Here is a 57,671-nt window from a genome sequence, read left to right as displayed (position 1 = left end):
TTGCATGAGTGTCAGCGCAGGCTCTGTTGCCAATTTTGTTGCCTATACCCATGAGAACCTGGCCTCTACTGAGCAGAGTATCCGCGATGCTTTACAAGAAAGTCCGGTTGCAGGAGCGGATGAAACTGGCATGCGGGTTGACGGTTCACTGTGGTGGTTACACATTATGCGAGATGACCAATGGACGCTTTACTACCTCTCAGAAAGGCGAGGTTGTGAAGCAATGGATGCAATGGGCATCCTGCTGACTTTTGCAGGCATTCTGGTTCACGATCATTGGAAGTCCTACTTTGCCTATGCGGCAGTGCATGTGCTTTGTAATGCCCATCATCTGAGAGAGCTTCAGGGAGTTGTCGATAGGGATGCGAATAAGCTGGCTCTGCGGCTGATGAAATTGCTTACGCTCTCCTGGCACTTCTGCAAGAAATACAAAGCAGCCGGTCTGACTCAAATGCCTGGTGCAATACAGCTTCGCATTGAGACGATATACGACCAAATCCTTCAAAGGGCTCTCACGAAGGAAACCGCTTATATGGAAAAACAACGACAGGTGCTTGGACGTAAGAAGGTCAGGAATACCAAGGCCTACAACCTGTTCAAAAGGCTTATTGAGTTTAAGGTTGAAACGTTGCGCTTCATGTCGGACTTTTCAATTCCCTTCGATAACAATGGCAGTGAACGTGATGCCAGGATGGCCAAACTTAAGCAGAAGATCTCAGGCTGCTTCAGAAGCGAAGACGGAGGTACCATGTTTACCCGAATCCGAAGCTATTTATCATCTGCTAAAAAGCAGGGGTTGAACATATTTCAGGCGCTTCTTAAAGCGGTTCGAAATTACAACAATACGCCTTTGCTGGGTGCTGAATAGTTACTTTTCTTCTTTTCGGGTGCGGATCAGCATGCAGCCGTTGTTCTGGTGAACCAGGGCTTTGGTTTTCGCTCCAAGGGCGGAGATAAATCCATAGCTGGACATATCGTGGGCACTGCAGCGGTGGAAGGTGGCCTCTTGAAGTTTTGCCTCCAACATGTCGCCGGTTGGGGTGAAGGGTTCGTTAAATTGGTAGACGTTGAGGTTTTTGAACCACATATTGAGTTTCCTTTTTATTGTTATTGATTGGCCGTTTTACAGAGCAGGTGGCCAGCCTGTGGATCAGTTCAGGGGTTTTACCGTCCAGACCGTGGCCGGTTTGCCTTTGTATTTCTCCAGGTCTTTCATGGGGACTTCCGGCAGCATGGCTTTGAAGGCGTCCTGCCATTTCACGTTGCCTTTGCGGTAGGTGGGGTAGAGCTGGAATTGGCTGCCTTTGGTTTTGGCACCACCGGTCAGGTCGATCAGATCCTGTTTGGTCTTCTCTGCCAGGGCTTTGGCTGCATTCAGTGTCTGCAGGGCTAGGTGATAGCTCTGTTCTGCCTTCTGAAAGGTGTCATCGTGTCGAACGACGGCTTCAGCGTATGGGTTGGGGAGTTTCCCTTTGTCGTGCAGTCTCTCCGCTTGCTCCAGATCGGCCTTGAATTGCTGCCAGCCTTCGATCAGGGCATGACGTCGATCGTCGTGAGCGTCGTAATAGACCCAGCGTAGGTTTTCACGGGTACCATCGGAGCAGACAAAGATGACCCGTGCCCCTTTCTGGTTTGCTACCAGCAGCTGTTGCTCCAGTTGCCAGTAGTAACCGGGTTCAATACCTTCCCCTTCGATCTGAGCGACGACTTTTGGGTTCCAGAGTTTGTGTTCGAAGATCAGTTTTCGATCCAGATCAAGGCCGTCAAAGCTGGCCAGCAGGGGCAGGCCTTCCACGGTCCGGGTGCCCGTCACCGGGAAGAGGGTTTTCATCTCCTGTGCTTCAATGATGGGGCGTGCCTCAGCTTCTGCCGCATGACCTATATCAAAACGATGTTGCTGCTGGGGCGTGACCGGTGGCGTATAGCCGGTGACTTTCTGATAGATCAGTTGGTCACGGCTGATGAAGGGGCTGTCGCCCATCATGGCGGGTGCTTCACTGGCGGTGAAGTGTGCCCGCCGCAAAGCCAGCCATTCAGGACTGCCCTGTTTGACATTGATCAGTTTCATTTATTGGCCTCCTGGGTGGAGTGTGGTTGGATGGAACGTGGCTGGATAGCCTGGATGTGCTGGACCTGTTGGGGGGAAAGGGGGGCCCTGCTTTCGGCGTTGATGATGATGTCTTCCACGGTGTTGCGGCCGGACTCGATACGGGCGGTCCAGTCAGGCAGGTTGCGCTGGAAGTCGTCGTCCGGGTATACCGATGGCTTTTCCGTCAGTACGTCCGGAGCATGGCCGTCCACATCGTCATCGGTGCAGGCCACGCCAAGGATGCCGACCAGTGCGATCCGCTTCAGATAGGTGACCGCAGAGGACATTTGCTGGATCTGGTTTTTGTTGCCGCTGGCGTCCACCGGACCAGAAACGGTATTGCGGATGGCGTGACCGGATACATGCCCCAGGTGGCAGGTGATGGTGATCATGCTAACGGTCACCGGTCGTGTTTCTATGATGCCTTGTTGTCGTTCAATCTCCTTTTGTACCGCTACCTGTTCCTGCGATTGTTCAAACCAGTAGCTGAGACCCACTGTATGCAACACCGGTTGAACCGCCTGCACCACATCATCCATGGAGGCATAGCTGTATTTCATGGTGTAGCCTTTGGTGGTGGTGAAGCTGGCGGTCTTGCTCTTTTTGACCGCAGGCAGTTTTTTTTGAAAAGCGGCAAAGGCGTGGTTGAACTGCTGTTCTGCCAGCTTTGCCTGCCGCTGTTCGTAGAGTTTCATGACCCGTTCCAGGGTTTCGATATTGGCGCCGTTTTCCAGAACGCGGTTGAGCAGCTGACCCATTTCAGTAACGGGGGTGGTGTCCGGCACCGTCATTGGGTGGGTTTCCTGGGTGATACACTCCTGCTCTTTCTTTTTAGCGGGCATGGCGGCGGGCCTCATCGGTGAGAATTCGGTGTCTGACGGCGAGCACCTGGTCGGCAATTTCCATGCGGAAACTTTTCTCCAGTGCTTTGGATAAGGTGTCGTGCAGTTCACACCAGGCGCGGAAATCAACGATCACCGCATCACAGGTTTTGGGGTCTTTGCGCCACGCGGCGATTTCGTCCCGGATGACCCGGTAGATCTGAAGGACCGTCATGCTCGGTGAGACCTTTTTGGCAATACGGTCTTTCAGCTGGCAGACCTTGCCGTAGTCATAGGTGTATTGATTGATGTTCAGCCAGTCGCTGATGCCGGTGATTACCGGTTCTGCCAGTCGGTTTTCATGAACCGCATGTTGGTTAGCCACGGCAATAACCTCTCTTGCTCGCATAGTTAATGATGTCCCAGCTGGAAAGGCGGGAGTGTTCGTCACTGCAGTCATGGGCCAGCTGTTTGACAGCCAGCCAGCGAAAGCCCTGCATGGGGTGAAATTCTTCTAAGATGAGAAACTGGATCAGGAACATGGGGGTGATGAGACCAATACCTCTAACGAGGAAGGTGCCGTTGGTTTCCAGGCTCTGCTGAAAGTCGGTTTCGATCTGTTCCAGTTCGGTTTCGATATACTCTTCCAGGGCTTCTTTTCTATCAGCTGCCTGGAGTAGCTGGTCAAAGACACGGGGTACTAAGGCCATGAGGTTCCTTTTTTATTGGATTTGAATTTATCTCTTATTTTATATATGGAAAAATTAAATTTGCAAAAGCAAAATTAGGTTAAATATTTATATGGCCTTGTCTTTTTTAATAGATTTAAACTATTTGTTGTTGTGTTCGACATAAGTAAGCCTGGCGGTGTTAGATGGTCATAATCGGGTGAAAACGCCGCTGCTATCTGGATGTGGCAACAGGGAAAAACATTCACAATTGGAAATGATTAACGCAGGAAAGAGGAGTGATCTATTGCATTTGTAAAATAAGAGAAGAAGTTGAAGAGGGATTTATCGTCAATCATTCAGGCTACTGCATAGCTGATGGAATCTATGGTCAGCAGCCTCATTTTTTGCTGGTGCGTTAAAGCCGGTATCGGACGCCAACGGCGGTACCGCGGTAAATATCCTGTATATCCCCCTGGTAGCTGATATCAAAGTTGGCATACAGTCGATTAATAAACCGCAGGCTGTGCTTGGTGGGACTGATGGGTGTCCAGAGTCTGAGTGACAGCTCACCTTCATATTCGATCAGCAGGATTTTTCCAGGTACCGGTTCTACATCCCGATCAACCTGGACTTCTGAGTCTTTAGGAATTCCGGGGGTCAAATCAGAACTGGATGGATGGGCCATGGTGTCATTGTCGATTTTCAGCAGAAAGCTGTCTTGTCCCGTCTCAATGATAATGACTCCGGAGTGACGTTGGATGGCGTCACACTTTTCTTCCAGCTCATGTAAGAACGCTCTGACTTCTTCCAGTGACATATAGGGGAGGCTTTTTGGGTCTGGCAATTCCTCACCGGTTTCCAGCCAGTGCAGGCTGACCCCAAGCACTTCAGCAATGGCCTTCATATTGTTCATTTTGGGATGTCGCTGGCCACTCATCCACAAACTGAAGTTACTGGGACTGCTTCCCATTCTTCGAGAAACCTCAATATCGGTAAGGCCAAGTTCCCGAATTTTTTCTCTGGCCCGATCTCTCCAGCTCAACACGTCCATTATTCCCATTATTCAGTGATCCGTGGAGAAAATTTAACACGAATACCTGTTTTACCAAGAGCAAACATGGAGGGTTGTATGGGGGTTATTGTTTGCAAAAGCGAAATATGGAATGTAGTCTCAAATATAGTTTTGCAAATGCAAAATAACAAATAAAGATTGTTGCTGTAATGGAAATTTTAAGCATAAAGCATTCTGATCATCATTCTCTGACGAACCATCGTTTTCTTAAGCAGATAGCCAACGATCAGAAGGCAACAGGAGGTGACGAGTGATCGACCCTGTAGCAGAAGGCATTGATCCTAACCCCCAGAGCTGGGAGGACATTATCTGGCCAATATCAGACCGGCCAAACCAGTCACTGAATCCGGTTATTTATCGGCAACTGAGAGCCAGCTATCCGGATATTGACCTGAGTGGCGAGTTGATTCAAGCCTTTCATTACATGCTGGATATGTTTGATGCACCTGTTGATGGCTGTGGCATAAAGAAGTTTTTAGAGAGCTGGATGAAGACAAACCAGGCAAGAGGGGTAATCCGGAAAGAAGCGAACCAGTACTTCCCGATTTTAAGAGGAAGTGACTAATGAAGGATTTTGGCAAGGTATCCAGTCGTTTCTGGATCAGTGACGATGTTGAGCTGTTGTCAGACGAAGCCAAGCTGATGGCTTTATACCTGCTGACCTGCAGGCACTCAAACATGGTGGGCATTTATCGCCTGCCCCTGAACTACATTGCCGCCGACCTTGACTGGGACGTGGCGAAGGTTTCCCGAACCCTCTCCGAACTGACGGCGAACAACTTCCTAACGTATGCCGAACGGCAAAAGTACGTCTGCATCCATAAGTTTATGGAGCACAATCCGGCAGACAATATTGCCCAGATGGATGCCCGGTTAAGGGTGCTGCGCAGTCTTCCTGCTGCCGTGGTTTCTGCCCTGCCTGCCGTGGTGGATGTGATGCAGGTGACGTGCGTTAAAGCCAGCAGTATCAAGCCCTCGAAGGACACTGGTGGATTAATTGAAGACGTTCGGAGATTGTTCGGGAGTTGTTCGGAAGAAGTTCGGCCAGAGAATAAGAGAAATAGAGAACTAGAGAATAGGTTAAAAGAATACGTGCAGTCTGACGACCGCACGACCCCCAGGACGGGGGAAGTGCCATCAAGTGTTGGGAGCACGACTGGTACATCTGAATCGCCCACGGCAGTCCCTGAGAATAAACCGGAAAAAATCGCAGTGCCCTATGCCGGGGAATTTGAGCAGTGGTGGCAGACCTTTCCCAAGCGGGAGGGCAAGAAGGGCTACAAGCAGAAAACCTTCAGCAAGTACCAGAAGCTGATCCGGCAGAAACTGTTTACCCCAGAGCAACTGCTGGCCAACCTGCAAGCCTACGCCCGGTACTGCGACGAAACCAAACAGACCGGCACCCAGTACGTGATGACCACGGAACCCTACCTGAACAATCTGGACAACCTGACAAATCCATGGACGGTGAATTATGCGGCAAGGCAAAGAGCTGGCAGCCAGCGCAGTGCGCTCGATCAAGTCATCGAAGCCAACCGGGAATACCTCCAGCCGGAACCGGAGTTCGCAGAAACCACAGGGTACGACCCCCAGGAGGGGGGAAGTGCCACCAAGCGCCAGGAGCGCGACGGGTATCACCCCGAAGCTTATCGCGGAGCTGTTTACGACCATGACGGGCCTGTACGGTGCGAAGTGGACGAAGGAGCACGGTCTGGCGGATCGCACGGGGGCATGGCTGAACACCCTGAAGGATTTAGACCCGAAACTGCTGGCTCTGGGCATCAAGCGGTGTCAGCGGGAGAAGGACTGGCCGCCGTCAGTCCCGGAGTTTCTGAGGCTGTGTCAGCCGAAACCGGAGGACATCGGACTGCCCCCGATGGCGAAGGCATGGCTGGAGGCCAACGACGGCGCAGGTTCGCCCAGTCACCACCCCTGGAGCCATCGGGCGGTGTATCTGGCGGGGAGGGAGACGGGCTGGCATGAACTGCGTTCTGCCCTGACCGCTCAGGAGCAGCGGGACGCGAAGGTGCGGTTTGCCAATGCCTATCAGGCGCTGATCATCAAGGCGGTGAACGGTGAGTCTCTGGAGCCGCAGAAGGCCATCGAACGGCAGTTTGACCCGACCATTTACTCCGAGCGGTTGCAGCGGAAAACCATGAAGGAGCAGGGCATTGACCCGCTGGACGGGGCCAGTGCCAGGGCAAAACTGAAAGGGATGTCGTTCGATGCGTAACTCACCAAACGATGCAGTGATGCTGGCCGTGGTCTGGGTGGCTCTGGTGATGCTGGTCTTCTGGTCCTTTCTGGAGGCGATCCAGTGAGTGCCATGCTGGAACTGGTCAGGGGAAATGATCCCCAACCGATCCTGCGACCGGTATCGGCCGGTGACGAGCAGTATATCTACCGGCTCAGGCCTGGCGAGATGATTTCTGCCGAGGTGCGCCGGGCAAGGAATGCACTGTTCCACCGGAAGTTCATGAAGCTTTGCAGCATCGCGTTCAATGTGTTTGAGAGGTTGCCCCAGCCGCCGGTCAGAATGGCTCGAACCGGCCAGTGGGTAACACCCCGGCGGGACTTCAATGAGTTCCGCTACTGGGCCATGGTGCAGGCCGGGTTCTATGAGGTGATTGGGTATCCCGATGGTGGGGTGCGTGCCAGGGCGAAAAGTGTGGCGTTCAAAAGCATGGAACAGGTGGAGTTTGAACAGGTCTATTCGGCGGTGCTGGATGTGTTCCTTCAGCTCGTATTGAACAGGGACCGAAACCACGTCTGGAGCCGGGAAGAAGTCGAGTCGCTGGTTGATCAGTTCATTCACTTTGACAGGGGGCACGGATGATCCGGAAAGAGAAAGACTACCTGCGGGACGTAGCCCAGTTGAGCTGCATTGCCTGCCGGATCAATAACCAGACCACAACCCCGGTGGAAGTGCATCACCAGCGCAGTGGTACCGGCCTTGGCAGGAAAGCCAGTCACTTTGACACGCTGCCGCTGTGTCCTCTGCATCACCGGTTCAGTACCTACGACTCTGTCCATCTGGCCCCGGAAATGTTCAGGAAACTCTACGGACGGGAAAGCGATTTGGTAAAGCAGACCCGAAAGGATGTGGAGAACTACCGCAAAACCTTTGTCGGCTATGTGGGGGAGGGCTGACCATGTACCGGGCACTGGAACAGGCACTGCACCGGATATTTGGCGTACCGGAACCGATGATGAACAACCCACGCTGGCAAAGAGATATTAATACCGGGTATCGCCGGACATCGGTAAACCCGGTGGCAAGCACCCGTGACGAACGGCTGGGCGAGGATGGTATATATCAGTGCTATCTGCGGCAACGGATGACCCCGGAACTGCACGACATTCTGACCACTCGTTATGACGAGGATCACAGCAAGCGGGTCGGTGCCTGGCAGAGGTTGCAGCACCACTTTCGCACCGATGAGAGGCTGCCCAAACCGTTTCGCAGTAATCCGGTCCTGCTGCGTCTCTGGCTGATGCACGAACTACAGCACCCGCAGTTACGTCAGCACAAGGGCAGGGTGACTATCAAGGACAAGGGCGAGAGTACCGTCTACCGCTGGCAGCAGAAGTGCAGGATGGTGTGCTGTGAGTGGGTGCGACTGGCGGAAGATGAGGCGCAGGCACTGCTGGAGCAGGCAGGCGTGATTCAATATGGAGAATGAGCATGGATGAACGATTGGAAGGTGGCGATTTCAGGTTTAGCAAAAGGGACATCAGGACCGTGGATGTCACTGTGGTCAACCGTTATCGTGACCCGAAACGCGCTTATCTGCCCATCGACGAGGAACAACTGCAAGGGATCATCATCAGTAGTAGTAAGGAGGTTGTGGATAAGGCTATTGAAGAAGCTATTTTTCAAGCCCGTTTTGCACAAAAGGCTGAACGGTGGAATCGGCAAATAAGGTGCTTGGGTGATTTACCTGATGAATTTCTTTCGGATACTCACCAGACTCCAGAAGACACGATCCGCGCCCTAATGAGCAATCCGAAACTGGTTAAGAAATTAGTGATCGAATCGGACGATACCAGCGACATTGAAACCCTGTTGCTGGATAAGGTAGCCAGAGCGTTCAGGCAGAACCCTCAGTTAAAAGCCAGCACCCTGATTGCCCAGTGGTATGGAACCCCGGAGGGGGAGTTGTTGCAGGGGATTGTGAGCCAGTAAATAAATTATAAGAGTTCGGAGCGCCAGCCAAGCTGAATACGCCCCTAAGCCTACACAAAAGAAGCAAGTACAATTACTGGCACTACACGTAAGAGTGCTATTAATACGGTAGTAGTCAGTGTTAGTGAGTAGGCTACCGGAGCAGAAAACTCTTTAGCTAAAACTGAATATAGACCAGCAAAGGAAGTCAGGCTTCCCGGCAAACTTGCTGAACTTGAAGATAATGGAAAGGCCATAAGGTCCCCTTATCAACGGGATCTCAGTCTTTTGGATACCAGGAAAGAGATCGTTCAGACTTTTGCTGCTTTTTATAAACCCGCCTCTGAGCACACTGTTTAAGGAAGCAGCAAACCTGGCGGGCCTTTTGGTGAAAAACTGCCAAAGGCAGTTATCACACATTCTTTACAATGTTGAAACTATACTTTATCGATAGAGTATTCTGATTCTTTATAAAATATGTCTCTATAGTGGATTGCCGTAAAGCAGATAACACCTAATTAAACAGCTGCCTTAATATTCATAACTGTCTGCCATTGGACTAGTAATGCCAGATACGCCTGACTCGATAAGACCTTTCTTGATGGCATGGTATATTTTCATGAAGCTTGGTATTTTTAAGAGACGTTTTTTCTTAATCCGGTTAGTGTCACAATACTCAACAAACTCTTTTTTATTCAGGCTAAAAGGCTTTGTATGCCAGCATGGCAACCTATGCGAAGCGAGCATGTGCCCACGCTTTTTCATTGTGGTGTAAATGTTTGTCACTAGCCAGCCATCAAGATCACGAAGTTGATCTTCATTATTAATAATTGGATAGAAACTCATAATTCCTTTAAAGAATATTCTGTGGCTTCTACCTGATAAATAGGTAGTAATCATATCATCGTTTAGATTTCCATAAAGGTACCTTCTGATCTCACACATAGCACTTAATAAAGCATCATCCCTATCGTTGGATGGTATTTTTAAAGCCTTTAATGGTGAATTGTTTAATGGCTGAAGAAGGTGCTTGTACAAAATATAAGATATCTGTTTTTTGATTTTGGTAATTGAAGCATCTTTTATTGAGACATTATTAGCTGAAATTGCGTAGCCTAGAAACTCCACTTGAGACTTTCTACTAGCAAACTCTGACGGCATTTTCTCATCACATAATAGACTGATACCTTCAGACTTATCCATGTTTATGGATACGCCAGCATCATTTGAAAACTCTGTAATTATGTCAAAGGCTCTGCTTATTTTAGTGTAGTCTCTGGACCAAATTACAGTATCATCAGCATATCGTGCGAACTGTAAACCTTCTCTCTCAAATTGCTTGTCAAGTTTCCAGCATGCCAAGTTTGCAAGAAATAAAGAAATAGATGTTCCTTGAGGAATCCCTTGTTCTCTATTTGAAAGAAATGCTTTTATTACAGTCCGCTCTTCTTTGCTGATGTAAAATCCGTTTTTATCGAATTGACTGAACAAATACTCATGATCAATTGAGTCAAAGAATTTTGAAAAGTCGAATTCAGCAACAAATATTCGCGAGCTTTGAGATAGTTCTACAGCGATGTCTTGAATCGCAAAGTGTACATTTCGGTCGTTTCTATACGCATATGAAAATGAGCTAAATCTGTGTCTATTCTTCTTCAAAAGTCGATGATAGAAGAATGTCGATACTGCGGCATCAGGTATTTGATACTTTTCAACATCACGTGTGCCGCCAGATTTTTTGCGTATTTTTGCTACAACAGGATCAAATGGTTTATATTCACCAGATAAAATTTTTCTTGTGATAGATTTTGCAATACTATCAGCATTTTTATGTACGTAAAATGGATTGAATTTTTTATCTGAAGCCCAGTGCTCAGGCTTTTCTATATCAAGAAGCTTAGGGTTTTTTAATCGGCCTTTCTTTCTATTGTTTTCTAAGGCAATGGCATTGTGGTAAGCGTGATGCCTAAGGGCTAATTTTTTAGCTTCAAATGAAATATATTTAAGAAGGTTATTTTCTAAATTCATGAGATATCCATAAAGAAACCCAGCACCGCTGGTTTGGGTGCTGGGTGACCACGGGTACAACCTACGTAAAAGTTAGTCGCTACATACCTTGAAGATAAGCTTTATCTCTTCAAGTTCCCTGCATCAGCATAACTGCCTCAGTGCAAAGGGTCCCGCTCTCCCCCTTGGGGAATACAGCAATTCAATCCTATAAACTATACGACTGTCAATGTGTAAAAAGAGGGTGGGTGTATAAGTATTTGATCTTTGTTAAGTGGGTTTCAGCGAATGTTTAAACTAGCAGTCCCGCAGTGTGCGATGATAATAACATCGGTATTGACTCAAAGTGAGAGTAAAAGTACGGTAAAAGTACATGCTGGGAAATTACCCGGTCACTTAACCATTCCCTGCTTGCATCCTTCAGAAGAACCCGCTTAACGGCGGGTTTTTTTATGGTTGTTTGGCGGCAAATCACTTCCCAAGCTACACCACTAAAAAAAGGGACACCATGTACCGCTTTTCCGCTTCGTCCAAACGGCATTTGGCCAGTTGCGATGAACGGCTTCAGCTTGTCTTCAATAAGGTGATCCAGAACTACGACTGCACCATCATCTGTGGCCATCGGGGCAAGGTTGCCCAGACGCTGGCTTTTGAAGGCGGCAAGTCACAGGTGCAGTGGCCCAACAGCAAGCACAACAGTCTGCCCAGCAGGGCGGTGGACGTGATGCCCTTTCCGCTGGACTGGTTCGACTACCAGCGAGCTGCCCACTTTGCCGGGTATGTGCTCGGCATTGCCCAGGGCATGGGTATCAAACTGCGCTGGGGTGGTGACTGGGACAGGGACGGCGAAATGACCGACCACCAATTCATTGATTACCCACATTTCGAGCTCATGGATGATTAACCTCAACCCCATGGCAGGGATCGCCAAGGTGTTGATGGGGGGCCTCGACAGCCTGTTTACCTCCGATGAGGAACGGGCAAAGGCGGAGCTCTCGCTCAACCAGCAACTACAGCAGCCTCACATATTGCAGGCACTGGCCAACATCGAGGAAGCAAAACACCCAAGCCGATTTGTCTCCGGCTGGCGGCCTGCCCTTGGCTGGTTGTGTGTTTTCATTTTGGCGTGGACGTGGATAGTCCGTGACCTGATCATCATCGGGCTGAATCTGGCGGATCGCGCCGACATTGCCAGCCAGTTACCTGCGGCTGACACCAGTACGGTGATTACTTTGTTGCTTTGCCTATTGGGATTGGGGGGAGCGCGAACGGTGGAGAAACTGAAGGGCGTTGCCCGGAGGTAGCCATGGCCGACGAAGATCGCTTTAACCGGATTGAAGAAAAGCTCGATGGGATCACCCAGATACTCCAGACGCTGGCCAAGCACGACGAGCGAATGGTCAACCTGGCACTGCGGGAGCAACGCAGCGAGGAACGGCTGGACACCATCGAGAAGGCCGTGCAGAAAAACTCCGTGATCACCTCGGTGGCGCAGTGGGTGGCGATGACCGTCACTGCTGGTCTGATCGCCTACGCATTCAGGCACCTTATTTAGTCATGGCATTTCCCAGTAAATACAAACCAGCCATGTGTCAGCAGGTGAAAGACCTGATGGCCGAAGGTATGAGTCGCAAGGCTACTGCCGTGGAACTCGGCATCAGCTACAAGACGTTCCTGTCCTACATCGACAGACACGAAGACTTTGCCGCTGCCGTGGAGCAGGGCGATGTGCTGGCCGAAGCCTGGTGGGAGGATAAGTACATCAAGGGCGCACTGGGTCAGGCCGAGGTGCAGCCTGCCATGATGATTATGTACATGAAGAACCGGTTCAAGTGGCGGGACAAGCTGGAGCAGACCGTCATCAAGGACGAACTGGAAACGGTGGACGAATGGCTGGCAGCAAGGGACAGCGAAGCCGACAGCGAAGACGAGGACTGACCGGTAGAGAGAAGCTGCTGTTTGATTTCCGTTACTTTGCCAGCCTCTGCCTGAAGATCAGAACCAAGTCGGCCAAAGTGGTTCCCCTGAAACTGAACGCGGCCCAGAAGTACCTGCACAAGCGGATCAACCAGCAGCTCAAGCGCACCGGCAAGGTTCGGATCGTGGTGCTGAAAGGTCGGCAACAGGGATGCAGCACGTACACCGAAGCCCGGTTTTACTGGAAAGTCAGCAACAACCGGGGGCTGCGGGCCTACATCCTGACCCATGAAGCAGACGCCACGGCCAACCTGTTTGATATGGTGCTGCGCTACCACGAAAACCTGCCTGCCTTTGCCCAGAAGACACTCAGTAACAAGAGTGCCAAGCAGATGGACTTTACCCATGACTCCGGTTATCGGGTGGGTACCGCAGGCAACCGGGGAGCAGGGCGATCCAGTACGGCGCAGTTATTCCACGGTTCAGAGGTGGCCTTCTGGCCAAATGCGGATGAACACCTGGCCGGAGTCTTACAGGCGGTTCCCAATGAAGCAGACACTGAAGTCATCCTTGAAAGCACTGCTAATGGCGTCGGTGGTGTGTTTTATGATTATGTTATGGACGCTGCTGCTGGCCGTGGCGATTTTGAACTGGTGTTTATCCCTTGGTTTTGGCAGGAGGAATATCAAGCGGCAGCTCCGGCAGGCTTCACGCTCGATGATGACGAAAGATTTCTGAAGCAGACCTACCACCTGAGCGATGAACAACTCCAGTGGCGCAGGCAGAAGATTTACGAGCTGAAATCCGAAGACAAGTTCAAACAGGAATACCCCTGCAATGTGGAGGAAGCGTTCCTGTTCTCCGGCAGGCCGGTGTTTGATCCCAAGCACACCGAGTCGGCCAAGGTCGAGTGTTACGCCCCGAAGCAGTCCATCGAGCTGACCATCAACGGCGTGAACCGTAACAAGACGGGACTGCTGCAAGTCTGGGAGTTCCCGAAGACCGGCACCCAGTACGTGATCGGCTGCGATGTGGCGGAAGGGTTGGCACCGGTCAATGACAAGCATAAGCACGGTGACTATTCGTCCATTGATGTGTGTGACCGTGACGGCTATCAGGTGGCGCACTGGCATGGGCATGTAGCTCCGGACGATCTGGGCAAGATGCTTAATCACCTGGGGCGTTACTACCACAATGCCCTGATCGGCGTGGAGAGGAATAACCACGGTCTCACCACCCTGACCAAACTGAAAGACCTGAAGTACCCCAATCTCTACATGGAAACCACCGTGGACCAGCGAAGCCAGAAGCGCACCAAACGCCTCGGCTGGCAGACCACCACGAAATCCAAACCGTTAATGATCGACCACCTCGCCGCCTTACTGCGGGATGGCGAGTCGGGCATCTGCAACAGGGACACCATTGCCGAGTGCCAGACCTACGTCATCGAAGACAACGGCGCCACTAATGCCCAGGAAGGCTGCTTCGATGATCGGGTGATCAGCTACGCCATCGCCCAGCAGATGGTGCTCAAACTTCCACGACGGAAGATCAATATCAACGAGCTGAGGTATCGCTCGCCAGGAAAGTCAGCCTACTGATGGAACGGACAATCATTCTTTTTACCCAGCAGATGGTAGGGAGCTGGCCAGCCATTATGGCCGGACATCGCCTTGAATGGCAGCGACGCAGAGGCAAGAAGGTCAGGTAATGGAACACGGACTGGTGATGGTCGCTACCCCGGACGAGGTGACTCAGGACGAGCTGGATGCGGCTCTGGACAATGAGCGTCGTGAGCAGGCCGTGCGGGATGCCTTTGCCGCTGACCTGCAAAGCCGCTGGCAGGGATACCGGGAAGCCCGGCGGGAAGTGGAAGACGAGTGGCTGGAAGCACTCCGGGCAGTAAAGGGTGAGTACGGTCCCGAGCAGGAAAAGGTGATGGAAGAACAGCAGGCGTTAAGCCGGGTGTTTATCAAGATCACCGCCACCAAGGTCAATGCCGCTTATTCTCGACTGGTGGATCTGCTGTTTCAAAACGTGGACAGTTTCTGGGATATTGTGCCCAGCCCAATGGCCGACATTCCGGCGTCGATTAAACGACAGATCCGTATGATGGCCATTCAGGAACTGCTCCCCTATCGACTTGATCCCCACACCCGTAACCAACTCATCCAGGAACGAAACGATGAGATGGAACGGGCACTGATGGCCGAAGCACTGGAACGCGCCAACGAAGCCGCTATGAAAATGAAGCGGTTGATCAAGGACTACCTGATCAATGCCAACGCGCTCACCGAAATAAAAAAGATGGTGAAGGAGCAAGTCACCCTTGGCACTGGCTGTATCAAGGTGGCCACGTTGAATATCCGTAACCATGAGAAGTGGGAGAGCGAGGGTGATGAGTGGAAACTGATCGAGCGCCAGAGCATTGAGCCGGATATTGAATGGGCCAGTGTCTTTGATCTGTTTCCCGATCCCTATTCCCACGATCCCGGCAAGCCCAACGATCTGTTCCGCCGCCATGTGCTGACCAAACATGAGCTACGGGAACTGGCAGGCAGTCACGGTTTTGAGACCGAGACCATTCACGCCATTCTTATGGAGTCTCCCCAGGGGAACCATGTCCCTGAAGATTACGAACGGGAGTTGCGTAATATCAACGACAATGATGAGCAGTATGTGACGCCCAACCGTTTCGATGTCCTTGAGTACTGGGGACCGGTGGATGGCCAGCAGCTGAAGGAATACGGCGTTGATGACATCGATGAGCAGGCCGAGTATCAGGCCAACATCTGGATCTGCGATGGCCGGATGATTATGGCACGGCTCAACCCGTTGAAGCCGGAAGCGATCCCCTACAAGTTTGTTCCCTACGAAAGTGTGCTGCACCGGTTCTGGGGCATCGGCATTCCCTACATGATGAACGACTCCCAAGATGTGATGAACTCCACTGGCAGAGCCTTGCTGGACAATGCCGCCCTCACCGCTGGCCCCATGTTCCAGATGGATGTGAGCAAATTTCCGGAAGGCATGAGCCTGGAAGATGCCAAGAAGATCTATCCCTACCGACTCTGGTTTTATGACGGGGAAGCCGGTGAGGGGCCAATGATTCAGGCTATCAATATCCAGAGTAACCAGAAAGACCTGTCCGGCATCTTTGAACTGTTCCGGCGCTTTGCCGACGAGGAAACCTCACTGCCCAGCTACACCCACGGCGAACAGACCCAGAGCCTGAACAAGACCGCAAGCGGCATGAGCATGTTGATGACCGCCGCCAATGTGGCCCTGAAAAGCGTGGTGAAAAACATCGACGACTACGCCACGGTGCCCCTGATCGAGAGCCTGTTCAACTTTGCCATGCGCTGGGCGGAGATGGACGACAAACGGGGCGATCTGGACGTGGTGCCCATGGGCAGTGCCGCCCTGGTGGCGAAGGAGATCCAGAGCGAACGGATGATGAACGCCCTGAACGTGACCATGAACGAGGTACTGGGGCCGATGACCGACCACCGATACCTGCTGAACGAATACCTGAAAGCCCTGGATATTGACCCCGATAAAGCCCTGCGCCCTGAGGAAGAACTCTATGCACAACCCACTGCACCTGACCAGCCAGGAGGCGGAGGCGATCCTGCGGCTGGAAGGCAACCCGGATTACCAGACGCTGGTCGAGCACCTGCAACGTCGCCGGGCGGAACTGCTGGAGAAAATGTCCCACGCCCGGGATTCAACCGAATTGCGCATCCTGCAGGGTAAGACTCAGGAACTCAGTGATCTGATGCAACTGGCGCAGCGATCGCGAACCTATTTACGACAATAACTTTCGTCGCTCCCCGCTGTCCGCTCCCCGCTTCCCGTAAAAGCCAAACCAGTATCGTCTTTTACGGGTCGCGGGCAGCGGAAAGCGGGCGGCGAACAATGCCTGAAAGAACATGGACAAGCCCAGAGCCCCACGGACTTTCATAGGCGCAACCAAGTGGACAAGCCAACGAGCCCCACAGGGAGAGTGAAATGGCTATTGATGCCGAAAAACTGGATCAGGAAACCGATGCCGAACTGGCCGCCCTTATGGGTCTGACTACGGACGCCCCTGCCGCTTTTGCCCAGCAAGAGGACGAGCAGGACAAGCAAACCGATCAGAACCCGCCCGCTGATGAGCTACCCCCGCCACCCGAACCGGAGTCGGACGCTGATGACGAACCGTCAGAGCCGCCTGCTCCAGCATCCAATGACGATGACGGTGAAGACTGGCAGGACAAGTACACCAAGGCGGAAGAGTCCCGCAAGAATGCCCATGCCCTGATGACTCAGGCCACCCAGAAAGCCGCTGATCTGGAGCGGAGCAATACCGAGCTTCAGCAGCAGATGGCGCTGCTGAAGGCCAAGGTGGATCTGCTCAGTCAGCAGGGTACTGCTCAGCCAAACAGTGAGCCAGAGCCGTCCGACCAGTTCCAGGAACTCCGCAAGGACTACCAGGAGCTGGACCCGGTGTTCAACAAGCTGGATGAGTCGGAACAGCTCAACCGCAAACTGGAACAGCGGCTGGCCGCTATTGAGAAGGCTCGGCAGGAGCAGGAGGCGGAGCGGGCACAACAGGCATTCTGGAACAAGTTGCGCAGTCTGCATCCCGATGTAGAGCAGATCTCTGCCAGTGAGGATTTTAAAGGCTGGTTTGCACGACAGACTGCTGATGTTCAGGAGTTGAGTCGTGTCAGCCCACTGGGTGCAGCGCAGGTCATGAGTCTCTATAAAGAGGCCGCAGGTGTAAACAAGCCTGCACCGAAACCGGCACCCGATCCAGTACAGAAAATGCAGCAGGCAAAGCAGCTGAGTGAACCGCCGGTGCGGACCCACTCAGTCCCTAAAACCCGGGGGCACCAACCGACCCTGACGCTGGAACAGATTGCGGCCATGCCGCAGAAAGAGTTTAACGACAATGAAGAAAAACTCGACAAGATTCTGGCCCAGTGGATCAAGCAGGGAGGTCGCCTCTGAGGGGAGCGTTTAATCGTCGTCGTATAACCGCTTCCCGTGATTCAAAGGACTTGAATCATGGCAACGACCACATTTCCAACGGGGGCTATGGCCAATGCCCTGTCCGTTATTTACTCCAAGAAACTCAACGCGAAGTTCTATAAACGAACCGTGTTGGCGGCCATCTGTAACACCAAGTGGGAAGGCGAGATCCAGTCGGAAGGCTCCAAGGTGGTGATCCGTACCCGGCCTGATATTACGGTCGCGGATTATGACCGTGCCGTGGGGGTTGAGTACCAGGATCTGGAACCACCCAAGGTGGAAATGCCCATCGACAAGACCAAGTACTACGCTTTTGTGGATGACTACATCCAGAGTGTCCAGTCCAATATCGAGCTGATCAACGAGTCTTCTGCGGATGCAGCGGAAAATGTGAAGATCGCGGTAGACGGCGATGTACTGGGGAATATCTACACCGATGTGCATCCGGACAACAAGATCGACGGCGGTGGTACTGGCGTCGTTGTGGATAAGACCAATGTGCTGGATTACATCGTCGATATGGGCACGCTGCTGGACGAGAAGAACATTCCCGAGTCCGACCGCTGGCTGGTACTGCCACCCTGGGTCTGCGGGATGATCAAGAAGTCTGAGCTGAAAGATGCGTCGCTGGCTGGTGATGGAACCTCCATCATGCGTAATGGCCGACTCGGGATCATCGATCGCTTCACGCTCTATTGCAGTAATAATCTGGCCACTGCGTCGGGGGTGACTCAGTGCCTGGCGGGTGTGAAAGATTTTGCCGGGTTTGCGTCGCAGTTTATCAAGCATGAATCGCTGACGTTGGAGAAGCACTTCGGCATGGGACACCGTGGCCTGCAGGTGTATGGGTACAAGGTGTTGAAGCCTGATGCTGGTGTTCTGCTGGCAGCGAAGCGTTCTTAAATTTATCGCCGTTCGCTTCCCGCTGCCCGCTCTCCGTAAAAGCACGACGTATGATGTCTTTTTCGGGAAGCGGGCAGCGGGTGGCGGAAAGCGTTTTTCAGAGGAGCTGAAAAAATGGCATTTAACCTGGATACCTGCCGCAGCAAGGACGAACTGGAATCCTTTGCCCGGCAGATGTTTAACGTGGAGCTGGACAAGCGCAAGAAGCTGGATGAGTTAAAAAACGAAATACGTCAGCTGATGAACGGTGGTGAACCACTGGAACAACCGGAAGAGCAGGAAGAATTGGAAGCGCCGGACGTGACTGAGGTGCCCACCGCGTTGGCACAGTCAGTACCAACATCGCAACCAGGCCACCGAAAGCCGCTGCGATTTGTGCTGAACAAGAACAACCACAGCGTCTTTATCTACAACCCGAGGCTGAAGAAACGAATAGGCGTGGATCTGGAGTTCTGTGATCAACAGGGTAACCGGCTGTAGGTGATGAAGGTTACTGCTATTATCCAGCGGGTTCGTGACCTGCTTCAGGACAACACGGCCGTTCCCCGCTGGACCAATGCCAACCTGCTGGATGCCTATAACGAGGCGATACTGGCGGTGGTGCAGAACCGGCCTGATGTGAACTCTCAGCTCCTGCCCTTTACCTGTCAGCCGCAGGCGGTGCAGTCACTGCCGCCCGGCACTTACCGGTTGCTGGATATTGTGGACAATCCATCCACAGGCCGGACGGTGATTGCCTCCACCCGCAGCAGCCTCGACAGTCTGTTGCCCAACTGGACGACCGCCACCGGTACGGATGTGGAACAGTTTGTCTACGACCAGAAAAGTCCGTCCGTGTTTTATGTGTACCCTGTGCCCCCGGCGGATCACCCGCTTAATCTGCTGGTCAGCCAGGCACCCGCAGGAATAGCCATTACCGATTTTGACACCGACACCCAGTTATTCAGTCTGGATGAGCTGTGGATCAACCCGGTGATCAACTACATGCTGTTCCGGGCATTCAGCATGGATATGGAAACGGAAGCCAATATGCAGCAGGCGCAGAGTTATCTGGCCATGTTTGCCAACGACCTGGGGCTGAAGTGGAATGTAGATCAGCTTTTCCGGCAAATGCTTCAGGGCAAGGTGGAGGGATAGATGGAACTGGACACCTACCTTTCCCGCATACGCCCGTATGCCAAGGGCTGCCCGGATCAGGTGATCCGTAATTATCTGATCATTACCCTGCGGGATATTTGTCACCGTGCCAACCTGTGGCGACATCATGACAAGCTGTTTCTGGTTAAGGGTATCGAGGATTACACCCTGACCGCACCCACTGGCAGCGAGATAGCCACGGTGCAGAATCTCCTGCGGGAAGACGGCACCCGATTGGAAAGCCGTGATCTGCTGCCGCCTTACCTCGCTTCCGGTACCCCTTATTACTACCGCCATGTTGAAACCACTGCCCTGAGCGTTGCCCCGATCCCGGACAAGAATGTCATGCACGATATTGAGCTGACATTGATGCCATCGTTTGCTACCACAGAAGTGCCGGACGAGGTGGGCAACCTGACTCTTGAGTTTGCCTGCTGGGGTGTACTGGCGGATTTGCAAATGATGCCCGATGAGCTCTGGACCAACCCGCAGCTTGCAGAGGTCAATCGGCAGAAGTACGAGAAGGAACTCAACCGCAAGCGCATCCGTGGACTGGTCGGGGTCAGTGGTGGCGAACAGTCAGTAACCCGCAGGCGGTTTGTCTGATGGCCATTCCCGCTTCCACTACCCTGCCTGCCTTTATCCGGGGTGACAGCTATTCCGTGCCGGTGTCGTTCAGTAGTGAGGATGGCACGTCGCTGGACCTGACCGGGTGGACGCTGATCTTCACCTTGAAGTTTCACCGGATGCAGCCGGATGACGAAGCCGTGCTGCAAAAACGGATGACCGTATCCGGCACGACGGCGGTGATGTATCTGGCACCGGAGGAGACCAATGAGCTGACCCCCTACCGTTATGAGTTTGATGTTCAGGTCACCACTCCGGATGGTCAGGCGGTATCCACGGTGGCCATTGGAACGGTTGTCGTTCAGGCAGGCGTCACCCACGCATTGAGATAGGAGCCCGCGATGGCCAACGAGACGACGGTGGTCGCCACCCTTGGTAACGGCGTGGCCGTGGTGGCTGCCCAGCAGCAGAGCATTGCCGAAGACCGGCAAGCGATCGAGGAAGCCCTGGCCACTGGGTTGCCACAGATCGAAGAGGCTGTGGGGCGTGCCGATGCCCTGTCCAGCTCGCTGTGGGCGATGACCACGGAAAACCGGCAGCTGAACAGCGACATCACCCAGCACCATGGCGATATCCAACGCTGGCACGATGCCCATGAGGCCGACAAGTTGCAACTGACCGCCATGAAAAACGAGATGGAGGTATTGCATGACTCGGTGGCAGACCTGGTGAACCAGAGCCCTGCTGCCAATGTTAATGGCGGTTATTTCTGACCGCTTTTTCCCCTGAACCGTCATAGATAGACAGGAGCGTCAACCATGGCGAACACCATTCAGATCAAACGCAGTGCCATTACCAACACCCCGGCCAGCCTGGCGGAAGGGGAGCTGGCTTACTCGGAAGCCTCCGGGTATCTGTTTATCGGTGAAACCGATGGCTCCGTGACCGCCGTTGGCGGTGAAACGGTGGTCACAAAACTGGCCGGGATCGACGACAACGCCAATAACTACAGCCTGCCCACGGCCTCTGGAGCGACCCTCGGTGGTATCAAGGTCGGGACCGGTCTGGCCATTGATGGCAGCGGCGTGCTGACCGCTACCGGTTCCGGCGGATTGAATGAGGCGCAGGTGGATGCCCGGGTTCAGCTGGGGGTGGATGCCATTGTGGCCGGAGCCCCGGCAGCGCTGGATACCCTGAACGAACTGGCGGCGGCACTGGGGGATGACCCCGACACCATCAGCAACCTGACCACCCAGATCGGCACCAAACTGGCCAAGTCCTCCAACCTGGCGGATCTGACCAACGCCGCCACTGCCCGGAGTAACCTGGGGCTCGACAGCATGGCGCTTCAGTCAGCAGCCAGTGTCACCATCACCGGTGGTTCGGTGAACGGTGTGGTGCTGGATGGTGGCACCTTCTGATATATCCGTCATCTTTCAAGCTGCAACTGCGTTGGCTGCACTCGCTCACCCCGGTCACTTAGTCAATCTAAGCTCTCGGGTTTCGCTCCATTGCCGCCTTGTTGCAACTCCAAATACTTAGGATATACACGACAAATACAAGGATTGAGTTGTGTCCAACACCATCAAACTGAAAAGCTCGGCGACACCCGGCAAGGTTCCGCTGTCGTCCGATCTGGCCTCAGGGGAGGTGGCGATCAATACCGCCGATGGCAAGTTGTTCGCACTGGTGGGTGGGGTGGTGACCTCATTAACCGCGCCACCGGATCATATTCACACCATTGCTTCGGTAGAGAGCCTTCAGGACATTATTACCGATCTGACCGCACGGATAGAGGCATTGGAGAGCCAGGGCAATAACGCAGAGGAAGACGATATGAAACTGCTCAGTACAGTATCCCAGTCGGGTGTTTCAGAAATGGTGCTGGACATCGGTTTTGATGATGCCCTTTATGGCGGGTATCAGCTGGTCATTAATAACCTCGGGATTGATGACAATGGTGACTACCGGGAGAAAAAACTGGGCATGGCCTTTAAGCAGTCCGATGGTTCCTGGGTAACGGGTTACGGCTGGGCCAATACCTCGGTGATCAAGAGTGACGGGTATACGCTGTCGGGTGGCCAATACTCTGGTTATGCTCTGGTGAATGGTGAGATGGAGTCGGTCTTTCTGTCAGGGACGATGACGGTCTCCGTGAACCCGAATGGTAAAGGTTCCTTTACTGCGCATCTGGACAGTGGCAACGGTGACCAGTACATCACGGCAACCCTGTCGGCACCGGTGAGTGGCTTGATCACGGGCATCAAGTTCTACGCGGAAGCCATGAACCAGAACAAACTGGTGGGCACGGTTTCGGTGTACGGACTGAAAAAATAACCCACCATGAAACTCGATATCACCTCCTTTACCGGCGAAGTCCCCTGGCTTGACAGTCATCTCCTGGAAGATACCCAGGCGGAGGCAGCCATTGACTGTCGTTTAACTAATGGCAGTCTGCGAGCCTACTATCAACTTGCTGATGTACAGGCCCTGAGTGCAACGCCGAAGTCCATCTACCTGTACCGCAACGAAGGCAACCGGTACTGGTTTGACTGGACAGAAGACGTGGACGTGATCCGTTCCCCCGTGGCCGATGACCCCAATAACCGGGTCTATTACACCGGTACGCTGAAAGGTCCCCGCTACACCGATAATGGTCTTGCCCTGAGTGGTGGCAGTGACTATCCGGTCAATGACCATCAACTGGGGATGCCGGAGCCGGACCTGGCACCCGTGGTGACCCTCAGTGGCACACCGCTGGAGGATGCTCAGGCAGTGGATGCTGAAACCCGTTTCTATACCTATACCTGGGTGGATGAGAACGGACGGGAAGGTCCGCCATCGCTGCCTTCTGGTGAGATCGTGGTGAAGCCCGGTGAGACTGTCAACCTGACGTTGGCTTCAGGGCCGGGTGCGGTTGACATGAACATTACCCACTTCAGGGTTTACACCAGTACGCAGGTGGGCGTGTATCAGCTCTGTACCCAGATAAACAACAATGGTTCGGTGGTCACCGATACCCCGGTGGGCGTCACCAGCGTGGTGGATCAAACCCCTTGGGATCAGCGGGGCGGCATCCTGAAAACCATCGGCTGGATCGCGCCACCCAACAACCTGCAAGGCATGGTGGTGCTGCCCGGTGGTGTTGCCGCTGGATTTTCCGGCAAGGAGCTGATGTTCAGCGAGCCTTACCATTTATACGCATGGCCAGCGGCCTATCGGCTGGCGGTGGAGTACGACATCCGGTCACTGGCCGTAGCGGCCAACAGTGTGATCATCACTACCAGCGGTTATCCCTATGTGGCATTCGGTACTGAACCCAGTGCCATGACCCTGGAACGGCTGGATACGGCCCATGCCTGCATCAGCAAAAGCAGCATGGTGGATATGGGGGATATGGCACTTTACGCCTCGCCGGATGGGTTGGTGCGTATCGCTGGCGGTCGGGCGGACCTGATGACACGCAACATCATCAACCCGGAGGACTGGCGGGAACGTTTTCAGCCAGACACTATCCACGGCTGCTTTCACGATGGCCGGTACTTTGGCTTCTATGGCGACAGTGTTGACGGCGGTGGTTTCATATTCAGCCCCGACAGCGGTACCTTTACCGAACTCGGCACTTACGCCGATGCCTGTTACCGTGACCTTCAGGACGACAGCCTTTATCTGGCCATCGGCAACACCATTAAAGCGTGGGACAAAGGCTCAGAGCTGATGCCATATCGCTGGCGAAGCAAAGTCTTTCAAGGAAAGCCTGCCCTGTTCAGTTCGGCACGGATCATGGCGGACAGCTACACCGACCTGGTGTTTCGGGTATTCCGTGATGAGCAGCAGGTACTGGAACTGCCAGTGACTTCGGACAGAGGCTTCAGGCTCCCCGCAGGCCGTGGCAGCCGCTGGCAGTTTGAGCTGGAAGGCACCGACACCGTGACTGCCGTAATTGTCGCCAGCTCCATGGCTGAACTTTAAGAACAGACTCCCTCTTATGGCTAAATTTCCCGCACTGCCAGCAACGGTAGATCGCTACGTGCGCGAGTTTCTGAACCGCCTCGCCGGTCGCAGCGGCAATGCCGGGGACAGGGCAGTGCTGCACAGTGAGCTGGCCGAGCTGGGTCTGGCGAAGGAGAAAGGTCAGCGATTGAGGCTGCCTGCCTCTGCCGTGGGTTCCATTACCGATACCCTGGAGCCTGTGGTGCCAGAGCTAACGGTGACTGGAGGCAGTGTTGGAGCACCGGACGCGCCAACTCCGGCTGCTGGTTTGTCATCCAACGGCATCTTTGGTGCCGTGATCCTGGAATGGGATGCCCCGGCCTATGATGGGCATAACCACACGGAAGTATGGCGAGCTCAGGTGGATGACCGGGCGCAGGCGTCGCTGGTCCACGAAGCCAGAGGCAGTCGCTATACCGATGTCACCGGCAACACCACGCTGCACTATTACTGGGTGCGTCACGTCAACAGTGCTGGTCAGGTGGGTGGCTTCAATGCAATGGCCGGAACCGCAGGACAAGGAACGGCCATTATCAATCTGGCCGACCTGATGCTGGAAAGCCCGGAGCTGTCGGAGCAGCCGTTTTCGGTGCGCAATATTGGCACGGAAGGGTCACCGGACTATGTGCTGGTTTTTAACGGCTATCTGGCGGTGAACGGGCCGGTGAATATCAGCCAGCTTCAGTCCGGTGAGCTGCAAAACGGCACGGCGCTCACGGTTGGGCAGGGTTCCATCGAGCTGAGTACCGGCAGTGATGGGTTTGGCCAGATGGTGATTACCGGCAGCGGGGGCATTGCCAGCAACGATTATCTGGTGCTGAAAGAGGGCCGGATCGAGTCCTATATCTACACCGCCAGTTCCGGCCACGTCCGTTACAAAGAGGTGCGTCGGACAGAAAGCGGCATCGGCAGGCATAACCAGAGTGTGGTGATCCCCGCCTATTTCAAAAGCCAGCCCACCATCAACCTCTATCCCCGCGATATTACCGTTTATAACGCCGACTACCCTGACCAGTCCCAGCGACTGGAACTGTACCACTCAACCCCGATGCCTCACGGCTCCATTGAAGGGGCGTGGGTGTTCAAACCCTACGCCCGATTGCTGCTGGCGGATGGCAGCAAGACGGAGGTCAGGAACGCCCTTTACCAGGGGGCCAGCAATACCAACACCTTCACCAGAGGCGGTGTGGACCAGGTGAAAAAGGTCACCCTGAAAGGGCGGGTTGCCAGCCAGCGTTCCACCGGCAGTGGCGGAACCTGGCAGAACCGTAAGGTGAGCGTGACCATTCGCTATCGGCAGCAATGGGGGGAATGGATCGACGGGGAAACGGTGGCCGTGGATATTGAGCAGTTCACTACCCACGACATCGAACTCAGCCAGACCATGACGCAGGGCCGCTATGAGGTGGGGTTGTATTTTTTAGCGGAAGACCGTGAGGGTACGTTCAACAGTGGCAGCGTTACCTACGACTACCGGGATGAGAACAAGATTGCCAACCCCTACCAGAAAACCCTCAGTCCCACCAATTCAGCACAGACCTTCCGACACACCATTAGCATTGGTGACCCGAACATCGGTTCGGGGTGGGAGATCAACCGGATTTTGTATTTCGCCAAGGTGGATATACGGCTGGAGGTCAGAAACCTCTACCGCTATGACAGCAAAGCCTGGGGGCAGGATAAGGTAAAAGGACGGGCCAGAGTGCGACTCCCCAATGATCGGGGTGAATACAACACCTACGAGAAAACCACGTCCAATGACTCTTTCACAAAAGAGTGGGAAGTCACCCGGTTTACCGATATTTCCATGCGCTGGGAAGATGTGGTTCACAAAGACGGCAACATCTACCCGGAAGTCGAACTCTGGGCAGAAAGGGCCGGATATGACGGTCAGTCACAGGCTGGCAGTTTTTACAAGCCGAACTACGTTCCTACCAGCCTGGCTTATGTTCATATCCGCGACATTGCGGCCACCATCTATTACCAACGGGCGCAACCGGTCAGTGATGCCCCGCTTAACCACTTCTACTGGGACACCACCGCTTACGACCTCGGTGCCACCGATGTCAGCGTAGTCGACGCCATTATCCACTGGACGGCTATCGGCGAATAAACGGCCACGGGCGAATAAACAGGAGCATCATTATGGGCATGACACGTTCACAGGGATTCACCCGTCGAAGTATTCCTGATTCAGGCATGAGTTACGGCCTGACCGGCAACAGCGCCTACCAGAAAAGTCTGGATCAGATGGGGGATTTCAACACGTTCTCTCTGGGCTCAACCAGCAGTTGGCCCTGGCAACGAAATAAAGGCCAGCCGGAAATGCCGGATATCGCCCCCCGCTATGCCTACGACGATGATGAACAGCGTTACCAGCTCAATATCGATGCAGCCACCGATGTGGCGGACCAGCTCAAGGAGTATGGCGACAAGCTGTTTGATGTGTTCGACAACTACCAGCCCAACTTCCAGTACCTGGGCGACAACGCCACGGTATCGGATGCCCAGCTTGAGAGCCGGTTGGGGGAAGCGACCAGCGACTATCAGGCCAATGCGGACCTGCAACAGTCGGAGTACGAACGGGACATGCGCCGGATGGGCGTAAATCCCAATTCAGCCCGGTTTGCCGGGTTTGGCACCAGCAATACCCTGCACAAGGCGGCGGGACTCTCGGCCATCCAGAATCAGGTGCGGGACACCGCCAGAGAGGAGAGCTGGAACCGCAACCTCGATGTGGCGGAGCTCGGGCTGGATACCGCCAAAACCGCCACCGATGGCCTGAGCAGTGCAGCCAGTGTTTATAAACTGGCGGCGGATATGTTCACCGACAATAAGATCAAGTACGACCAGTTGAACGAAGCGGCCCGCCAGTATGACCTTGGCTACGGCTTCAAGCAGGATGAGATGAAGCTGGCGGCGCAGAACCAGGCGTTTAACCAGGCAGCGAACCGTTGGCAGAACGGACTGGTGCAGACCTACGATAACAACGGGCAATGGAATTACCGTGAGTCGTTTGATTACGAGTATTAATCCACAGGGTCAGGGAGGATCACCATGTATATCGGATCGGATGGCAGGGTTTACCAGAACAAGTTTGATTCAATTGGCCACGGCACCAAAGTGCCCGGTTACGCCGATGAACAGTACGCCATCAACCAGCGCCTTGGTGAGCTGCGCAGACAGCAGCAGGAGTATGCCGGTCAGCAACAGCAGCAGGTACTGAACCAGCAGCAGATTGACCAGAATGACCTGAACCAGTTCTACAATCGCCAACGGCAACTGGCCGAGGTTCAGGGTCAGCCTTATGGTGGTTATGGACAGGGCAACCCGAACAATAGAGGTCAGGCCGGACAGCCGCAAGGCAGTGGCGGTCAGGCCGGTTACGGAATGCCCATGGAGCGAAAGGAAACGGTGCAGAACCCTCTGACGCAGGACGCCGGAAAACTGAACCGAATGCTGCAAAAGTATCATCAGGGGCAGGACCCCCGTGACGCGCAGGACGCCATCGAGTTTATTAACCAGCACCCCGGCATCAAGGCCAGTAACGTCAGCGGTATCCGCTTCAATCACAGTGACCGCAATGAAGACCCGCTGGTCAGCCTGCTCGGTGACGATGGCAATCCGGTAAAGCAGTTCTACCTCAGTTCCCTCTCCAACCTGAACAACTTTGCCGGTCAGAAGAAACAGACCTTTGATCCGGGCAATAAGGTCAATGATCCTGGCAAGTTGATTGAAGAACTTCAAAAAGTCGCCCAGTCTCAGGGCGAAGCCGATGTATCAGGATTGAAACCCAAAGACCAGAAAGCCCAGCTACCGGAGGCGGTTCAGGATCACTACGGGCAACTGATGAAACAGTATGGCCCGCGCAATCCGGGCTATGTCACCACCGGGGAGGAAACCCCGAACCGGACATTGGGGTTTGATCTGTTTGGTCAGCAGCAACAGGCGAATGATCCGCTGGCGGCTTTGAAGCAGGCATTGGGGGGCGGGGAAGCAATGACACCGCCACCACCCCCTCCGGTGACGCCCAATGCCGCTGTGCCGAAGCAGGGGCAGGGTTACGGCTATCCCGGTTACAACCCATTGAACCGCACCCCCGGCACTTTCCGTCACTTCCATCCCTCTGTCGGACGGTAACAGACCGCTTCCCGCCTCCCGCTTCCCGAAAAAGATAAGCACCTGGCCCGCTTTTACGGGCAGCGGGTAGCGGGCGGCGGCCAGCGTTTTTTCAAGGACGATTCTATGAACTGGAACGATTTCAGCTCGACCCCGATGTTTCAGCAGGGGGACGATCAGGAACAGGAACGGTTGCGCGAGCAGTATTGGCGGCATTACCTCAAGCCCCAGATACCGGAAGGCTACCATCGGGAAGCCCGTTCCCTGTTTGACCAGCATACCCGCCGCCGGGGCAACCCGGACAGCTCCTATGCCGGTGACCTGTGGGATGCCCTCTGGCATGGCGGTTATGCCGGTGCGGCTGACCTGGTATCCGGTGCGAGCCGACTGGTGGGGGGCGATGGTCATAATGCCGCCAGTGACTGGCTGCGAGAAAAGTCCGAGGAACAGCTCGACAATATGTCCCCGTCCAGCATCGAGGCGATGCAGGGGTTCGGGATCGAGAAGAAAGGCGAAGGCCGGTTCGGGCTGACCGAGGGCAGTACCGCTGCCGGTTTTGGTCTTCAGTTTGCCTCTGGGCTTGGCTCTCTGGCACCGTCCATGATACCCGGTGGTGTGGCCAGTAAAGGGTTGTCGGCACTGGGCATGAAAGGGCTTCAGGCATCGGGTGCAGCGGCAGCAGTGACCGGTCTGGAAGATGCCAGACGTGTGCAGGGGTTGGCGAATATCATCGACAAGGGCAGCCATGCCATTGGTTATGGTGCAACCGGTGGCCTGATGATCGGCGGGGCTGGTTCAGAAGATGCCAAAAGCGCCGTGCTCTCTGCCAGTTATGAACAACTGAAAGACCTGCCGAGGTTCCAGGAACTCTATCAGCAGACCTATGAGCAGGCCGGAGGCGGCGATACCCGCCAGCCTTTTGAGCAGGCCAAAGCCCTGCTGGCCGAGGAAGCGGCACAGTCCGCCTTTGTTCCGGCTGCCGGGGTGGGGGCGCTCTCCATGGGGCTGGCGGGTCCGGCCATGGAGAACCTGATCCTGAAGAACGCCGGCACCCGTGGCCTGAATGCGGCCAAGGGGTTCCTGACCGAAGGGGCGCAGGAGTTCGGTGAAGGGGTTGGTCAGCAGATGGCGGCCAACTACGGCCAGCAGCAGGTGGGCAGAGAGGTAGGACTGACTGATGGGGCGTTGGAGCAGGGACTGTCCGGTGCCGTGGTCGGCGGTCCGGTGGGTGGACTGGTGGGCGCTGCCGGTCGAACCCGCAATATGGACGACATCAGGGAGAAGCAGCAGAGGCTCAACGACCTGAAGAGCCAGCATCAGACCCTGCAAGACCAGATGCAGGAACCCCATGCTGACCAGACCATGCTGGCTGAGCAACTGCGGCAGAACTCGCTGGCCATTGCCGGGTTGGAGATCCAGCTCCATGAGTTGGGAGAAAAATCCCGGCAAACTGAACAACCACAGGTTGAAGTTGAGGCACAAGTTGAGCCACAACAAGAACAACAACCAGCCCCACAAGGTGCAGGCGATTTTAGCCAGTATAACCAACCGGCCTATAAACGACAGAAGGCTCGTTCCCCGCAACAGCCGCCACTATTAGAAACCGATAACGCTATTTATGTTGAACCCAACAGCCCCGCACAAAGAGGTGAAACCACTTTTACCGGCCCTGGCTTTGAACAGCAGACCAATGCTCCTTACCGTCCGGACCAAGAGCAGCAGCCGGTATCACAACAGCAACCCAAGACTCTGGGTTATTCACCCACTGACTTTACTGCCAATCGTTATGGGTCAGTAGGAACAGATCCACAGGCTGTGCAGCAGGATAGCCAACAGCGCCGCCGAGATAATATTGACAAAGCCCCTAACCAACACCCCGGCTCACCAGAGTACACCGGCAACCCTGATCAGGATTTAGCCAGCTACACCGAACGGATGAACAGCCTGAACCGGTTGTTTCGTTCCTTTAACTGGCAGCTTGGTGACGACAGTAAAAAGCGTCGGGTGCGCATGCTGATTGAGAACCAGCGCAAGCTGGAAATGCAGGCTCGTAAAAGTGGCCGTGCTATTACGCCGACCTCCATGAAAGAAGCATTGGCCAACCTGAAAGCCATGGTGGAAAGTGGTGAAGGTATCCGCTTTGAACGGGAAGTCAAAGACATTGAAGATCGCCAGCAACAGGAAGGACTCAGGCTGACTGCACAGGAGAAGTCTGGCACCCCGTCTGGCATCAAACCGGTGATGGGGCGTGGTAAAGAAAAAGTATCCACAGCGGAACGGGAGCTGCATACCCAATACGCCCTTTACGAAGCCGATGACCTGATCGCCAGCCACAACGACACTGGCAAGGTAAATCCGGACTATCCGGCAGACCTGCAACCAAGAGATCGAACCCGGCAAGCCAGTGATGACCAGATCCGGGGGATCGCCAGCAAACTTAATCCAAAACTCTTGGGAGCCAACCCGCTGGCCAGTAGCGGTGCGCCAATCATCGGCACTGACCGCGTCGTGGAAAGTGGCAATGGACGTGTGTCGGCAATCCGCAAGGCCTACCGAAACCACCCCGAACGGGCGAAAGCCTACCGGGAGCATCTGAAACAGAATGCTGAATCCTTTGGCCTGAAGCCCGAGTCTGTGGATAACTTCAAACAGCCGGTATTGGTACGTCAGCGGCAGGGAGAAATGGACACCGACCAGCGCATTGCTTTCACCAAAGAAGCCAATGCTCGTGATACCGCCTCAATGTCTCCGGCAGAAAAAGCCAAGCTCGATGCCTCCCGCATTACTCAGGAAGACCTTTCCCATTTTGATACCGATGATACTGGCGACCTTCTACACCGCAGCAATGATGTATTCCTTGCCCGGTTTGCCGACCGCTTGGGTAGCGAAGCCGGAGAATTGAAAACCCGTCAGGGAGATTGGAATAAACAGATGCGTGACCGAGTAGAGTCAGCCCTGTTTATGAAAGCCTACGATGATGAACGACTGAATAGTCTATTTGCCGAGGACGACAAACCAGACCTGAAAAACCTGATCAAGTCACTGGCCATGGCAGCCCCCCACTTTGCCAGAGCCAAGGGAGTAAACTCGGAGCTCGGCAACTATGGCATCATTGAATCACTGGTGGAAGCAAGCCGTATCCTTCAGGACTCCCGCAACCGAAACCAATCGGTGGATGAGATTCTGGATCAGCACTCCCTCCTGGACAGCTTCAGTCCGGAAACCGAACTGTTCGCCAGGTGGCTTGATGCCAACCTCCACAAGTCAAAGCAGGTTGGTCAGGCCCTGAGCGAGCTGGCCAATCAGATTGAGCAATACCTGCAAAAGCAATCACAAGCCGATGGAGATATGTTTGGTACCGCAGAGGCGACACTGGATGACTTGATTAATCAGACCAATAACCAACTGGAGAAAAACCATGGCGATAAATCCACACCGATCATCGACCCGAAGACGACCCCCAGGGAAGGGGGAAATCCCACCAAGCGCCAGGAGCGCGACTGGGAGACAAAAAAAGCCGAACCTGTTCAAGCTGTTGAAGGAGGTAACGGAAAAAGTGAACAGGGAGAACCCGGGGAGCGAGCAACTGAGTCTGCCCCAGGAACCGAAAAGACAGCCAAAAGGGACGAAGTAGACGACCCCCAGGACGGGGGAAGTGCCACCAAGCGCCGGGAGCGCGACTGGTACGACCTGCTGGATGCGGTGGACGATGGCACGCTCGATAGCAATGAGTGGACGGACGATGACTTTGCCGGGATTGAGGAAAAGGGTGGCGAGTACGACCCCCAGGACGGGGCAAGTGCCACCAAGCGCCGGGAGCGCGACTGGTACAATAGCCGAAATGCGCCTCACTACTCGGTGCCTGGCATTAAAAGTCTGGGCGGTGCGGAACGGACGGCGATCAAGCGGTATCTGGATGGCCGGTCTGACAAGCAGGGCATTGTCCAGCGGCTGAAGAAACTGGCTGATACGCCCTGGGCAAGGAAGACCGTCCAGTCGATGCTGATTCGCCAGACCATTGATGATCTGGTGGCTGGGCGGGAGGTGGATTACCAGTCGCTGTTGTCCCAGAAAGATAACGCCTCGATCCTCAAAGCGCTGAAAGATCATGGCGAACCCGGACTCTGGCGTTACCTGCACACAGAGGATGTCATGGGGCATGCCGGAAAACCGGAGAACAGCATCAATGGCAGCTTTGTCGATTGTATGCCCAGCCGTGATTGTGCTTCCTTCTGTTATGCGACCAAAGGCAATTACCGGTTCAGTAATCCCATCATTAAATCGGAAGTTGTGAACTGGGCAGTGGAGAAAGACCCGGTCAGAACCGCCCGGATTGCGGCCAACGATTACAAAGGCACTCCGGAGTTTTACCAGAACAAAGCCCTTCGCCTGTTTGATATGGGCGATGGCTCCATGGAATGGCTGCCCTTTATCCGAACCATGAACAAGGAGGGTATCCGGCTCCAGATCTTCAGCAAGAATCCGGAGTTCCTGAAGCAGGTGCCAGAGATGAACTGGCGGGCACTGTCCGTGGACAACAGTAACTTTGAACTGGCTGTACAGCACCCGGAGCTGCCTCTGGCGGTGGTGTTTGACGGTCAGCAGAATGGCATTGACTTCGTTCGCGCCAATCTTGACCGAATACTGGTGATTCTGCCCATTAAACACGGTCAGCGAGTCCTGGGCGATAAAGCAACCCTGCGTCGTATGCTCGGGCTGGATGCCATGAAGCGGGTATGCCCTGTCGATGGTGGCTGGAAAAAGATCAAGCACCCCACTGATCCGAAGAAGAACTTTAACTGCACTTCCTGCGACCAATACGGCGGTATGGGCTGCTTCCACGGCAATGTCACCCGCCAGGTGATGAAAGCCGCCACGGAAGCCCCCCACGATAAACATCTGCAACGGCTGAAAGAGGAGATAGAGAATGACCCTGACCGATTCGGTGGCAAAGCGAGCGCGGCAGAGCTGCTTGGAAACCTGGGCAAAATCCGATCTGCGCTACGGGCATCTGCTGACGCCCGAGCAGAAGCAACAGATGCAGGCGGCCAGGGACAAGAAGCTGAAGGCACAATTGGAGTTCGACAAATTGATGAGGGAACCGGACGCTACCGGGTCGGAGAAAGTGAAGAAGGAGAAATAGAAGAACGCAAACGCCGTGGCAAAAAATCCGATCTGGAAGATGCTGGTCAGAAGGACCTGTTCGCCTCCCCTGATCTATCGGGTGACGAACGCAAGCAGCAGATCATCGAGAACCAACGGGTTCTGGTTAAGCACGACCAGACCGGCACCATAAGAGCTGGCACCGACACCATTCACACCTACGATGACCTTGCCCACTTTATCGCCCCGATCCGCAAGCTGGCACAGGAAGAGATGCTTGCCATTGTGCTTGATGGCAATGACAAGGTGATCAATGTCATCAAGCACAGTAAGGGGCAGAAAGCCTCGGCCAGTGTATCCCCATGGACACTGGCCGGTGCGGTAGTCGCCACTCCTGAAGCCAAAAGCGTGTGGTTTGCCCATAACCATCCTTCCGGTGATCCTGAGCCCAGTATGTCGGATGTGCATATTACCCACAGCCTGAACGAAGTGTTGGACGGCAGTGGTGTGATCAATATGGGACATGCCGTGGTGGGTACCACTGGCCATGCGAAAATCATGGACGCCGATGGTACGGTGCTGATGGGTACCGTGGCCCCCAAACGCATGGCTCGCAATAAGGCATTCTCCATTACCGAACGGCGGCTGCGCTATAACCGGCCCCATATCAATTTCAGCTCACCGGAAACGGTAAGTCCTTTTCTTGATACCATCAGCCGAAATGCCGTGGTGTTGCTGGATAGCAAATACAATGTCACTGGCGTTCTGCCGTTGTCGGAAAGTGATCTGAAGACCCTGCGGCATCCAACCGACAACCCGGCCGCTGCCCGGATTATGACGGCACTGGACAGCACCAACAGTTCGTCAGTCATCCTGAAAAGCAGTGGTTCGCCGCTGGCCACGACAGGCACAAGTAATCTGATCCGGTTCTTCAACCGGGGCGACCGCATTAAGGTACTGGACCATTTTACCGGCAAGGATGGCAGCTACCAGTCTGCCGCCGAAAGAGGAACCCCAGACCTGAACGAACGGGGTTCCTTCTACGCCCTGCGAAAAGACAGCAACGCCCGTGGTATCAAGTCCGGTCCGCTGCGTTTGAAGCTGAAGCCGCTGGAACAGAAACTGGGGCAGTCCATTCACGTCCTGCAATCGGAAACCGAGCTGCCTTCCAGCCTCTACCAGAAGGTGATCAGCGACAAGGCACAAGGCCGGGTGCGGGGGATGTTCGACCCGGAGACAGGCGACACCTATCTGATCGCAGCCAATCTGGACACCACCGGCGAGGCGGTGCGTACTGTCCTCCATGAACTGGTGGGTCATAAAGGCGTCCGTGGTCTGCTGGGTAAACGGCTCGATACCGTGCTGGATGAAATCCACCGGGATATGAACGACCGGCTGAAGCAGGCACTGGGCAAGCGGTACGCCCGGCAGACCGAAGGCAAGAGCGAAGCGGAAGCGAACCGGATCATTGCCGAGGAATACCTGGCGCACCTTGCCGAGAAAGACCCGAAAAACGGCCTGTTGACCAAAGTGGTCAGCATGATCCGCAATGCTTTGCGCCGGTTGTTCCCCAACATTAAATGGACGGATGCCGATGCGGTGGAGCTGCTGAGTGCGGCCCGTGGTCATCTGAAGCGCAATGGCAGCTTGAATACGGGTAGCAGTAAAAGCGGTCGATACAGCGATGCAGGCATAGCCCCGACGTTCTACTCAGCTGTGGAGCGCAGTGCCGCTGCGGTGAAATCTGACAAGTTGCCTGCCCAGAGCTGGCTCAATGCCATCAAGAAAGGCAACAACGTTCAGGACGAGGAAATCCAGTGGCTGGGCCTCGACCTGTGGCTGGCGGACAAAAAGGGCGAGAAGCTGAGCAGGGCCGAGGTGCTGGACTTTATCCGCCAGAATGAAGTGCGGATCGACGAAGACCTCAGTGTTGATGTGTTCGATGAGCAAGAGCTGGAAGAGCGGGTCTATGAAAAGCAGCAGCACTTTATCAGCGAGCGAATTGGCGATTACGAGCACGGCTATTCGCTGGATGAGCTGTCCCACCTGCTGGACGATGCACGGGAAACACAGCGGGAGGATGAGTACGACTTCCATTATCAGGAACTGAAACAGCGGTTTGAACAAGGCGAGCTGGATGACCATGAAGTGGATGCCCTGGTGGATGACGATGGCAATCTGAATGAATCCGCCCTCCACGAAGAAGCGCAATGGCAAGCCAATAACAGCGTCGATGCTATGGACGACAAGGCGCTGGTACGGGATCACATCAGTTATTCCGATAAGGAAGACGCCGCGCTGGAAGCCTGGGAGAACGACTACGAGTCGGATGTGCGCAGTGACCTGGAAGCGGAGCTGCGGGATGAGTCCGACGTTCAGTACCGTAACTACGCCATGCAAGGTGGTGAAGATTATTCCGAACTGTTGCTGATTCTCGATAACAACAGCCACGTATTCCCCGCTGATCGGAATCACAAGAACCTGAGCCTGATTACTGAAGAAGAAGTCAATGCACTGGCTAAAGGCATCATGCCTGCTGGTATGAAGGTGGATGATGTGGGCTGGAGTCAGGCGTTCCGGGATTACACCCTCTACCGCCATAATGGTGATGACAAGACCATGATCACCACTGGCCATGCCACTGAGGCCTCGGCCATTGCGGCTGCCGTCAGCGAGTATCAATCCTTTGCCCGGTGGCGACAGGACGACTATGACGAAAGCCACTGGGGGACGACGGAAAACGTACTGGCTCATGTGCGCTTCCAGACCTTTGATGAAAACGTCCATGGTCGTAATGAACGGATTCTGTTTATCGATGAAGTACAGAGTGACTGGCATCAGGCGGGTCGGGAAAGTGGCTATCGAACACCAGAGTCGGTGCGTAAACAGGAGCAGCGCAATGACCGGATAAACGCAGTTGATGACAGGATTCGGGCTGTCGTTAAACAACGGGATGAGTTTGGCAAACAACATACTGAGGCCGGTGCCCGGCGTGATGAGCTTACCCGTCAGATTAAACAGGCAGAACAAAACCTGAATCAGACGCAGGTGGATCAGCTGAATAACAAATTGACCACGGTTGCAGAGGATGTAGAGAACCATTTCCAGCAGTGGGTGGATGCCGAAGCCCAGCTGAAAACACTGCGAGATGAACGACAATCACTGTTCGATACCGACAAGCACCGGTTCTACCGTCAGGTACCTAATGCGCCCCTGAAAGAGAGCTGGCCCAACCTGGTGATGAAACGGATGATCCGCCACGCTGCGGAGAACGGCTTTGACCGGATCGCTTGGAGCAGTGCGGCACAACAGGTAGAGAGGTATCCGAGTCTCGGGCAGGTGGTAGAGCAGATGAAGGTATCCCCCCAGTTTACCCACGAAGGCCGACTGACCCATGTCACCTTAACGATCAAAAACCGGAACGGCAGCAACCGCAGAGAACACATTGCAGAAGAGCGGCTGGACGCTTATGTGGGCCATCGTCTGGGGGCGAAAATACGGGAGGACAGCCACTCCCTTTATGAATCCCTGCAGCAGGAGCGCAGTCGATGGTCCACCGAGCAGGATAACGACGATCAGCAGAACCGCTGGTTTATCCGGGATGCCAATGGTGAGGCACTGTATATGTCCAATGGCTCGCGGCTCTATTTCGACTCACAAGATGGAGCCAATCAAGACATTGATCGGGCGGTATTCGCCGAGCACAGCGCCGACTTTACCCTGGAGAACCTGGACGAGCTGATGGGCGACGGTGCCAGGGGGATGCGGGAGTTCTACGACAAGCGCCTGGCCAACTACATGAAGAAGTACACCAAAAAGTGGGGGGCAACGATGGAGCCTGTCGAGATCCATTTCAATGGCTCGCAGTACCCTTATGACACCAGGCCCGATAAAGTCTGGTCGGTGACCGTCACCGACAAGATGAAAGAGTCTGTGCTGAAGGATGGTCAGCCGTTGTTTGCTTTGAAAGATAATAAAAAAGCAAAACAGGATAATGTTCCCCGCTATTCCCTGAAAGACCTCCCCGACGATGTGCAGTCCGTGATCAACGACATCCACGGCGGCATTGCCCCAAAGCCGTGGCACGACCGGTTGCGGGAGTGGTGGGAGGCCAAACCGCTGAAAGAGCATATCAAGCGCGGTTTGCTCCATATCAATCAGGGCGTATTCACCGATGCCGCCATTATTGAACAGCAGGAGAAGCTGCTGAACGATGGCAAGCTGATGGACGCAACGGTGTCTGCCAGCAAAGCCGTTTACCTGGCCCGCAATCTGGACAATGTGACCGATGCTACCTTCCATAAAGGCACCCCGATGCTGAAAGAGGGCAGCATTGTCATCAAGCCGGGCAGCAAAGGATTGTTTGAACTGCTGAAGCCGGTCACCGAACGGGATGAGCTTGCTATCTGGGAAGTGTACGAAGGCAGCCACCGTGCGCAGCGAATTATGGAGGAAGACAAAGTGGCCAGGGCCAAAGGCAATCAGTTGCTGGCTCAGGGGCAGGCCATGAAAGATACGCTGGATGCCACGGCACCGGATGAGTATCAGGGCGGTCGCTCGGCTTGGAATCGTGACCGCAGGCAGATGGAAAAAGACCTGAAGCTGGGCAAGGAACTGAGCCAGCAGAACCGGGAAAACCTGTACGACCAGAAACGGATCGACACCATTCAGAACTGGGTGCATACCCAGCCGGAACTGGCGAAGCGGTTCAAGCAGGTGATGGACGACTACCAGCAGCACAACCGTGACCTGCTGGATTTTATGGAAGCCGCCGGCACACTCGACAAGGAACAGCGCAAGCTGTTCGATACCGGCGACTACATCCCGTTCAACCGGATACACGACCTGGAATACCAGGAAGAAAACCAGCGGTTTATTCGGCCTAAAAAAGGACTCGGCGGACAAACCTCCGGTATTCAACGGCTGAAAGGTGGTGTAGAAAAGATAGCCCCACTGGAAGCGATGGTGCGCAATACCCGTTCCATGCTCGATGCGGCCCTGAAGAATATCGCCCAGCAACGGGTCATCGATAACGCCCTGCAACTGGGGGCCGTGGAGAAAATTGAGAGTGCCATTACCGTTACTGACGACGATGTAAAGGCAGCTCTTCAGGGGATCGGCGTCAGTACCGACCTGACCCCAGCGCAGATGCGCGGCTGGAAGTCGCTGATGGCCAAATACGAAACCCTGAAAGGGACCACCAGTGTCTCACGCGATGGCAAGCTGGAAACCTACGCGGTGGATGATCCATTGCTGCTGGCCTCCATTCAGGACATCGGGCCAGAGCTGCAGAGCGGTTTTATGAAACTGGTGGGCATTCCCAGCCAAATAGTCCGGCGCGGTGTCACGGCGATGCCTGCTTACTGGTTCCGCAACCTGACCCGGGATACGCTATCCACGGCAGTGCATATTGCCCCGGAGGTCAACGGCAAGGTCGTAGGCATGAACCCGCTGGCCGGTGCCATTCGTGGTTTCAGAAAGTCCCTGGATGAGGATGACTCCCTGTGGGCGATGAAAATGGCCGGAGGCAGCAGTAGCAGTGGTCACTACCGCAGCAACTACAACAACATTCGCAAGAAGCTATCCCCTGCGGAGCAGAAGCGCATCCTGAGCACGCCCGGCAAACTGATCGACTTCTGGGACAGCATTGGCGCACGGTTCGAGGATTCCAACCGGCTGCACGTCTTTGAACGGGTAAAGGAGGAAGGCGGTTCAACGGCGGAAGCCGCCTATCAGTCGCTGGATGTGATGAACTTTACCCGTAAGGGGCAGTGGGGCATTGTTCGGTTCCTGACCCAATCCATTCAGTTCACCAACAGTTTGCTTCAGGGTGTGAACCGGATGTGGCGAGGTGTGAAGCCCGGTGATGAACTGCACTGGAGCGCCTTATCCGGTGAGGTGCTGACGCGGGGGCTGATGTATGGCTTTGCCTCCTGGCTGCTGGTGCGACTGTTTGAAGACGATGATCGCTACAAGGAACTCAGCACCGACGAGAAAGTGGCCTATCACCACTTCTGGATCGGTGACGGAGAAGACGGCCACTTCCGAATCCCCAAGCCGTTCGAGGTGGGGCATATCTTTGCCACCATACCGGAGTTCCTGTGGCAAGGCATGATGGGCCATGAGGATGCCAAGTGGACCAAGGATGCCATGGTGACTTTGGGGATGGCGATGTTTAACCTGGAGTCCACGCCCATACCGCAGTTCATCAAACCGATCTGGGAAGTGGGTGAGAACCGCGACCGCTTTCGTGACCGGGATATTGTGCCCATGAGCTTGCAGCAACTTAAGCCGGAAGCCCAATACGACCCCTACACCAGCGAGACGCTAAAGGAACTGGTGCAGTACCTTCCCGAAGGCGCACCGGAGTGGATGCGCTCCCCGAAAAAGCTGGAACACCTGCTGAAAGGCTATTTCAATGCCTTTGCCACAGGAACGCTGGCGGTGACCGATGCGGTTACCCGACACCTGACCGGTGAAGGGGAAAAGCCCGCATGGAACAAACAGGACTACCCGGTGGTCGGTTCGTTCTTTGGTGATCGCATCACAGGCAGCACCCGTTACACCAATGATCTGTATGAAATGAACAAGGACGTGAATGCCATTGCTTCATCCATCAAGCACTATCAGGAAACCGGGGAAAACCAGCGAGCTAAAGAGCTGGAACAGTCAGCCAGTGCCAGACTGAAAAACAAGGCTGGGCTCAACAAGGCCAGCCGGGAGATCAGCAAGCTGCGCAGGGAAGTCCGCAAGGTGATGGAAGACCGAAACATGGATCGAGATACCAAGCGGGAACGGCTCGACCGGCTGAACCAGCAGATTAACCAGGTGGCCACTAATGCTGTAAAGCGCTATCAGCAGCCGTTCCGATAGTTAACCGTCCAGACACAAGGTCTTAGTCGCACCATTTTAGGTGCTACTACCAATTCCGAAGGACTGCTGTTTTCAATAGGATGCTCACGTCCTCACGGAAGAGGCACTGTTCCTAATGAACCATGTTTCTTGGGGCGCAGTTTACCTACTGTGAATTTTGCAGAGAAAATCTTATCTCACGGGCTTTAGGGTCCGTTTTTTTCTTTTTGACTGGCAATGTCGTCTGGTATGACTTGCCTAGATCCAATCAGTCAATACAGCAACTACTTTTTCTGACTAACCCCATTCAGTAGACACCCTGAATTCGTATCATAAATGCTTCCGCCATATTTAAAGACTGGTTCGCACTTTTATATGAAATCAATCGAATTTTATGGAGACCTATTGAGCTGAGTGTCGGAACTTGAATCCGTCGTTGATATTGCTCGGAAAAAAAATGCTGACCCTATCTGGGGACAGGTATCAGCAAAAACTTTGAGACTGGCTGAAGTCTGATGCAACAAGAGGCGGGAGTCTATCCGTATTTGTCCATCCATTGTACTATGGGCTCAGTGAACGATAAGAAAGTGTTATCTCCAATCTGTTGTTAGTCAGCTTCCCTTATCCATGTTTTATAGGCAAAGATGCGATGAAGCCTCCGGCTTTTGGTGAGTTTTCTGAACCAGTGTGTTATCCATTGCTCTGCTGTAAAGTCCCCTCCAACGTGCTGAGCTGATGTGTTCTCCCACACGGGCAGGTAGTCAACCACCTTGGGCCGGTCATCTTCATCCAGCACGGTAAACAGAATACTGGCGTTGGCCAGCTTGCCTTCATCGGTCACGCGAGGTTTTAGGTAAAAGACCATGTCCAGCGTGATGCACCAGATATCTCGGCCAGTGTTTATCATCAAGTCAAATCGGGCCCGGTCATAAGCTGTTTTTTCATCGGCAGGTAGGAAGATCTGTGGTTTCAGGCAGGCAGGGTGTTTTCGAACAGTGAGCCCGTCAATAGTGCCACGCTGACTTTTGAACCAGGATTGCAGGTTCGATGACTGGTCTTGTAGCCATGCATCAAAAGATGATGGTGGAATGGAAATTGAGGCGGCTGCTGGCTCCATAGAATGTCCCCCATAACGTCCGGTCTTTTTTATTCTCTTTCTGTTGCTCGATATATGTTCATACAGGCGACAGGATTGGAGGCATTGTGTTTTTTCATAGGCAAAGGTGCAAGAATATTTTTGCGTGGACATTGCCCATTTGATTCAGGTCAGGCTGATTCGATATAAGTTATCATTGCCTTGCATCCTATAGGAAAGCACGATTAAGTATCCTGTCAGTTTTCGCCTGCTTTTAAACCCGTCGCCTATGAAATTGCTATTGTTGTGGTCTGTGTTCATTGATAGGTGCAACCAGTCTGGCTAGTCACACAGTACTTCAATGCTCCTATGATTTTGTTCGCTTGTCCCTGTGTTGCAACTTCAAACCCTTCGGGGGTATTAGGCATAGAAAGGGAATATTCACCCATCTTATTGCCTGGCAGACGATTTCAACACCACGACTCGATTAGCTTTGTTGATAGACAAGCTAACTGTCGCAGAGCTCGTAGAGGGTAATTATGAATAATTCAACCATCAGAAAAAACAGGCAGACAAACCAGTACAGAATGGACCGCAATCTATACGGCTACCTGTCGATGCTGGACAACCCAGAGTTATCGGACACGGAGCGCCAGTCTCGAATTCGCAGTGGGGTTCAGCGGTGGAACCAGCAAATGTCTGAGGGGCGGGACCCTATTGAAACCTGCCGAGAATATTATCAGCAGAAAAGCCAGACTCTCCCGTAAAATAGGCGTCTCTCTGTCAATATCTCATCACCGATGGCTAAGGCCGGAGATGTTCTGTGGTGGAGTGCTGGCGGTGTTGCGATAAACGGTCTGTTTACCTGACGGGACTTGTTATTCCATACCTCCTTTGGCTGCGCACTGTCCGGGTGGTTACACTGAGGATTAGGGATCGATTTGCTGTATTAGATGAGATAGCTGTACGTTCTAATTAAATTCGATGATCAGGAACTGGCTTTCATAAGGTAATACAGGTGTATCATGATTGATCTTGATATTGAAACTCCCTCCAAAAAACAGCAGTGCAAACAACTGATGCTGGACATCTTTGGACCAAAATGCGCCGCACGGGTTGATGAGATGACCGAGACGGAGTGCGTGGATAAGTGCAAGGAGAAGGTTCGGTCGTTGCTGGGTGATCATGCCGTCAGGCGGTTTGAGTGCCTCAGTTAAGCAGGCTGGAGCGATTGTTTTTTGACCATCGAGTAGCGTTCTGGTAGCTTACCGATACCACATCACTCCTTATGCTGGTATAGAAAACCCCGTCATCCCCCTATGGTGACGGGGTTTTCTTTTAATTACTTCTTGATCTTTGTGTAGACCACACTGTTATCACTGCCGTAAGGGTTGGGCACGTAGTCGTCTGCGTTATGGTCGTTCTCCCAGATGGTCTCATCCAGCAGGTAACGGAAATGGAAGGTTTTGTCGCCGGGCAGCTTTACTTTGGTCCGGAAGGCGTTTTCTTTTTTGTGGTATTTCATGGTGACTGGTTGCCACTGATTAAAGTCCGCAACCAGCGACACTGACTTGATGCCCGGTTGAGCGAACTCAAATGTCACTTCGGTTTCCGCTGTTTTTTTGATCGTTTTTTTCTTCAGCATGGACAATCAATCCTCAAGGTTCTCAGGGCTTGAAAGTCTACGGTACAGCGATCATTGATGGTGATCAAATCAAAATTGATACAGCTGTTTCTTGCTGATCGGTTGTGTATTTCTCTGTTTGTCGGTGATTGTTAATGAGCTTTTATTCGTAAAATTCAGAGTGTAAGAGAACACATTTTGATCATTCTCTGACTGTTAAGGAGTATCTCCTGGCAAACCATTTTTGTCCTCACCTTGATTGGTGGGTGTAAATTCAGTAGATACTCGAACCCTGATCTGTCGGTAATAAGTATTGATACGTATCAAGGTTTTTGGATCACGTCTGGTGAATAATTACCCACCGCCGGAAAGCAGGCCGCTGACGGACAATGATTACCACAAAAGGGAGATCGCCGGTGATGATGAGCATCGAAAAATACACCCAGAAAGACGGTCAAGCCGGTTGGCTTGCGCATATCTCCCAGAAAAAGCGGAATCGTAAATCTTGTGCTCTGACCCGTCGCTTTAGCTTAGCACAATATGGCGATGCGGCTTTTCAGAAAGCCCTGGCGTGGGCGGAGGATAACCAGAACCCAAGGGCGCACTCCTGATGTGACCAACCTGCGACCGGGTGCCAGAGCAGTCTCGTCAATGCGTCTGGCTGCTCTTAATTGCATGGCCATTCAACGCTGTTTAATTCACTCCCCCGCGCTGCTGTTCAATAAAGGCATCAATACAGTGCTGGCACTCATCGTTATCAATGCAGTATCGGACGTTGTAGACCGGTGCATCATCAGCCTCCAGTAACGTGCGTTGAGTGACCTCTATTTTACTGTCGGGCCGTTTTTCCTTGCAAATATGGCAAGTCCAGGTGAGAGCCTCGCCGGTCAGGTTATCAAAGATCAGATAGTCCCGCTGAACCCTCTGGTGTGTATCCAGCTCATCGAAGGTTTCAAAACAGCCAGTCCAGTCGTGGCCATGATGGCTTTCCATTAACTGGCGGGCATCATCACGGGTGGGAGCCGTAATTCGCACATAGCCTGGGTAATCGGGGTGGTCTGCACCTAAAGAGAGGTAATAATTATTCATCTTTTTCTTCCTGAACAACTACAAATTGCCGTTCTGACTGATGATAACGCTTTTTTGAGGGGTGAAAAATGGGCGGCAGTGTCTGATCATACTTGCTTTGAAGTCCCACAAAATTGCTGACTGTAGCTATTTCAGGTGCATGTCGAGCATAAATAAAACCATATGAAATCCTATTTTCTGATTAAGTGGTTAATCACCCTTCAGCGATACAACTCTGGTCACATAGCTACGGCTATGCTCTTGCCGCTGTGCCTTGCATAGTAACTATCCACTCACCCAGAAATATTCGATTCCATATAGCCGGTTACTTAACCATTTATGGATATTCACTTTATCCACAATTTCAGTGGATAAGCCAGTACACAACCTGTTAGCCACCTTGGTGGTTGCTGCTATTACACGTCCATAGAAGAATAACTGAAAAATGAGCAGTTTTATTTCCTCGCTTTACTGAAATGAAAAAGTCTTTTTAATGCAATATCCAAACGGCTAAACGATTATGGTGATAATGGTAAATATCTACAAAAAATTAGAATAAATTATAAAAAAATATTGAAGCCTCCGATTTATTGGTTATAGGATGAACACATGATCAAGCAGTTTTCTTCTATCGATTGCGGAATTAATGTACATGGACGTAGATTCAGAAGTAGCTGTAGAAGAATTAGAAAAAGAGATGGCGGAATCCTTCAATATGCTGATTAGTTTTCTCCGGGAGCGATATCCCGGTGACTTTGAAAAACAGTTCCGGCTTATCCTTTTGGCAGAACGATATTACAGGAATAACGGTAACTACCCATGAATCATCCAGAAATGGCAGAGCGATTGGAGCAGGCGATGGCGCTCTCTGGTATTACCGGAGTTTCCAAGCTTGCCCGGAGAACAAAAATTGACCGTGGGTACCTCTATAAGCTGGCCAATGGGGAGATCGGTAATCCCCATAAGTATCTTGAGCGGTTAGCTGAGGCTATGGGGGTTAGCCCGCAGTGGCTGGGTTATGGTCGTGGTGGTCCTTATGATCATGAGCGGAAAAGCCTACGCCAGGGGGCGTTCAGGACTACGGTTACTGTCGTTCCTTCTGAGGGGGGTGATTATGATATCGACATATCGGTACCGGACATATTCAACAGCCAGCGCCATGTTCCCAGGGATCCGGAGTTATACCGGTTTATCTATCTGCCTGAGATGAACGACTACTTTCCAGGCAATACGCTGCTGACAGTGGAGAAAAAACCAAGGCCAGAGCCCGGTATTTATTTGGCCTGGTACATCATCAATGGAAAGAAAAAGCTTGGCTGCTATCAGGCGTTTTACGATGAATGTGAGTTGAAAAATACACAAAAAATAACGGTAAACAATAAAACAGCAAATCAGCGAGGGGAGGCGCAATTGATTGGCCGAGTGCGCAATATGGATTACTGGAAGGTGGATGAAACCACTGATTTTTAGTTATCTGAAGTGCTACAGGCTTGTATGAAATACATGGAACCATAACAAGAATCAGGGAACGCCCATGAAGTTTGTGAGTTACGATCCGGTATGTGATGAAATTACAGTGCTACAGAAAGGGGCAAAGAGTATCAGGGAAATACCGCTATTTATTGGTTCTGGTCAGGTTGATGATCTATCCAATGCCGATCGGGCCAGGCTCTACGTTATGTTGAAACAACATCCACAGGTCGTAGCCGATCAAGGCGTGTATGGCTGTTATTCCTTTTCTCTCTTGACTCAGCAAAATATGCTGATGGTATTGGGGGGGCTCTACCTGACGTTACTGGTATTCTGCCCGATTGTATTTATGCGCCATTTTCATGTTCAGGGTATGGAATTCACTGGGGGGAGTATTCTGTTTCCACTCACCTATTTTATTCTGGATGCGATATCGGAATTATACGGAATAAGGCGTGCACGGCAGACCGTGATATACAGTAGTGCGATGCTGATATTGGTAGCTTCAGTCTGGTGGCTTCATGTCAAATTTCTTGAAGGTTCAGTTCATAGCAGCGGCCCCGATCATCACGACATGCAGCCGGTGGAATTGTTATACCGTGAGCTGCCGGGGAACTTCCTTGCACTGGGTGTCAGCTTGCTGATCACTGATATGGTAAATATTTACCTCTTTCAGCTCATACGAAGCTGGATGAATAACCACTGGTTTATCGTCCGATCGGCGGTCTCTACATCGTTTGCTTTAGGGCTGTTTTCCCTGGTTGCCCCTGTTGCGCGGTATCAGGATTACTGGAACGACCCGGATACTCTGAGTTTTGTCATTGACACGACCTTGATGAAACTGTGGCTGGTTCCGATCTACCTTTTCATTGGTGTTGGTATTGTGTTTGGTACCCGGTACTGGCGGAGGAGGTATGTGAAGTAGGGATGCCACTTGATTTTGGTAATCAATGCACCGCTCAGATTAATGGTGACCCTCCCTATGTCAGGGCCACCTATCGTTTTATTAAATGATAATACTCGCCAGCACATACCCAATACAGCAAGCGGAAATAACGCCAATCAGACCCGGCATCATAAAGCTGTGATTGAAGTAGTACTTGCCAATCTTGGTGGTGCCGGTGCTGTCGAAATTGCAGGTTGCAATGTCTGATGGGTAGTTCGGGATAAAGAAGTATCCATAGACCGAAGGCATAATGGCGATGAGCAGCTGTGGGGACAGGCCAAGCCCCAGTGCTACCGGCAACATCATACGTGCAGTGGCGGCCTGACTGTTAATCACCACAGAGACAGTAAACATGGCAAACGCGATGGTCCATGGATGCTGATTGACCATGTCTTTTATGGAGCTTTGAAATACCGGCATGGCATGCTGGAAATAGGTATCACTCATCCAGGCAATACCAAATATGGCAATGGCAGCCACGAGGCCTGATTTGAACACCACACCCTCAGGTACTTTTTTCACCGGGGTATTGGTCAACAGCAGCATAAGACCACCAAAAGCCAGCATCATCATCTGAATAATGGCGTCCATCTTGATGGCTTTGCCAGCAATGGTTCTGAGTTCCGGCATCATGGCGACCAGTACAATGGTGGCGATGGCGGCCATAAACAGGTAAACCGAGTGGCGTGCCGAGGCAGGCAAGATCTCGTCCAGACTGGTTGCGGTGGTTTCTTCAATCTGTTTGCGGGTAATCGGGTCAGCCATACGACGCTGGAATTCAGGATCGTCCTCCAGTTCAACGCCACGGCGCATGCTATAGAGGGAAAGAATAATTGTGCCCAGCAGGGTCGCCGGAATTGAAACGCCCAGAATGGACGCCAGTGTAATGGAGGAATCAATGCCGCCCAACTGGGTCAGGTAGTAAACAACCGCAGCAGACAGCGGGCTTGCCGTAATCGCCAGCTGAGAAGCAACGGAAGCGGCCGCCATGGGGCGCTCTGGGCGGATTTTGTTTTTCAGGGCGATGTCACCAATGATCGGCATCACCGAGTAAACGGAATGACCTGTGCCCAGCATGAAGGTCATTGCATAGGTCACCAGTGGCCCAAGCAGGGTGATATGCTTGGGGTTCCTGCGTAACACGCGTTCTGCGATCTGCAGCATAAACTTCAAGCCACCGGCGGCTTCCAAAATGGAGGCACAGGTCACGACGGCAAGAATAATCAGCATGACCGTTACCGGTGGAGAAGTCGGTGTCATGCGGAAAATAAAGACTTCGATCAATAAGCCAATCCCTGAGATCACCCCAAGACCGACTCCCCCTTTCCGGCTACCGATGTACAGCATCAGCAGCAGAAATAAAAACTGCGCAATAAGAAGCATGATTGATTTCCGAACGTGTAAAAATTATTGGTGACGGAATGATCTGCTGGTTTTGGAGGGCGGGTATTGATGCGTATCAATGGGCTTTAAAGCGGCTATTGATGTATATCAATAGGCAGCGATACACCAACGGCTGAGCATCTTGTGTTATCGATTGAATGTAAGTGCCCATAGCGGTTAGGATTATGCGCTGTATAATGGCGGAACGTTAAAAGTGTGATTTATTTGTTATGCAAAGATTTGATGTTCCGGGTGTAGTGACCCGTCATATTCGTCATAAATACTCTTCATTAACAAGAATAAGCTTCTAGCTCCACCGCCTTATGACAAGGCACATTATTATTAAATTTCAGGATATGACTATGTCTACTACTACCGGTACTGTTAAGTGGTTCAATGACGAGAAAGGTTTTGGTTTTATCGCCCAGGAAAATGGCGGACCAGACGTGTTTGCTCACTTCCGTCAAATCACAGGTGATGGCTTCAAGTCCCTGCAGGAAGGCCAGCGCGTTGAGTTCAAAGTAACTCAGGGTCAGAAAGGCCCACAGGCTGAAGATATTCGACCACTGTAATGGACGTGGCTGCATTTTGTAGCCTCTAACCTCACGTGAAGTGAGGAAAAGAAGGGCAGTGCTTTCGGGTATTGCCCTTTTTTGTGGTTTTCAGAAAAGCAAAAGGGAGGAGCTATGGTAACCACCAATACCTGGAAGCAATTCAAAGTACTGACCTCAGATGGAGTCAGAGGTCCACGTCTAATCATTTTCTTATTCCTCTACCAGTGGGAAAACGGCTACAGCCAGAGAAAATGGCCAAAATTGATCCCTTTTTTGGTGCTGCGCCAGATCATCGAGGCGTTACATTTTGAGCAGAGAGTGACTACTTCTGATCAGAAAGACGCTTATATTCAGAGCAAACCTTTGCTCGTTTGGATTCAATCGTAGGGTCGTATGACTCCTGACTCTCAAGCGTTAGCATTGAGCATTGTTGCTTGAGTTGGCGTAGTTGAGTATTGGTTGAACCATCGTTAAGAGAACCTGATTGGATTGATGCAATAGTGGGCTGAAAAGTTGAAGCGGCTTGGCAATACATACGAACCATCGATTTAGCTTTATGGTTGGAGAAGTTTTTGCCACTGCTGACTTTACAGACCTCATTGAATGCAGACTTGGCTGCAATGGTACATTGAGAAAACTCGGTAATCTTGTGCCGTTTGTTCTGGCAGACGCTATTGCTGCGAATCTTCCACAAATGGTGCTTGAAATAAATGTCATGCCCCTGATGCTCAATCACTACAGGCGTCAATTGACTATTCACGTTCTCAACATAGCTGTCCGTCATGTTGCCACTCATCGAGGTGATCAGGGTGGCCAGAGAGGTACTTAGAATATCCATAGGGTTTCACTGTAATTATTGAATGTTGTGGATGATTCCTGAATGTTCACGTCAGGGCAACGCAAAGACTACTGACTCTCAAAACTCTTCAACGTCTGGTTTTCACCATTTACCCACGCCGTAAGCCCATTCACACTGCCACCCTGAACAAAAGCCGCAGCCGTACTGGGGCTGGAAAATTCGTAGTCCTCGGTAAATACAAAGTGGTCGTCGTTGAGGGCAATAACCCCTTTTTCGAGCAGACGCTCTCTGCTTTTAACCACACCGGCAGGGCATGCCTTCACAGCGAGTTTTACGGCCAGAGATCCTTTGAATACCGTAAACCCTTCTTCGGATCTCCTGCCAGATGCCGTTACTCCCTTGCTCTTAATGTGGAAAAGTGGGACTTCATCACTATAGATCGAAGCTTTGGGATTGGACTGAAAAGGGGAAAGTGTAGCCATAACAGAGAACTGGTGAATCCCCAATACCGGCAACAGTTGCAGGATTTTCTGGATAAAAATATCCATCTCTGCTCGGTCAGCCTCAGGTAGAGAAGAGCCACTGGAAACGCTGTTCATTACAATCATGCGTTTGCTACTGTGAGCAAGTTGTATGAGCTTGCCCTCAATATACTTGATATGGGATTTAGTCAGGTTGTCATCTTTGCTGACAAAAGCAGAGGTATGAACCCAGTAATCTTTTTCTTCTGTCTTTGCGTGCTGCTTGAGGCGTTTAGAGACGTTCTCGGCCTCTCCAACATAGAGAACAGGGTCACCAGACTCAGAATCGGTACCTGTTAACAGATACACTCCAGGGCTTTGTAATTCCGGTCGCCTTAATAAATCATCAAGATCACTTCGGGGACCAGCAATGGCCTTACCCGTCCAGTTTGAAATTTCAGCGGTTCGCAGCCCGGTTGGACTACCGTTGATCAGGAAGAGTTTGGTAGTTGCGGGTTGCATGATCCCTTATCTCTGAGATGGCAGTGACAAAAAAATAATGTCCTATCATACCACTCAGTTTATTAGAAAATAGCTCAAAGGTTTAAATGGCTCCATTCGTCCTGACCCATGCCTTACGGATTCGGATTGAAGGCAAGAAGCAGAAGAGAGGCTATTGTGGCCAACCTTCATGCTCATACAGAAAATCAAACGTATCCAATGCCTCTTCCAGGGCGGACTGATCATTAGTCTGATCTCTATGGAAGCAAAACTGAACATAGAGGTTACGAGCATAATCGTGCAAAGTCTGCTGCACTTGTCTTCGACTGAGTGGGTCTGAAGCGGTGGAAATCATGCCATGAATGACCGTCTTCAAGTTGATGATGTAATGCTCATCTCCGTCTGACTCTTCCACGAGGCGATGGTGAAACTGAAGTATGATGGCTTTACCAAGAATGATTGCCTGTTCTGTCCATTGGGACATCGTTTGCATTCCATATCAATTATCGTAAATTCAGCGGGGTAACTCACCGGTTGGCAAACCAGACTACATACTCCCGAAGTGGCCAGTAGCAGGGATGGTCTTTAGCCGTGACTTCCAGCTCACAAAGGGGAAGGTGGCCTTTCTCGCGGCCTTCTTTCACACTCACGATTAAGCCCCGCAGATCATCTTCCATTTGAATGTCTTTAACTTCAACAGTATGACCCTGGCCAAATGGCACATCCCGCTTGGTTGAAAATTGGCCTGAGTTATCCTCGAGTCGGATGGCCGGGAACGGAAAAGTCAGATTCACAACCAGGTATTCATACCAGTCCCGGTTTTTCCATTCAGTTAACATGGCGTCGTAAAGCACATGGTTACCCTCATCCCATGAGGCATCGTATTCTGTGTTTATCGTCATTACATCACCAAAATAGTCATCATCAACCGGTAACCAGTCTTCTGGCTTGTTTGATGTCGCATTAAGAATCAATACTCCATCACTGCTCTAAGGCACTGCATGTCCGAAAAAGCGATAGGTGTTGAATGCCGTATCCGGGACAAATCGTTCAACATGGCCAGCCAGAGATGGGCCGTCATCCTGGCATCAGACAGTGCCCGATGGTAGGTGCCATCGGTTGGGAGATGCTTATAATCCACCAGTGTTGACAGTCTGTGATCGGGTGCATTGGGGTACACCCATCTTGCCGCTTCCAGGGAACAGGCAAACTCGCCTGAGTAGGTCGTACCCGCCAAACCCATCTCATTATCGAGAAACCGCTGGTCAAACGGTGCATTATGGGCAACCAGATTATGCGAACCGATAAACCGGGCCAGCTCTCCAATCACCTCACTGCACGATGGTGCATTTTCCAGCATGGCGTTGGTAATGCCAGTGTAGTCGGAAATAAACTCGCTGACCGGAAAGCCAGGATTCATTAACCCCTGAAAATGGTCTGTGACCGTGCCATGTTCAATCAGCACAGCGCCCACCTCAATGGTTCGGTCACCTTTGCGCGGAGAGAACCCTGTGGTTTCAAGATCCAAAACCACCACGGTATCTGCTTTCTTATGACCCATGAATCAACAGCCTCTTTTCGAACGGTAACGTCAAATGACTCAAGGGTAGTTGAAGCACTCGGAACATTGGGGGAATCATGCTGCGCCGGTCCTGGTGGACCAGAGGTGTTTGCTCACTTCCGGCAAATCACTGGTGATGGCTTCAAGTCCCTGCAGGAAGGCCAGCGCGTTGAGTTCAAAGTAACTCAGGGTCAGAAAGGCCCACAGGCTGAAGATATTCGACCACTTTAATGGTCGTGGCTGCATTTTGTAGTCTCTAACCTTACGTCAAGTGAGAACAAGAAGGGCAGTGCTTTCGAGTATCGCCCTTTTTATGGTTTTAAAAGTAAAAGGGAGAGAAGTTTAAGAATCAAAATCCGCCCCGGTTTCTCACGACTTCGGTTTTCTTAAAGGAGCGTCATGATATTGCCATCTGCTGACAAACCTTGATGGCTTTCCAGCCCCACGTACTGCGTTTCTTATTGTAACTCAATATTGCTGTCCCAGAGACTTGGTCTCCGTCCTCAATGGAGTGTTTTGTGATCAACGGAGGAGGGATAAAAATATCATCAGAGGTAAACCCCATACCGCCACTGACATCAACGGTACTAGAGAATTTGCGCATCACAGATTTTTCAGGTGTGTCTTCTGTTTTTCGTGCAGATAGAACTCGGTGTCTTACTCCCTGTTTTGTAGAATATCTTGACAATTTAAGAGCTATTGCATCGCCTTCCTCAAATGATTCCGGAATTTCTGAGCAAGGGATGATGCCATCGCAACTTCTGTCGACGATAAAATGAATAAGATTTTTAGATCGGTTTACATGGTCTACTACGCCCACTTTTTCTGAAAAAACGTCCCAGGCAGCGTCAGTATTCCTGTTTTCAATAACAAAGATTTGAAATACCTTATTGTGATCAGGCTCACCTTTAACTTTTAAAGCTGCACCCGGCTGCAGTCTGTCAAATGAGAACTTTGACTCTGGTACACTGACTTCCAATGGCACTGAAGATGTATCCAGCCCAAGATAGAGCTTACGCTTGGGTTTATTCTCTTTCCCCGGTACAGTATATTTTGCACCTAGGTTCACATGAACCCATGGAAGTTGGCTATGCAGTAGTTCCTCTGCTTTTTTCGAGTTAGCCACATACAAAGACTGATTGGATTCTGCAGGAATTATACCTTCATACCAGCTTTGATTAATGACTTCGTTAAATCCTGCTGGTGTCTTCTGCCCAATCTTTTCTTTGAACTCAATGACTTGTTGTATTTCAAGCTTTGCTGCTGGAAGATGCTGTTTGGTGATTAATTGGTGAGCAAGCTTGAGCTTAACTTTCGTTGTGAAATTGATATCTGAAGAACAATGCAATGCTTTGCAATAACAGCTGAATGCAGCATCTGAGTCTGTGGTCAGGTTTATATCTCCAAGTAACTCCCAGGCCCAAAAGTCATTTGCTTTAGCTTTTGTGATGGTAATGCCGAATGACAAAGCCTCTAGCTGACGCCCAAGAGCAAGAAGGATTTTGGCCTTGTAAAACGTCAGCCAGATGTTGTCTGAGTACCGGGAGATAGCTTTGTCTACATAAGGTAGGATGTACTCTAAACCGACTGAATCGTTGGTTTTGACAGCTATCTTACTTGCCTGCTGTATCACTTTTTCTGCCAGTGCCGGGTAACTTTTTCCGTCATCACTGATGTGGCGTTGGTAGTCATCAGGACGTAAGTATTCAAGGTTCCAAAAGCGAACAAATGCAGCGATATTGAACCCTTCTCCTGCGGCCAGCTTTGCCGCCAACTGAAGAAAGCAGGTGTGAAGCAACGAAGGTTTCTCGACATTCAATTGCAGGTAGTCGTTGATATAGCGCTTGGCAAGATTGAGGTTGACTGGTGTGCTGGCAGTTAATTCTTTGGTTAACTTGTACAGCTCCCAGGCGAGTGAAGTCTGAACCTCTATCGATGTTTCCCCCTGACGAAGTATGCTTTTATAAAGGTCTGCGGACTCATAATGCTTGCCTTCCTTGCTCAAGGATTTTGCCTGACGGATTGTGTCAATATGAGGGCTACACAGAGACAATGCATACTTACGCTGATCGGTCAGAATGCTGTCCTTCGAGTTGATCGAAATGGATTCCAGCTGTTGTTTATAGTGAGCCAAGTATTGCCTCTGAGATGACACGCTGTCCCTCTTGATCAGGTCAATCAGGCACCAAGCAAGTGCTTTATAGTCCCAGTCATCAGGTTGCGGTGTGCTCACCAGTTGCATCGCCATTTGGTATGCTTCATCAAGGTTGACCTTGCGTTTTTCGAATACTTCTTTGCTGGTAATCATGCACTCATACCTTCAATCAGCAACATTTCTACATCAATCACCAGGGAACCTGGAGTGCAGGCGGGGATTACCGGAACCGGTTTTGTAAATCTGTCTTTTCCATTGTAATAAATATCAAAGATCGCCACTTCACTATCACGAACGAAGGTGTACCGCTGGCTCCATTGATGAGAGGTCACATCCTGAATTGATATCCCATGATCTCCAGTCAGTAATGAAAGGCGCTGGTGGAAATCATTCAAAAAAGCTTTTTCAAACTGGAACGAAGGCAGCTGAATAGCTGTTTTTACAGGGAGTGCGCTATTCTTTAACGATGCCAGCAAGTCTGCCACATAACTGCCTAACTCAGTTGTTTGAGCGTCAACAACATTGGTCACTTTGTTCTTGCCACTATAGGTAATGTTTATGCGAGCAAAGTTATTTTTTCGTTTAAAGACATACGCTTCTTGATATTGATTATGAATAATATCGTCAATTTCAATGGCATGCCCCGCAATGAGACTTTTCACTCGTTCGAGGATTGTCAATAAAAAAGCTGCGCTATCAGGAATTCCAAACTGGCTTATAGACTCCTTACCTGTTGGATACGTATTGATTTCAGCGGAGGGTGCAGGTTGTTTATTGCCGGCAAGCAACTCTATACCTGAGTTAAACACCCGCGACATAGTGCTGCCCGTTTTGAAATCAGGCGGGTCCAGCAGGTAGAGTTTATCAGCGGTACGGGTAATGGCTGTGTAAAGCCAGCGGAAATAGTCAGCTGATAACTGACTCTGATGTGTCTTGCACTTAACAAATACGTGGTTCCACTCGCTGCCCTGCGCTTTGTGGCAGGTGATGGCGTAACCAAACTTCAGGCGTAATGCATTGAAATAGGGGTCTGATTTAAGGGCTTCTTTGAATGCCAGACTTCCACGCTCCAAATAACGATTACGAATGCAAAAATCCACATACATCGCTTTGCTCTGATCAGAGCTCAGCCCTGGATGCTCACTGTAAAGCAAGTCCTCAAAAATCATGGCATTGAAAAAATGTGAAGTTCCATCCAGGTCCTTAAACCCAACATCAATACGCCTGAACCTTAAAGGTACGTTGACTTCTTCTGTTTTACCGGTTTCCTGATTTTTACGCTTCAGGGTAATCACTCGCTGCTCAATAGTATCAGAAACTGATTTTACCAGGCCAAAGTCGCCATTCGAGATGAAGAAGCCATACGTGTTGCTGTTACTGACAGCCATCACTTTGTCACCCGAGGTAATTTCAGGGCAATGTGGAAAAAAGTGTTCCCGAATATGTTTGTTATAAGCGGCTACATCCGAGTTTGAGTGGGCAATAACAATCGATTCACCATTAATCTTACCCTGGCAGGATTTCAGATACTGGGAGAGCAAGTCATTATGCTCAACCTTGTGCAGATCAGGATAATTGAGATCCACCACTAATTGGCCAAATGAGCCGCTACCCAAAGATTCTCTCAATTGTATGGAGTTTCGCATAACCCCACTGTCTGACTTCTGCCTGACCACCTCTCTGAGTTCAAATGCAGTAGAACGTACATTATGCTCCCTGAAGAGGTAGCCATTATCCAATGCGGGTGAAAAGTTCATTCCAACAGGAGGAAGCTGTGCATCATCACCAATAAAGATGACTTTCTTCTGATGGTCGTTATGATCAAGGTTTACGTACTTGAGAAAATCACGAAGTAAATGCCCGGATCCGCAACGGAAGAACTCATTTTCACTGTAGACATCAGACACCATTGAGGCTTCGTCAATGATAAACACAGTGTCCGCAGACATCTCATTTACCGCAAGCTGAGCATAGAGTTTATAGGTTTCTGAGCCCTCAAGATCATCTTCACGATATTCTTTAATGTCTTTAAAGCAGTAGATCGTTTTATGAAGAGTATAGGCAGGAGACTGGGTCTTATTGGCAATCACTTTCGATGCTTTACCGGTAGGGGCAGCCAATACATAGTTTCGACCTATAGCCCGAAAATATTCGGTTAGCCCCTTGGTGATAAATGTTTTACCAGTACCAGCATAACCTTTGAGCAGGAATACCTTATCTTCTTTACTTGAGAGGAAATGATCAAGCTTGTTTACCAGCTCAGCCTGGCCGGTATTGAGTGTATATTGAGAAAATGCATCATGGATGCTGATCAACTGACGGGTGTTATCTGATTCGAGGTCAAAAGAGTTGGCTGCCTGGGTCGAGGCATTTTTAAAGGTTACATGTCTGGAATTATCCAAAACTTGCTTCAGGCTTTCAGCATGCTGCTGAGCTGCTTTTTCTGAGGCCTCAAGTCGTTGTAGTTCTGCTTTTGCTGCGTTGAGTTGTTCTGCCAAAAAGTTATTTGCAGTACTCAGCTTTTGATAGTCGTCATCAGCATGAGCAGGATCTGCAAACTCAGGGTAGTCACCGCTGATATCAAAGCTATAGGTTTTATAAAGCCATTTACCGATTAAATAGGCTTCTCGCACTAACGCCAATGCATCATCAGAAGTGACGCTATTGCCGTGGGCGGCTTTGTTGCCAAGAATACGGATTGCATGAAACTTACTGAGGATTGATCTATCGACCAGTTTTTGAAAAGCCTCAGATTTCAATTTTTCGAAGAAACTGTCACCCTCTTCACAGCGCAGTTCAAGGTCTCGATATAGATTGCCGACTAATACCTCGGCAAAGCATCGCAGCTTGACAATAGAAGTATGGGGATCCGTATAGGCGTACTGTTCTGCGAAGCAAGCATGCTCGTATAGTTCTGGCCAGCTTGCTGCTAAAGGTTGAAAATTTCTGGATTGCATAGGTATAAATAAATTCTCTTTACTCAAGTCATCCTGGCAACTTGCTCTTTGTACTGGGACTGTTAGAGAGCATATGGGCTACAGCTTTTATTGAATTTCCTGTGGGTGACAACAGTACCTGTTACTGAAGATAGAGGCTAACAGTTTGCCCAGGATCAGGAGTGTACATTAAATGCTTTTTTTTTGAGGTGAGTTAGATCAGCAAACAATTCTTTTCCGAGTTCGTAAAGCCGTCTTTCAGTTTCGTTGAACGGTTTTGATGTAGAACCACTACGCCAGCACCTGTTCGCCTTGTGGCATGCGGTTTTACGAACGACTGAGGTTTGGAACCTTATGGCAACAGGGCTGAAGGCTTGTGCTGTTTTCTTTCTCTTTCTTTGTGCGGAAATGCTGCTTTGAGGTGGCCTAATGATAATCAAGCATCAACAGTCATCTCGATGAGTAGCCATAGGCTGTTTTTTCCTGGTAAAAAATCCCAGAACCTTTCGCTTAAAGCGCATTCTTCGACGCCTGCGCTCCTCAATAACCCATGCTTTATCCCGCTTTTCTTCTTCCGCTTCGATCAAGGCTTGTCGCTGTTCTGTATACTGATCCGAGACATCCGTTATCTGCTGAATTTTGCCTTTTGAGAATAAAACCTTCTTGATCTCACTGAACTCAACTGATCGAGGGCTGCCGTGATGGC

At 51.9% G+C, this 57,671-nt stretch carries 54 protein-coding genes (2 of these 54 running past the window's edge); 34 read left to right on the top strand and 20 right to left on the bottom strand.

Annotated features, from left to right (window positions below):
* Positions 1-868, top strand: partial view of an IS66 family transposase gene (tnpC, locus tag ACOCLE_RS13920; RefSeq protein WP_419532963.1) — the 3' portion only. It extends 638 nt beyond the left edge of the window; the window shows 868 of its 1,506 coding nt (coding positions 639-1,506); the start codon falls outside the window, past its left edge; its stop codon occupies positions 866-868.
* Here tnpC and rdgC read toward each other — a convergent pair whose 3' ends face one another.
* The 6 genes from rdgC to ACOCLE_RS13890 form a co-directional block, all read right to left on the bottom strand.
* A complete protein-coding gene (gene rdgC / locus ACOCLE_RS13915; RefSeq protein ID WP_419532962.1) occupies positions 869-1,087 on the bottom strand; it encodes a recombination-associated protein RdgC in 219 nt (72 codons plus the stop codon).
* Between the two features lie 63 nt (positions 1,088-1,150).
* Positions 1,151-2,068: a YqaJ viral recombinase family protein gene (locus ACOCLE_RS13910; RefSeq protein ID WP_419532961.1), complete on the bottom strand. Its 918-nt coding sequence runs from the start codon at positions 2,066-2,068 to the stop codon at positions 1,151-1,153.
* Positions 2,065-2,931 (bottom strand): ERF family protein, encoded by an 867-nt coding sequence (locus ACOCLE_RS13905; protein WP_419532960.1) that lies wholly within the window; start codon positions 2,929-2,931, stop codon positions 2,065-2,067. The genes ACOCLE_RS13910 and ACOCLE_RS13905 overlap by 4 nt, the downstream gene beginning before the upstream one ends.
* On the bottom strand, positions 2,921-3,295 hold the full coding sequence (locus ACOCLE_RS13900) for a hypothetical protein (RefSeq protein WP_419532959.1): 375 nt from the start codon (positions 3,293-3,295) through the stop codon (positions 2,921-2,923). The genes ACOCLE_RS13905 and ACOCLE_RS13900 overlap by 11 nt, the downstream gene beginning before the upstream one ends.
* Positions 3,288-3,620, bottom strand: coding sequence for a hypothetical protein (locus ACOCLE_RS13895; RefSeq protein WP_419532958.1), 333 nt, complete (start codon positions 3,618-3,620; stop codon positions 3,288-3,290). The genes ACOCLE_RS13900 and ACOCLE_RS13895 overlap by 8 nt, the downstream gene beginning before the upstream one ends.
* 376 nt (positions 3,621-3,996) lie before the next feature.
* Positions 3,997-4,632 (bottom strand): helix-turn-helix domain-containing protein, encoded by a 636-nt coding sequence (locus ACOCLE_RS13890; RefSeq protein ID WP_419532957.1) that lies wholly within the window; start codon positions 4,630-4,632, stop codon positions 3,997-3,999.
* Between the two features lie 271 nt (positions 4,633-4,903).
* Between ACOCLE_RS13890 and ACOCLE_RS13885 the strand changes: the two genes are divergently transcribed.
* The 6 genes from ACOCLE_RS13885 to ACOCLE_RS13860 all read left to right on the top strand — a co-directional run bounded on the left by ACOCLE_RS13885 (position 4,904) and on the right by ACOCLE_RS13860 (position 8,839).
* Positions 4,904-5,218, top strand: coding sequence for a hypothetical protein (locus ACOCLE_RS13885; RefSeq protein WP_419532956.1), 315 nt, complete (start codon positions 4,904-4,906; stop codon positions 5,216-5,218).
* 909 nt (positions 5,219-6,127) lie between these two features.
* A complete protein-coding gene (locus ACOCLE_RS13880; RefSeq protein WP_419532955.1) occupies positions 6,128-6,886 on the top strand; it encodes a replication protein P in 759 nt (252 codons plus the stop codon).
* A gap of 93 nt (positions 6,887-6,979) precedes the next feature.
* On the top strand, positions 6,980-7,489 hold the full coding sequence (locus ACOCLE_RS13875) for a DUF1367 family protein (protein ID WP_419537209.1): 510 nt from the start codon (positions 6,980-6,982) through the stop codon (positions 7,487-7,489).
* On the top strand, positions 7,486-7,803 hold the full coding sequence (locus tag ACOCLE_RS13870) for a Ref family recombination enhancement nuclease (protein WP_419532954.1): 318 nt from the start codon (positions 7,486-7,488) through the stop codon (positions 7,801-7,803). The genes ACOCLE_RS13875 and ACOCLE_RS13870 overlap by 4 nt, the downstream gene beginning before the upstream one ends.
* 2 nt (positions 7,804-7,805) lie before the next feature.
* Positions 7,806-8,336 (top strand): hypothetical protein, encoded by a 531-nt coding sequence (locus tag ACOCLE_RS13865; RefSeq protein WP_419532953.1) that lies wholly within the window; start codon positions 7,806-7,808, stop codon positions 8,334-8,336.
* A gap of 2 nt (positions 8,337-8,338) precedes the next feature.
* Positions 8,339-8,839 (top strand): hypothetical protein, encoded by a 501-nt coding sequence (locus ACOCLE_RS13860; protein WP_419532952.1) that lies wholly within the window; start codon positions 8,339-8,341, stop codon positions 8,837-8,839.
* Between the two features lie 510 nt (positions 8,840-9,349).
* On the opposite strand, the gene ACOCLE_RS13855 is transcribed toward ACOCLE_RS13860, so the two are convergent.
* On the bottom strand, positions 9,350-10,846 hold the full coding sequence (locus ACOCLE_RS13855) for a reverse transcriptase domain-containing protein (RefSeq protein WP_419532951.1): 1,497 nt from the start codon (positions 10,844-10,846) through the stop codon (positions 9,350-9,352).
* Positions 10,847-11,333: 487 nt separating this feature from the next.
* Between ACOCLE_RS13855 and ACOCLE_RS13850 the strand changes: the two genes are divergently transcribed.
* From ACOCLE_RS13850 to ACOCLE_RS13755, 20 genes are all read left to right on the top strand, one after another.
* Positions 11,334-11,729 carry a hypothetical protein gene (locus ACOCLE_RS13850; RefSeq protein ID WP_419532950.1) on the top strand — a complete coding sequence of 132 codons (396 nt, stop codon included), beginning with the start codon at positions 11,334-11,336 and terminating at the stop codon, positions 11,727-11,729.
* The gene (locus ACOCLE_RS13845) at positions 11,722-12,129 is read left to right on the top strand and encodes a 3TM-type holin (RefSeq protein WP_419532949.1); all 408 of its coding nucleotides are present in this window, start codon (positions 11,722-11,724) and stop codon (positions 12,127-12,129) included. The genes ACOCLE_RS13850 and ACOCLE_RS13845 overlap by 8 nt, the downstream gene beginning before the upstream one ends.
* Before the next feature lie 2 nt (positions 12,130-12,131).
* Positions 12,132-12,380, top strand: a complete 249-nt coding sequence (locus ACOCLE_RS13840; protein ID WP_066018346.1) for a hypothetical protein — start codon at positions 12,132-12,134, stop codon at positions 12,378-12,380.
* A 56-nt stretch (positions 12,381-12,436) separates the two neighbouring features.
* Entirely contained in the window at positions 12,437-12,763 is a 327-nt protein-coding gene (locus ACOCLE_RS13835; protein WP_419532948.1) for a hypothetical protein, read from the top strand.
* Positions 12,715-14,343 (top strand): hypothetical protein, encoded by a 1,629-nt coding sequence (locus ACOCLE_RS13830; protein WP_419532947.1) that lies wholly within the window; start codon positions 12,715-12,717, stop codon positions 14,341-14,343. Before ACOCLE_RS13835 ends, ACOCLE_RS13830 begins: the two co-directional genes overlap by 49 nt.
* Positions 14,344-14,452: 109 nt before the next feature.
* On the top strand, positions 14,453-16,498 hold the full coding sequence (locus ACOCLE_RS13825) for a portal protein (protein ID WP_419532946.1): 2,046 nt from the start codon (positions 14,453-14,455) through the stop codon (positions 16,496-16,498).
* A 255-nt stretch (positions 16,499-16,753) separates the two neighbouring features.
* Complete coding sequence (locus tag ACOCLE_RS13820; protein WP_419532945.1) at positions 16,754-17,737, top strand: hypothetical protein; 984 nt, start codon at positions 16,754-16,756, stop codon at positions 17,735-17,737.
* Positions 17,738-17,794: 57 nt separating this feature from the next.
* A complete protein-coding gene (locus tag ACOCLE_RS13815) occupies positions 17,795-18,661 on the top strand; it encodes a hypothetical protein (protein ID WP_419532944.1) in 867 nt (288 codons plus the stop codon).
* A gap of 114 nt (positions 18,662-18,775) precedes the next feature.
* Positions 18,776-19,141: a hypothetical protein gene (locus ACOCLE_RS13810; RefSeq protein ID WP_066018817.1), complete on the top strand. Its 366-nt coding sequence runs from the start codon at positions 18,776-18,778 to the stop codon at positions 19,139-19,141.
* A gap of 3 nt (positions 19,142-19,144) precedes the next feature.
* Positions 19,145-19,798: a DUF6682 family protein gene (locus ACOCLE_RS13805; protein WP_419532943.1), complete on the top strand. Its 654-nt coding sequence runs from the start codon at positions 19,145-19,147 to the stop codon at positions 19,796-19,798.
* Positions 19,799-19,858: 60 nt separating this feature from the next.
* Complete coding sequence (locus tag ACOCLE_RS13800) at positions 19,859-20,404, top strand: hypothetical protein (RefSeq protein WP_419532942.1); 546 nt, start codon at positions 19,859-19,861, stop codon at positions 20,402-20,404.
* Entirely contained in the window at positions 20,404-20,757 is a 354-nt protein-coding gene (locus ACOCLE_RS13795; protein WP_419532941.1) for a hypothetical protein, read from the top strand. The genes ACOCLE_RS13800 and ACOCLE_RS13795 overlap by 1 nt, the downstream gene beginning before the upstream one ends.
* Before the next feature lie 9 nt (positions 20,758-20,766).
* Entirely contained in the window at positions 20,767-21,138 is a 372-nt protein-coding gene (locus ACOCLE_RS13790) for a hypothetical protein (RefSeq protein ID WP_066017967.1), read from the top strand.
* 45 nt (positions 21,139-21,183) lie between these two features.
* Positions 21,184-21,786, top strand: coding sequence for a hypothetical protein (locus ACOCLE_RS13785; protein ID WP_066017966.1), 603 nt, complete (start codon positions 21,184-21,186; stop codon positions 21,784-21,786).
* A gap of 151 nt (positions 21,787-21,937) precedes the next feature.
* Entirely contained in the window at positions 21,938-22,702 is a 765-nt protein-coding gene (locus ACOCLE_RS13780) for a hypothetical protein (RefSeq protein WP_419532940.1), read from the top strand.
* A 6-nt stretch (positions 22,703-22,708) separates the two neighbouring features.
* Positions 22,709-24,337 (top strand): hypothetical protein, encoded by a 1,629-nt coding sequence (locus ACOCLE_RS13775; protein ID WP_419532939.1) that lies wholly within the window; start codon positions 22,709-22,711, stop codon positions 24,335-24,337.
* Positions 24,338-24,353: 16 nt separating this feature from the next.
* Positions 24,354-26,471: a hypothetical protein gene (locus ACOCLE_RS13770; protein ID WP_419532938.1), complete on the top strand. Its 2,118-nt coding sequence runs from the start codon at positions 24,354-24,356 to the stop codon at positions 26,469-26,471.
* Positions 26,472-26,503: 32 nt separating this feature from the next.
* Positions 26,504-27,391: a hypothetical protein gene (locus ACOCLE_RS13765; RefSeq protein ID WP_419532937.1), complete on the top strand. Its 888-nt coding sequence runs from the start codon at positions 26,504-26,506 to the stop codon at positions 27,389-27,391.
* A gap of 24 nt (positions 27,392-27,415) precedes the next feature.
* The gene (locus tag ACOCLE_RS13760) at positions 27,416-28,498 is read left to right on the top strand and encodes a hypothetical protein (RefSeq protein ID WP_419532936.1); all 1,083 of its coding nucleotides are present in this window, start codon (positions 27,416-27,418) and stop codon (positions 28,496-28,498) included.
* A 105-nt stretch (positions 28,499-28,603) separates the two neighbouring features.
* Positions 28,604-40,453: an LPD38 domain-containing protein gene (locus tag ACOCLE_RS13755; RefSeq protein WP_419532935.1), complete on the top strand. Its 11,850-nt coding sequence runs from the start codon at positions 28,604-28,606 to the stop codon at positions 40,451-40,453.
* A gap of 586 nt (positions 40,454-41,039) precedes the next feature.
* Here the strand turns inward: ACOCLE_RS13755 and ACOCLE_RS13750 are convergent.
* On the bottom strand, positions 41,040-41,549 hold the full coding sequence (locus ACOCLE_RS13750) for a hypothetical protein (protein ID WP_252020456.1): 510 nt from the start codon (positions 41,547-41,549) through the stop codon (positions 41,040-41,042).
* A 497-nt stretch (positions 41,550-42,046) separates the two neighbouring features.
* On the opposite strand from ACOCLE_RS13750, the gene ACOCLE_RS13745 reads away from it, so the two are divergent.
* Positions 42,047-42,274: a hypothetical protein gene (locus tag ACOCLE_RS13745; protein WP_066017567.1), complete on the top strand. Its 228-nt coding sequence runs from the start codon at positions 42,047-42,049 to the stop codon at positions 42,272-42,274.
* 204 nt (positions 42,275-42,478) lie between these two features.
* On the opposite strand, the gene ACOCLE_RS13740 is transcribed toward ACOCLE_RS13745, so the two are convergent.
* Positions 42,479-42,694, bottom strand: coding sequence for a hypothetical protein (locus tag ACOCLE_RS13740; RefSeq protein ID WP_252020452.1), 216 nt, complete (start codon positions 42,692-42,694; stop codon positions 42,479-42,481).
* A gap of 155 nt (positions 42,695-42,849) precedes the next feature.
* Positions 42,850-43,152 (bottom strand): isoamylase early set domain-containing protein, encoded by a 303-nt coding sequence (locus ACOCLE_RS13735; protein WP_419532934.1) that lies wholly within the window; start codon positions 43,150-43,152, stop codon positions 42,850-42,852.
* 398 nt (positions 43,153-43,550) lie between these two features.
* Between ACOCLE_RS13735 and ACOCLE_RS13730 the strand changes: the two genes are divergently transcribed.
* The gene (locus tag ACOCLE_RS13730; protein WP_419532933.1) at positions 43,551-43,742 is read left to right on the top strand and encodes a hypothetical protein; all 192 of its coding nucleotides are present in this window, start codon (positions 43,551-43,553) and stop codon (positions 43,740-43,742) included.
* An 82-nt stretch (positions 43,743-43,824) separates the two neighbouring features.
* Here ACOCLE_RS13730 and ACOCLE_RS13725 read toward each other — a convergent pair whose 3' ends face one another.
* Positions 43,825-44,220, bottom strand: coding sequence for a hypothetical protein (locus ACOCLE_RS13725; protein ID WP_419532932.1), 396 nt, complete (start codon positions 44,218-44,220; stop codon positions 43,825-43,827).
* 631 nt (positions 44,221-44,851) lie between these two features.
* Here ACOCLE_RS13725 and ACOCLE_RS13720 point away from each other — a divergent pair.
* From ACOCLE_RS13720 to ACOCLE_RS13710, 3 genes are all read left to right on the top strand, one after another.
* Positions 44,852-45,022: a hypothetical protein gene (locus ACOCLE_RS13720; RefSeq protein ID WP_175404600.1), complete on the top strand. Its 171-nt coding sequence runs from the start codon at positions 44,852-44,854 to the stop codon at positions 45,020-45,022.
* Complete coding sequence (locus ACOCLE_RS13715) at positions 45,019-45,669, top strand: helix-turn-helix domain-containing protein (protein ID WP_419532931.1); 651 nt, start codon at positions 45,019-45,021, stop codon at positions 45,667-45,669. Before ACOCLE_RS13720 ends, ACOCLE_RS13715 begins: the two co-directional genes overlap by 4 nt.
* Positions 45,670-45,733: 64 nt before the next feature.
* Positions 45,734-46,594 (top strand): queuosine precursor transporter, encoded by an 861-nt coding sequence (locus ACOCLE_RS13710; RefSeq protein WP_419532930.1) that lies wholly within the window; start codon positions 45,734-45,736, stop codon positions 46,592-46,594.
* An 81-nt stretch (positions 46,595-46,675) separates the two neighbouring features.
* Here the strand turns inward: ACOCLE_RS13710 and ACOCLE_RS13705 are convergent, their stop codons facing one another.
* Positions 46,676-47,998: an anaerobic C4-dicarboxylate transporter gene (locus tag ACOCLE_RS13705; protein WP_419532929.1), complete on the bottom strand. Its 1,323-nt coding sequence runs from the start codon at positions 47,996-47,998 to the stop codon at positions 46,676-46,678.
* 362 nt (positions 47,999-48,360) lie between these two features.
* Between ACOCLE_RS13705 and ACOCLE_RS13700 the strand changes: the two genes are divergently transcribed.
* Positions 48,361-48,570, top strand: coding sequence for a cold-shock protein (locus tag ACOCLE_RS13700; protein ID WP_419532928.1), 210 nt, complete (start codon positions 48,361-48,363; stop codon positions 48,568-48,570).
* Positions 48,571-48,874: 304 nt separating this feature from the next.
* Here ACOCLE_RS13700 and ACOCLE_RS13695 read toward each other — a convergent pair whose 3' ends face one another.
* From ACOCLE_RS13695 to ACOCLE_RS13675, 5 genes are all read right to left on the bottom strand, one after another.
* On the bottom strand, positions 48,875-49,390 hold the full coding sequence (locus ACOCLE_RS13695) for a hypothetical protein (RefSeq protein WP_419532927.1): 516 nt from the start codon (positions 49,388-49,390) through the stop codon (positions 48,875-48,877).
* A 68-nt stretch (positions 49,391-49,458) separates the two neighbouring features.
* Positions 49,459-50,334: a GIY-YIG nuclease family protein gene (locus ACOCLE_RS13690; RefSeq protein WP_419532926.1), complete on the bottom strand. Its 876-nt coding sequence runs from the start codon at positions 50,332-50,334 to the stop codon at positions 49,459-49,461.
* A gap of 151 nt (positions 50,335-50,485) precedes the next feature.
* Complete coding sequence (locus ACOCLE_RS13685; RefSeq protein ID WP_419532925.1) at positions 50,486-50,806, bottom strand: hypothetical protein; 321 nt, start codon at positions 50,804-50,806, stop codon at positions 50,486-50,488.
* A 34-nt stretch (positions 50,807-50,840) separates the two neighbouring features.
* Positions 50,841-51,287, bottom strand: a complete 447-nt coding sequence (locus ACOCLE_RS13680) for a calcium-binding protein (RefSeq protein WP_419532924.1) — start codon at positions 51,285-51,287, stop codon at positions 50,841-50,843.
* On the bottom strand, positions 51,284-51,874 hold the full coding sequence (locus ACOCLE_RS13675) for a PolC-type DNA polymerase III (protein ID WP_066016376.1): 591 nt from the start codon (positions 51,872-51,874) through the stop codon (positions 51,284-51,286). The genes ACOCLE_RS13680 and ACOCLE_RS13675 overlap by 4 nt, the downstream gene beginning before the upstream one ends.
* A 66-nt stretch (positions 51,875-51,940) precedes the next feature.
* Between ACOCLE_RS13675 and ACOCLE_RS13670 the strand changes: the two genes are divergently transcribed.
* Complete coding sequence (locus ACOCLE_RS13670; protein ID WP_419537208.1) at positions 51,941-52,105, top strand: cold-shock protein; 165 nt, start codon at positions 51,941-51,943, stop codon at positions 52,103-52,105.
* A 166-nt stretch (positions 52,106-52,271) separates the two neighbouring features.
* Here ACOCLE_RS13670 and ACOCLE_RS13665 read toward each other — a convergent pair whose 3' ends face one another.
* The 3 genes from ACOCLE_RS13665 to ACOCLE_RS13655 all read right to left on the bottom strand — a co-directional run.
* Entirely contained in the window at positions 52,272-54,182 is a 1,911-nt protein-coding gene (locus ACOCLE_RS13665; protein WP_419532923.1) for a tetratricopeptide repeat protein, read from the bottom strand.
* Positions 54,179-56,986 (bottom strand): AAA family ATPase, encoded by a 2,808-nt coding sequence (locus ACOCLE_RS13660; RefSeq protein WP_419532922.1) that lies wholly within the window; start codon positions 56,984-56,986, stop codon positions 54,179-54,181. The genes ACOCLE_RS13665 and ACOCLE_RS13660 overlap by 4 nt, the downstream gene beginning before the upstream one ends.
* 422 nt (positions 56,987-57,408) lie before the next feature.
* On the bottom strand, positions 57,409-57,671 hold the 3' end of the coding sequence (locus tag ACOCLE_RS13655; RefSeq protein ID WP_419532921.1) for a hypothetical protein. It continues 370 nt past the right edge of the window; the window shows 263 of its 633 coding nt (coding positions 371-633); its start codon lies off the right edge, out of view — the gene reads right to left on this strand; its stop codon occupies positions 57,409-57,411.

Source organism: Endozoicomonas sp., from assembly GCF_965196975.1.
GTDB lineage: Bacteria > Pseudomonadota > Gammaproteobacteria > Pseudomonadales > Endozoicomonadaceae > Endozoicomonas.
Note: the sequence above shows the minus strand (reverse complement) of the source record. Positions and strands in the feature narration are given on the sequence as shown.

Coding starts and splice junctions, on each gene's coding strand:
- ACOCLE_RS13690 (WP_419532926.1), bottom strand. CDS start 50,334: ATGCAACCCGCAACTACCAAACTCTTCCTGATCAACGGTAGTCCAACC.
- ACOCLE_RS13840 (WP_066018346.1), top strand. CDS start 12,132: ATGGCCGACGAAGATCGCTTTAACCGGATTGAAGAAAAGCTCGATGGG.
- ACOCLE_RS13710 (WP_419532930.1), top strand. CDS start 45,734: ATGAAGTTTGTGAGTTACGATCCGGTATGTGATGAAATTACAGTGCTA.
- ACOCLE_RS13715 (WP_419532931.1), top strand. CDS start 45,019: ATGAATCATCCAGAAATGGCAGAGCGATTGGAGCAGGCGATGGCGCTC.
- ACOCLE_RS13705 (WP_419532929.1), bottom strand. CDS start 47,998: ATGCTTCTTATTGCGCAGTTTTTATTTCTGCTGCTGATGCTGTACATC.
- ACOCLE_RS13725 (WP_419532932.1), bottom strand. CDS start 44,220: ATGAATAATTATTACCTCTCTTTAGGTGCAGACCACCCCGATTACCCA.
- ACOCLE_RS13755 (WP_419532935.1), top strand. CDS start 28,604: ATGAACTGGAACGATTTCAGCTCGACCCCGATGTTTCAGCAGGGGGAC.
- ACOCLE_RS13880 (WP_419532955.1), top strand. CDS start 6,128: ATGCGGCAAGGCAAAGAGCTGGCAGCCAGCGCAGTGCGCTCGATCAAG.
- ACOCLE_RS13845 (WP_419532949.1), top strand. CDS start 11,722: ATGATTAACCTCAACCCCATGGCAGGGATCGCCAAGGTGTTGATGGGG.
- ACOCLE_RS13865 (WP_419532953.1), top strand. CDS start 7,806: ATGTACCGGGCACTGGAACAGGCACTGCACCGGATATTTGGCGTACCG.
- ACOCLE_RS13760 (WP_419532936.1), top strand. CDS start 27,416: ATGTATATCGGATCGGATGGCAGGGTTTACCAGAACAAGTTTGATTCA.
- ACOCLE_RS13660 (WP_419532922.1), bottom strand. CDS start 56,986: ATGCAATCCAGAAATTTTCAACCTTTAGCAGCAAGCTGGCCAGAACTA.
- ACOCLE_RS13740 (WP_252020452.1), bottom strand. CDS start 42,694: ATGATCACCCAGCAACGACCGAACCTTCTCCTTGCACTTATCCACGCA.
- ACOCLE_RS13765 (WP_419532937.1), top strand. CDS start 26,504: ATGGGCATGACACGTTCACAGGGATTCACCCGTCGAAGTATTCCTGAT.
- ACOCLE_RS13870 (WP_419532954.1), top strand. CDS start 7,486: ATGATCCGGAAAGAGAAAGACTACCTGCGGGACGTAGCCCAGTTGAGC.
- ACOCLE_RS13785 (WP_066017966.1), top strand. CDS start 21,184: ATGGCGAACACCATTCAGATCAAACGCAGTGCCATTACCAACACCCCG.
- ACOCLE_RS13860 (WP_419532952.1), top strand. CDS start 8,339: ATGGATGAACGATTGGAAGGTGGCGATTTCAGGTTTAGCAAAAGGGAC.
- ACOCLE_RS13875 (WP_419537209.1), top strand. CDS start 6,980: ATGCTGGAACTGGTCAGGGGAAATGATCCCCAACCGATCCTGCGACCG.
- ACOCLE_RS13850 (WP_419532950.1), top strand. CDS start 11,334: ATGTACCGCTTTTCCGCTTCGTCCAAACGGCATTTGGCCAGTTGCGAT.
- ACOCLE_RS13910 (WP_419532961.1), bottom strand. CDS start 2,068: ATGAAACTGATCAATGTCAAACAGGGCAGTCCTGAATGGCTGGCTTTG.
- ACOCLE_RS13770 (WP_419532938.1), top strand. CDS start 24,354: ATGGCTAAATTTCCCGCACTGCCAGCAACGGTAGATCGCTACGTGCGC.
- ACOCLE_RS13775 (WP_419532939.1), top strand. CDS start 22,709: ATGAAACTCGATATCACCTCCTTTACCGGCGAAGTCCCCTGGCTTGAC.
- ACOCLE_RS13665 (WP_419532923.1), bottom strand. CDS start 54,182: ATGATTACCAGCAAAGAAGTATTCGAAAAACGCAAGGTCAACCTTGAT.
- ACOCLE_RS13855 (WP_419532951.1), bottom strand. CDS start 10,846: ATGAATTTAGAAAATAACCTTCTTAAATATATTTCATTTGAAGCTAAA.
- ACOCLE_RS13905 (WP_419532960.1), bottom strand. CDS start 2,931: ATGCCCGCTAAAAAGAAAGAGCAGGAGTGTATCACCCAGGAAACCCAC.
- ACOCLE_RS13895 (WP_419532958.1), bottom strand. CDS start 3,620: ATGGCCTTAGTACCCCGTGTCTTTGACCAGCTACTCCAGGCAGCTGAT.
- ACOCLE_RS13790 (WP_066017967.1), top strand. CDS start 20,767: ATGGCCAACGAGACGACGGTGGTCGCCACCCTTGGTAACGGCGTGGCC.
- ACOCLE_RS13735 (WP_419532934.1), bottom strand. CDS start 43,152: ATGCTGAAGAAAAAAACGATCAAAAAAACAGCGGAAACCGAAGTGACA.
- ACOCLE_RS13825 (WP_419532946.1), top strand. CDS start 14,453: ATGGAACACGGACTGGTGATGGTCGCTACCCCGGACGAGGTGACTCAG.
- ACOCLE_RS13810 (WP_066018817.1), top strand. CDS start 18,776: ATGGCATTTAACCTGGATACCTGCCGCAGCAAGGACGAACTGGAATCC.
- ACOCLE_RS13815 (WP_419532944.1), top strand. CDS start 17,795: ATGGCAACGACCACATTTCCAACGGGGGCTATGGCCAATGCCCTGTCC.
- ACOCLE_RS13795 (WP_419532941.1), top strand. CDS start 20,404: ATGGCCATTCCCGCTTCCACTACCCTGCCTGCCTTTATCCGGGGTGAC.
- ACOCLE_RS13685 (WP_419532925.1), bottom strand. CDS start 50,806: ATGCAAACGATGTCCCAATGGACAGAACAGGCAATCATTCTTGGTAAA.
- ACOCLE_RS13830 (WP_419532947.1), top strand. CDS start 12,715: ATGGCTGGCAGCAAGGGACAGCGAAGCCGACAGCGAAGACGAGGACTG.
- rdgC (WP_419532962.1), bottom strand. CDS start 1,087: ATGTGGTTCAAAAACCTCAACGTCTACCAATTTAACGAACCCTTCACC.
- ACOCLE_RS13675 (WP_066016376.1), bottom strand. CDS start 51,874: ATGGGTCATAAGAAAGCAGATACCGTGGTGGTTTTGGATCTTGAAACC.
- ACOCLE_RS13835 (WP_419532948.1), top strand. CDS start 12,437: ATGGCCGAAGGTATGAGTCGCAAGGCTACTGCCGTGGAACTCGGCATC.
- ACOCLE_RS13730 (WP_419532933.1), top strand. CDS start 43,551: ATGATGAGCATCGAAAAATACACCCAGAAAGACGGTCAAGCCGGTTGG.
- ACOCLE_RS13695 (WP_419532927.1), bottom strand. CDS start 49,390: ATGGATATTCTAAGTACCTCTCTGGCCACCCTGATCACCTCGATGAGT.
- ACOCLE_RS13820 (WP_419532945.1), top strand. CDS start 16,754: ATGGCTATTGATGCCGAAAAACTGGATCAGGAAACCGATGCCGAACTG.
- ACOCLE_RS13890 (WP_419532957.1), bottom strand. CDS start 4,632: ATGGACGTGTTGAGCTGGAGAGATCGGGCCAGAGAAAAAATTCGGGAA.
- ACOCLE_RS13720 (WP_175404600.1), top strand. CDS start 44,852: ATGGACGTAGATTCAGAAGTAGCTGTAGAAGAATTAGAAAAAGAGATG.
- ACOCLE_RS13750 (WP_252020456.1), bottom strand. CDS start 41,549: ATGGAGCCAGCAGCCGCCTCAATTTCCATTCCACCATCATCTTTTGAT.
- ACOCLE_RS13745 (WP_066017567.1), top strand. CDS start 42,047: ATGAATAATTCAACCATCAGAAAAAACAGGCAGACAAACCAGTACAGA.
- ACOCLE_RS13805 (WP_419532943.1), top strand. CDS start 19,145: ATGAAGGTTACTGCTATTATCCAGCGGGTTCGTGACCTGCTTCAGGAC.
- ACOCLE_RS13700 (WP_419532928.1), top strand. CDS start 48,361: ATGTCTACTACTACCGGTACTGTTAAGTGGTTCAATGACGAGAAAGGT.